The sequence below is a fragment of the Campylobacter sp. CNRCH_2015_1657 genome (assembly GCF_025772685.1).
GTDB lineage: Bacteria > Campylobacterota > Campylobacteria > Campylobacterales > Campylobacteraceae > Campylobacter_D > Campylobacter_D lari_D.
In genome coordinates this window covers 173,015-216,253 of the sequence record NZ_JAKMSO010000002.1, presented here as the reverse complement: position 1 = coordinate 216,253, position 43,239 = coordinate 173,015, and the positions used below count along the sequence as shown (strand labels likewise).

Genomic DNA, 43,239 nt, shown 5'->3' with positions numbered 1-43,239 from the left:
AGGTTTTGGTTCAGGTTTTGGTTCAGGTTTTGGTTCAGGTTTTGGTTCAGGTTTTGGTTCAGGCGCGGGCTTATTAATACTAACTTTATCTTCATCTAATACAGCAACAAAATCAATACTATTGTTTCCTGATATTTCAACTTTTTCAAAGTCATTTATATTATTTTTTAATCCAGCTAAATTTATAGTAATTATATTGCCACTAGTGTAAAACATAGGTAATGGTATGTATTGTAATTTACCACCTTCTATTTGATAAGAATTTGCTATAAGTTTAGAATTACCATTATTTCCAAAATCAAGCTGCAAAATAGCATTGTTTTTTTGGTTATATAGACCTTCTACAATTAAATCGCTTAAGTCTTGATTTCCAGGTCTCACAATTCCTTGATTGTATAAATTATTTTTTATTAAACCATTTCCACTAAATTTACCATTAGTTAAAACTTTAACCTCCCCACTTATAATTCCTTTATTGTTTTGTGTTTTTATTAGGGAAAGCTCACCTTCTTTTACTATAGTTTTACCAAGATAAGTATTTTCTCCACTTAAAATTAACCTCCCTTGACCATCTTTGATAAATCCAATATTTAAATTTTGTATTTCATCTTTTGGAGAATTTAAAGCATCGAGTCTATGTAAACTATCATCCCATTTTTTTTGAGATATGTCATTGCTAAAAGTCGCGTTATATCCTTGAGTATTTATAGTATAGTAAGCTTCTTTTTCGCCATAAGTATCGGTAATATCTTGTGAATTTAATCTATTTGCATCTAAAATTCCTATACCATTTATGGCTTTTTTAATGTCCAGAATGCCTTGTCCTAAGATTTGTTCTTTTTTGAGAGTTTGTATTCCTTTGTAGTCTTCATTGGCATTTTGCATAAGTGGATATTTGTCGATTAGATTGTTTAATATCTTATCTGCTTCAAAACTCCAATATCCAGCATCTATCAAATCTTGTTTTATTTTATTTTTATCATCAGGGATAGGCGTATCTATATAAATAATAGTATAATAGGATTGTTTTCTTCCATTGGAAGTATTGAGAAGTTGAGTTTCTTTTACTGTTAGTTTTGGAGTTTTGTAATTTTTATTTGCTGTACTTAATAAAACATCAGCTATTTGTTTTCCATTTAAAAAAGGGAATTTTTCTGACACTAAAGCAGCAGCTCCACTTACCATAGGAGTTGCCATAGAAGTACCACTCATTTTAACATATAAATTTTTATCAGGTCTTCCAAAAATGGGTTGTATATTATAAGCAGCATTAACTGAATTAACAAAACTTCCAGGTGCTACTAATGAAAAATTTTCAACTCCTTTTAATCCATTGCTATACGATGCTATAGCTTTAGAGGATAATATAAGTTTTCCATTTTCATCTTTTGTAATTTTAGAAGAATCAATGGCTCCAATGCTAAGCCATGATCTTAAATTTTCATCATAATAAGGAAGAGTAGCATTAAATCCAGGTGATACTATACCCTCATTTCCAGCTGCAAATAGTATTAGAATGTTTTTTTCTTTTGCTAACTTTATAATCCCATCAAGCGGTTTATTGTTGTTTGCTAAATTTAAAAAATAATTAGAATTTTGCTTTTTAAGATCTGATACATACCACCCGAGCTGACTCATTCCTACTATTGGATATAATTGCGTATTCCAACTATTATTGATTATTTTTATTTCTTTATCTTTAAAATAATCATAAATATTATAAGGAATTATTTTTTGACTTCCATTGTTATAGCCAAAAATTTGAATTCCATACATTTTCGCATTGTAAGCAATCCCATATGGTTCTTTAATGTTTTTAAAATTACCAAGTATAATTCCTGCTACATGTGATCCGTGAGTGTCTACTGTTAGATCAGGAGTATAAGGTTTATTATTTACTGTTGAGTATTGTTGCTCTATGATTTGTCCTTGCAAACTAGGATGATTTGCATTAAAAGCAGAATCTATAATACCTACATTTATATTTTTTCCTGTGATATTAAGATCGTGTGCTTTATGAACATTAATAACTTCAAAATCATTTAAAGCTAAAATTTGAGTTATAAAAATAAATATTATTAAATATTTTTTCATATGACTTTCTTAAATTTTATTAAAGATTCTTATAATTTTTAAGTATAACAGAAATATTTTAATTTTGATTAGAAACTCTTGTTTAAGATATTTATATTATTTCTTTTCCTTCTATAAAAAGTTTTAACACTTCTTTGCTTTGTAAGATAAATTGCAAAGGAAGTTGTTTTAAATTTGCACTATTTGGTAAAGCAAAAAGACTAAAATCAGCTATTTTGCCTTTTTGAATTTGACCCAGGTTTAAATTTAAGGCTTTTGCGGCTTTATTTGTTGCCATTAAAAGTAACATTTTGGCAAAATTTTCTAACTCTAAATCATCATGTATAAGTAAATTTGCTCTCATTTCATCAAGCATGCTTAAAGAAGTATTTGAACTTAAGCCATCGGTTCCTAGATGGATATTAATACCATTTTTTAAAGCAGATTTTAATTTAAAAGTATTTTTACTCAAAAGCCTATTTGAAAAAGCACAATGCGTGATTGAGTGCAGATTTTTATCTAGCAAATTCCATTCTTTAAAATACACGCAATGTGTAAATAAAGTCCTTTGATCTTTAAAAAGTTCTAAAAAGCTTTGCGGAGTGTAAAATGGCATAGGATTTTTGCTAAATTTAGCCAAGCTCTTTTTAAAACCACCTTTTTTAAATCTTAGCCAGTTGTTTTCATGATTACTTTCAAGAAAATGTGTGCTTAGTAAATGATCATTTTCTCTAGCAAGTTTTATAGCAAATTTAGCAAGCTCTGGGTGGGTTGAGTAGGGTGCATGCACTGAAATAGCAGGGATAAATTTAGAAGTTTTAAAGCTCATGCTTTTTTCATAACGAGTTAAAAATTCCTCTTTTTTTGCTTGGATAAAATTTTCACTTGAACCTAAAATTTCATTGAAAAATATCACCCTAGCTTGTGAATTTACACAAGGGTTTAAATCGCCCCCAAAGCTTGAAATTTCTCCTATAGTAGCAGTGCCACTTTTTAGCATTTTATGAATATTTTGTGAGATTAATTTTTCTTTGGCTTTTTCGTTTAATTGCTCGCGGTTATTAAAAACGCTATCAAGCCATTTTAAAAAGTCTCCAAAGACTAAATTTCCATTATTTGCACTAAATTCTAAATGCATGTGCGGGTTGATAAAAGCAGGTAAAAGTAAGGTATTTTTTGGAGTTGGTATAAGCTTGGCTTTTGGATAGGATTTTTGTAAATTTTCTAAGCTATCAATTTCTAAAATATTATCATCAAAAAGAATAGCTTTTTTTTCTAAAATACTAAATTTATCATCACAGGTTAGGATGATTTTGGGTGCTATTATAAACATTTTCCATCCTTTAAAAAGGTAAATTGTAGCTAAAATTTAGCTTTAAAGTGTTATAATATAGTAAATATTACTAAATAAAGGTTAGATTATGAAAGTTATGGTGATACAAGGACCAAACATTAATATGCTTGGTGTAAGAGAAACTCACATTTATGGTAATATGAAAATGGAAGATATCCACGAGCAAATGAAACAAGCCGCAAAACAAGCTAATGTGGAGATTGAGTTTTTTCAAAGTAATTTTGAAGGTGAGCTAGTTGATAAAATTCAAGAATGCTTAGGCAGTGTAGATGGAGTGATTATTAATGCAGCTGCTTATGCACACACTTCTATAGCAATCCGCGATGCGATTGCGGCGATTAATATGCCTGTGATTGAAGTGCATATTAGCAATACTTACAGAAGAGAAGAATTCAGACAAAAAAGCATGATAGCGCCAGTTTGTGCAGGTAGCGTGGTAGGTTTTGGTCCTTTTGGTTATCATATGGCTCTAATGGGACTTTTCCAAATTTTTGATCAAATCAATGCATATAAAGCAGCTCAAGCAAAAGCACAACAAGCAAATCAATGAATTTTATCTTAAAAAACGAAAATGCACTTTTTTATGAGTGCGGTTATTCTTGCGATAATGCTTTGTTTTTAAAACTTGAAGATAAAGCTTTTTTCATCACTGATGCAAGATATAGCTTTGAAGCTAGCGAAATGATAAAAAATGCTAAGGTAGTTTTAGCACAAGATCTTTTTGCTAGTGCTAGAGAGCTTTTAGAAAAAGCAGGAATTGATAGGGTGTGTTTTGACCCAAAAGACTTTAGTTATTTTGAATTTAAAGAACTTAGTAAAAGTGTTAATATCGTTTTTGAAGAAAAATTAGACTTAAGTAAAAATAAACGCATTATAAAAAATGCCAAGGAATTACAACTTTTGCAAAAGGCTGTAAATTTTGGTAAAGAATGCTTTGAAGAATTTGCTAAATTTATCAGCCAAGAAGGCCATGGAAAAAGCGAAAAAGAATTACATTTTAAAGCATGTGAAATTTTTCAAAAAAAAGGTTCTTTAGGACTTTCTTTTTCACCTATTGTGGCTATTAATGAAAACGCAGCTAAAGCACATGCTTTACCTGGTGATAAATGTTTAGAATATGGAGATTTGTTATTAGTTGATGCGGGTGTGGTTTATCAAAGGTATTGTTCTGATCGCACAAGAACGGCTTGTTTTGATGAGAATGGTATAGTTTTTGATAAAAATAAGCCAAATTTTAAAGACAAAGAAATTATACAAATTTATGAGGTGGTTAAGCAAGCTCAGCTTCAAGCTATAGAAAAAGCACGCGTTGGTATGATGGCAAGTGAGCTTGATTTTATCGCAAGAGAAGTGATTAAAAACGCAGGTTTTGAAAAAGAATTTATTCATAGCTTAGGGCATGGAGTGGGGCTTGATATACATGAGTTACCAAACATTAGTCCAAGAAGTGATTATGAGTTAAAAGAAGGTATGGTATTTACCATTGAACCTGGAATTTATATCAAAGATAAATTTGGCATTAGGATAGAAGATATGGTTTATCTTGATAAAGAAAAGGCAGTGGTGTTATAACTTGCTGATTAAAGGGGCTAGAAGGTTAGAAAAAATTCGTTTTTTTCCTTTTTATTCAAAGGCTGATAAAAAAGGAAAATACATAGCCATTATAGGACTTGGAAGCAATATAGAAGATGAAAAAAAACGCTTTCGGAGTTTATTTAGGCTTTTAATGCAAGATAAACGCTTGCAAGTATTGCAAACATCGCCATTTTTGATTAATAAAGCTTTTGGCTTTGAAGAGCAAAAAGACTTTACTAATGCAGTGATGGTTGTAAGCACAAGTTTGCATGCAAGAGCACTTTTAAAAGTTTTGTTTTTTTATGAGTTTAAATTCAAAAGAAAAAGAACTTTTAAAAATGCTCCTAGAACGCTTGATTTGGATTTGTTGTATTTTTCAAAAAAAGCGCGTAAAGATGAGTATTGCATAGTGCCTCATGCGGGGGTAAATGATAGAATTAGCGTAACTTTGCCTTTGGGCTTGTTAAGATAAGGAAAAATATGGGACAATTGATTCATACTTTTACGGTTGAAAGCACAGATGAGATTATACCTAAGGTCAAGCAAGATTATGGCGATAAGGCTTTGATAGTAACTAATAAGCAAATTCGTCCAAAAACTATCAATCAAAAGCCTTTGTATGAGGTTATAGTGGCGATTGAAGAAGCTGATTATGAAGAGCATTTAAAACAAAACAATTTACCTATGCCACCAAAGAAAAAACCAAATACAGCAAGTTTTCCTGAGGCTAAAATTCAAGCTCCAAAACTTGAAGATGAAAAAAAAGAAGAAGATGTAGTGCTTGATTTTTCTTCAAAAGCTAAGCAAAAACCTATTAATCCTTATTTAAATACAAGCAAAAAAGATGATAATTTTTTAAATTTAAAAAACAAGCTTTCTCAGGTTAGCTCAGAAATTAGCAAGGTTTCAAACTATCAAGATTTTTCTATGCCAAATCCAAATTATGATAAAAAAATTGAAGCCTTTGAAAAACAAATGAACAAGCTTAATGATAAAATGAATTTGCTTGTGGATATGATGTGGGATGATAAGGCAGATTTACGCAAAGAATTAGCTATACCGCCTGAGTTTGCAAGTATTTATAAGCAAGCTAAAGCAAGTGGTATGCAAGAAGCGCATTTAGAAGCGATTATGAAAGCGACTATTGAAAATATGCCAAGCACTATGAAAGCAAATCAAGAAGCAGTGCAAAGGTATTTTTACTCACTTTTGCGTAATATGCTTCCATGTCGTTTAGAAAGTGAAATTAAAAAGCAAAAAATTATGATGTTAGTAGGCCCAACAGGAGTGGGTAAAACTACTACTTTAGCTAAACTTGCTTTTCGCTATGCTTATGGAGATAGACGCTATAAAACCGGTATTATAACTCTTGATACTTATAGAATAGGTGCAGTAGAGCAACTTTTTCAATATGCTAAGATGATGAAGCTTCCTATCATTGATAGTATAGAGCCAAATGACTTAGATGATGCGATTAGAAGTTTAAATACTTGTGAGGTTATTTTAGTAGATACAACCGGAAATTCACAGTATGATAAGGCAAAACTTGAAAAAACAAAAGAATTTTTATCGCATTCTAATGCACAAATTGATGTGAATTTAGTACTTTCAGCAAATACAAAATATGAAGATTTATTAGAAACTTATAATAATTTTTCATTTTTAAATATAGACACTTTAATCATTACAAAATTTGATGAAACAAAAGTATTTGGAAATGTGTTTTCTTTGCTTTATGAAACTAGCACTCCGATGAGCTTTTTTTCCATAGGTCAAGAAGTACCTGATGATATAGAAGTAGCAAATAGCGACTTTTTGGTGCGTTGTGTGTTAGAAGGTTTTAGAAGGGATGAAAATGAGTAATCAAGCAGAAAAATTAAAAGATCTAGTAAAAAATGAAAACTCAAATGTAAAACATACCCATTTTATCGCAGTTACTAGCGGTAAAGGTGGGGTTGGAAAAAGTACTTTTAGTGCAAATTTGGGCAACATCCTAGCTAAAAATGGATATAAAGTAGGGCTTTTTGATGCAGATATAGGGCTTGCAAATTTAGATGTGATTTTAAATGTGCGTGTAGAAAAAAACCTTTTACATGTTTTAAAAGGTGAATGCTCACTAGAAGATATTCTAATAGAAGTCAAGCCAAATTTATGGCTTATCCCAGGTGAGAGTGGCGATGAAATTTTAAAATACAATGATAAAAATATTTATGAGAGATTTTTAAATCAAACAAGTATTTTAGATGATTTAGACTTTTTAATCATTGATACAGGAGCAGGTATTGGTGGTAATATAGGGAATTTCTTAGAAATGTCTGATGAGGTTATTGTCATAACTGTACCTGATCCTGCCGCAATTACCGATGCTTATGCTACTATAAAAACTACTTCAAAGACTAAAGAGAATTTATTAATGGTATTTAATGTAGTTAGAAATGAAAATGAGGCTTTAAGAATTTTTGATAATATTAAAAAAGTAGCAGATATTAACATTAAGCATAATTTAAATTTAGAATTTTTAGGATTTTTAGGTCAAAGTAAAGATATTAGTTCTAGTATTAAAAAAAGAACTTTATTTAGTGATGATGATACAAATGCAAGTGATGAACTCAAAGCCATAGCTTCTAAGCTTTTGTATAGGTTGGAACAAAAAGTGCTTAATAATGTGGGAGATAAAAGCATTATGAGTTTTTTCAAAAAGCTTTTGGATCGTTTTTAGATTGAAGGAAAAAGATGAGACCAGAAAATTTTGTTGCTTTTTTTACTGTTTGTGGTTTTTTTATAGGATTAATGTTCACCATAGTTAATATAGAAGATGCAGTAGAGATAGTTGTATATACTTGTTTGATTACTTTTGTATTTTATGTTTTAATCCATATAGTAATTATGATTTTTGTAGATGCAAATAAAATTAGTGGTAGAAGCTTTAATAAAGAAAAATATGAAAATGAAAATAATAGCTTTATAGCAGAATTAGCTGCAAGAGAAAAGAAAATGGATTACTTGCTTGAAAAACTTCAAGAAGAGCGTGAAGACCTTAAAAAACTTGATAGCTCTTCAAAAAGAAAAGTAAAACATGCAGCCGCATAATGCTTATGCTTCTACGCTAAAAAAAGAACAAGATGACTTAGTCATCTCTTATATGCCCGCATTAAGAGCTATGGCTTTTAGACTTAAAGAGCGTTTGCCTGCAAGTATTGATGTAAATGATTTAATTAGTATTGGCGTAGAAGAGATGATTAAACTCTCGCGTCGCTATGATAAAGAACAAAATGACAATTTTTGGGGTTTTGCAAGAAAAAGAGTAAATGGAGCTATGCTTGATTATCTAAGAAGCCTTGATGTAATGAGTAGAAGCAATAGAAAAATCATCAAAGATATTGACGCTATTATAGATGAGTTTTATCAAGAAAATGAAAAAGAACCTGATGATGAGTATTTAGCACAAAGATTAAATTTAGAAGTAGAAAAGGTAAAAGAAGCAAGAGCAGCTCATGCTATATCGCTTGTTATGCCTTTAGATGAACAGCTAAATTGTTTTAATGATAGTAATATCATAGAACAAATAGAAAAAGAAGAATTAATAGAAAAAATCAACGCGGTTTTGGAAGAATTTAAAGAAAGAGAAAGGCTTGTGATACAGCTTTATTATTATGAAGAATTAAATTTAAAAGAAATTGCAGAGATTTTAGAGATTAGCGAGTCAAGAATTTCACAAATTCATAAGCGTTTGCTTAAGAAGATTAGAGAAAGGCTAGTTTAATGGCTGAAATACTTTCCCAAGAAGAAATTGATGCTCTTTTAGAAGTCGTTGATGATGATAGCGATGATAGTGCTGCTTCTTCAAAATTAGAAGAAATAGAAGATAAAAGAGATATTGTAGTATATGATTTTAAGCGTCCAAATAGGGTTTCAAAAGAACAACTTCGTTCTATTAAAGGAATTCATGATAAATTAGCTAGAAATCTTGCTTCGCAAATTTCATCTATGATGAGAAGTATAGTTGAGATTAAACTACACTCAGTTGATCAAATGACTTATGGTGAATTTTTGATGTCTTTACCTTCACCGACAAGTTTTAATGTTTTTTCTATTAAACCTTTAGATGGAAATTGTGTTTTAGAGATTAATCCAAGTATTGCTTTCCCTATGATAGATAGGCTTTTGGGTGGTCAAGGTGAAAGTTTTGACACCTTAAGAGAGCTTACAGAAATAGAACTTAACTTGCTTGATTCTATTTTGCGTATTATTATGCAAAGACTTAAAGAAAGTTGGATGAATGTTACGGAAATTTATCCAAGTGTTGAAGCAAAAGAATCAAGTCCAAATGTTGTGCAAATTGTTTCTCAAAATGAGATTGTTATCATGGTGGTAATGGAGATTATCATAGGAAATTCAAGTGGTATGGTAAATATATGCTATCCAGTTGTGCATTTGGAAAGTATTTTGAGCCGTTTAGCAAATCGTGATATTATGATGGGTGAAACTTCGGCTAAAAAGTCAAGAAACAAAGAACTTAAAACTTTGATCGGTCGTGCTGAAGTGATTTATGAAGCTATGCTTGGTAAAACTTTTATCAATGTAAATGAATTTTTAGATTTAAAACAAGGAGATATTTTAAAACTTGATAGAAGTGCAGATGATAAAGCTATAGTAGCCATAGATAAAAAAGAAGTATTTTTAGCTCAAGTAGGACTTCATAGATTTAGAAAGTCGATTAAAATCTTAGAACTTATTAAAACTGATAAAGATGAGATTAAAGAAATGCTTGAAAAATATGAAGATGAAAGAAGAGCAAAGGCAAATTCTTATGATGAAAATGAAGAGTTAGAAGAGGAAGAAGATGATCAATGATTTTTTAGGCATATTTGTCAACGAGTGCATAAGCACAATAGAAGGCTTAACAGGGAAAAGTGCTGAATTTAGCGAGTATTATGAGTATGATGTAAATTCTCAAGATTCTATGACTCCGCCATTAGTTAGTGCTACTTTTAGTGTCAATAATGAGATGAAAATCAAAATCTTAGCAAGTGCGGTTTTAATGAGTGCAATTGGTGAGTGGATGATGGGAGAAGAAGAAATCTCTAAAAATAGTGAGCTAAATGAAGATGAAATGGACGCGGCTAAAGAAGCTATACAAAATATCATTTCAGCATTTTCTACAACCTTAGGTGCACAAAAAGAAATTCCAAAAATGGAATTTAGTTTAGAAAATTGTGAATTTGTTGCAGATAGTCTAGAACTTGGCGGCTTTCATAAAATATATTTATATAATGTAAAAATAGCTGATTTAGAAGAGAAAATTTCCTTAGTATTTGATGAGAAAATTTATAAAGTTTTAACTAAAACTGATTTAGAAGAAATTGTTACAACTCATGAAGAGCATACTCAAGACCATAAAACCTTAGCAAGCGTTGAAGAGTTAAGAAATATCGGCTTGATTATGGATGTGCGTTTGCCTATAAGAGTGCGTATTGGTAGTAAAAAAATGCTTTTAAAGGATGTTTTAACTATGGACATAGGTTCAGTTATCGAGCTTGATCAATTAGCTAATGATCCTTTAGAAATTTTAATAGGTGATAAAAAGATTGCCTATGGGGAAGTAGTTATTGTAGATGGAAATTTTGGAGTACAAATTACTGAGATTGGCTCTAAAAAAGAAAGATTAGAGCAATTAAGATGAAAAATTAGTTCTCTAATCAAAAAACAATAAAAATCAATATAAGCTAAAAGGCTTAAAATCAAAATGCAAAGATTTTGGAGTATTTAGCTTGAAAGGTTTTAACTCTTTTTTAGGAGCAACAATTAAAGCATAACCGCCTTTATTATATCTATCCCAAATACTAAAAATTGACTTTTAGAGCTTATGTATTCTCCATGGCTTGGATCAAGCACTTGTAAATAATTCCCCTTGTGATTAATAATTACCACAAAATGTGGGAAGCGTGGGTCATCTTCAATTTTTACAAGCATTGGAATATTTACAAGCTTGTCTAAGCTTTCTCTATTGATTTGGTATGAATTGCTTTCATAACCTAGCTTTTTAACCGCATCGCTTAAATCTGCAAAGCTTACCATATCCGTATAAAGCTTTTGTCTGCTCATGGTTTGTAAAAGTTTAAGCTCATCAAGCTTTTTATCATCAAGTATATCGATTAAAGTTGCCAAAGATGAAGCTCCGCAAGATTGCTCGTAAGTTTGTCTTATTACTCTTTCGTTTTTAATTTCTTGATAAGACTTGACTACCCATTCTGCTTTTGCATTCAAAGAAAGAATGGATAAAAATAATAAAATTTTTAAAATTTTCTCCATAAGCTTATCCCAAATATACTATCAGGCGAAGCAGAACTTCCCCCAAAACTAGCATTAACAGAAACTGCGGTATCTGAATTAATGCTATAAGTAGAACCTAAACTTAAAGTTGGAATAGAACGCACTTCAGAATTTTGATAGCCATTGATTTTTTGCTCGGTTTGAAATCTTTGCTCTGCTCCTAAATCCAAAGTAATCTTAGGACTTAGTATGATAGATAAATCCCCACCCACATAAATACTATTTCCATACTCTATTTTAAGGGTTTTAAATTTTCTTGATTGATTATAAATAAATGCTATATACAACAGGGTCGCTATATCCCCTTAAACTAGCTTGTAAGCTTTGTGATTTTAGATAAAAGTTTTTGGTTTGATTGATTGCTTTTTCTCTTTGAACGACTGCAGTTTGAAAGGTAATTTGTGGAATTAAATCTGCAATGCTATCGCCTGTATAAATAAAACCTAGTCATAAACTATCAAAGCCTATTCTGTTTTTACTAGAATACTCATTTGTAAAAAAGTTTGTATATTCAGCTCTTGCATAGCTTCCGCCACCTGAAATAAGTATGTCAAACTTAGGTGTTAGAGTGTAAATGAAAGTTTGAGTTAAAAACACTTGCTTTGTATCATTCCAAATTGTAGGATCTCCACCTACAATGATGTTAGGATAAAGTGTATAAGAATTTGCATTTCCTGTACTAAGCAAAGAAAAGCTTGTGATACTTCTTAAGCCTATTTGCTTTTTAAATAAACTGTCTATACTTAGTTCATCACTAGCAAAAACACAACTAAGTAAAACCATAAAAGTTAAGAAAATCTTTTTCATTGTTACCTTTCTAAATATTTTTAGATTTTTTCCATTAAAACAATAAATGTTTCAAATAACAAATTGATTTTAATATGTAATAAGTGATAATTCTCAAGGGGTTAAAGCTCTTAATTTAGATGAAATGAAACAAGTTAAGGGTGGGTATAGAGTTAGTTTTAAGCTAGTTGCAAATGATGAGCTTTTAGCTTTTGCCAAAACTACACCGAGTGAAATAGGATACTATGCAGATAACAATGGCGATACATATTATTGGGATAGCCAGGGATTAAGGCAATTTGGTGGAATGTGTGGTATAGAAGTCACAAATTGTATGGTAAATAATAAACATACATATGCTAATCAAAAAAGACTTTGGGAAACTATGAGCATAGTGGGCGATGATCCATACCACTATTATCTTGGTTATACAGTAAAAAGAAATATAGGTGTATCAAATTTAGGACAAAGATTTGTATATTTTTCCTATGGCATAGCTGTTATTAATGAGCAATTAGGTTCTTGGTATAGGGTGAATTCAAGTGCTGTTTTAAATAATTACCAAGTTATTAAAGAAATTAGTTCCAAATATAAAAATGATATGGAAATGGCTCTTAGTGGTAATTATTCGAGATATAGGAATAAGCCATGATAAATAGTATAAATTCAAATTTAAACTATAACTATAATACTTCAAAATTTAAGCAAGATAAAAATATTGACTTTAAAATAAACAAGCATGGAGTAGCTGTTGTAACAGGAGAAGGTGCTTTGCCTTATCGTGGAAAAAATTTGAGTATAATCCTAAAATATTCAGACTTGATGAAAATATTAGCAAAAAAGATATGCAAGAATTTAATAACTTTATGAAGTCAAATGCTTTAAAAGATCCAAATAAAATAGAAAAGTCTTCACTTAAAAATCTTGGTAAAGATGATAATTGGGATATAAAAGATGAAGATATTAAATTGATGAACTTTTCTTCTTACTCTCAAATGTTTAATCTTGGATCTGATATTACTATAAAAGCATCTAATTTTAGGAATGAATTTAATAAACTTTTACAAGAAGATTTAACCCTAGAAGAATGTAAAACTAAATATCTTGACTTCAAACAAAGACACGATGAGTTTGTAAAAGAATTTGAAATGACTATGGGCGATAAAATGCTACTTGCTAATAATAATGATATTAGTATGCAAGAAGACAAAGAAAAACCCTTTAAACCTATACAAGCAGAAAGTAAAAACAAAGAAACTTACAAAGATGATAATATAAGAAATGATCTTGTAAAAAACTATTAGAAGGTAAATTTAGTACAAGCGATGAGTTGAAAATTCTTTTTGGTGTTAAAATAGATGTAAAGATTTAAATAATAACGAATTTATTAAAATCTTTTTATAATTAAGTGTGCATAATATATAAAAGTGTGAATTTGAAAGTTTAGAAATTTAAAAAAATCTAATTTAATGCAGTTTGCAAAAGAAAATTATTTAAAAATTACATAAAAGATTATTATAAAAATTTAGCTAGAATGGAATTTATTTTAACTAAAGGTTATAAAATGAATGAAAAAATAATCCAAGATTTAGAAAAATTTGCTAACATGCCAAACCTAAAAAATGCTATAACTTTTTTTGGTTCTGCAAGATTAAAAGAAGACAATGAGTATTGTATTTTGACTTCAAAATTAGCCCAAAAGTTAGCAGATCTTGGTTATAGCATCATCAGTGGTGGTGGCGGTGGTATTATGCAAGCTGCTAATCATGGCGCTATGCAAAGTCAAACTTCGCACTTGAAATCTTTTGGATTTAATATACATTTACCATTTGAGCAAAAAGCAAATGACTTTTTAGAGTATAATATCACTTTTAAGAGCTTAGCCATTCGCAAAATGGCTCTTATCCAAAAGAGTCTAGCTTTTGTGATTTTCCCAGGCGGCTTTGGAACATTAGATGAATTTTTTGAAATTCTTACTCTTAAGCAACTTAGTTTTAAAAAAGATGTTCCTATTATTTTAGTTGGGCAAAAATTTTGGCAACCTCTTGATGAATTTATCAAAACTTCTTTACTAGAACTTGGAACTATATCTAAAAATGATGAGTTAAAGTATAGTATAAGTGATGATTTAGATGAAATTATAAGAATGATAAAGGAAAAAGATGAAAATTCTTGTTGCAATGAGTGGGGGTGTAGATAGCACTGTAACTGCTTATAAGTTAAAGCAAGCAGGACATGAGATTATAGGTTGTTATATGAAGCTTCATGGAAAAGCTAATTATCATGAAGAAAATATACAAAAAGTTGAAAAAGTTGCTAAATTTTTAGACATCAAATATCATATTTTAGACTTACAAGAAGATTTTAAAAATCAAGTTTATATGCCTTTTGTTAATACCTACAAAGAAGGAAAGACGCCAAATCCTTGTGCTTTGTGTAATCGCTTTATTAAGCTTGGCAAGCTTTTAGAATTTGCTAAGAGTTTGGGTTGTGAGAAATTAGCCACAGGTCATTATGCAAGGATAGAAAATGGTTTGATTAAAATTGCAGTTGATGAGAGTAAGGATCAAAGCTATTTTTTAGCAAATGCAGAGAAAGAGGCTTTGGAATATTTGATTTTCCCTCTTGGAGAGATGAGAAAAGAAGATGTGAAAAAATTTGCTTCTACAATTGATGTTTTAAAATCTTTTGCAACACAAAAGGAAAGTTCTGAAATTTGTTTTGTGGAAGATACTTATGTGCAAGTTTTAGATCAGTTTATGGATACTAAAATTCCAGGTATTGTAAGAGATAGTAGTGGTAAAGAAGTAGGAAAACACGAAGGTTATATGCACTATACCATAGGTAAAAGAAGAGGTTTTGAGGTACGCGGGGCTCATGAGCCACATTTTGTGTTAAAAATTGATCCTAAAAAAAATGAAATCATAGTAGGTAAAAAAGAAGAACTTAAGATAAGTGAATTTAATCTTGATAATATTAATTTATTTATCGATGCTAAAGAGCTAGATTGTGAAGTAAAAATACGCTATAGATCAAGATCGACCCCATGTAAAGTTTTGATTAATGAAGATAAAAGTGCAAAAATCATCTTACAAGAGCCTGTTTATGGGCTTGCTAGCGGACAAATGGCGGTATTTTACGATAAAGATTTGGTTCTTGCAAGCGGATTTATAAATTAACGCTAAAGAGATTACCCTAAAACCTCTGTCAAAAGCAGAGAGTTTTTTTTTAATATTAATATAAGCCTATTTTATTGTATTTGTTTAATAAAAAAAGAAAATAAGTAGTTTTGGCTACTTATTTTCTGAAGCAGCTATTATTTGATTTATTTTTTTTAAAACCTCTGGTATTTTTAAAAGCTCTTCAATGAAATAATTGAAATTTTCTTCCATGTCATTTTTTCGAATATTTATAATTTCTTGATAATCAATATTTAGCAATTGACAGAGTTCTTTGCCGGTCATAATATGCTCTAAATCAAATTCATTTTTCATTCCTTCTCGAATAATTTCTTTGTTGTTTTGATTAAAACAACAAACATAATAATCTGTAGAAAATGGTATTTTTGCTCCAAATTTTTCAGAAAATGTTACAAGATTAGTTTTTTCACCTTTCACTTTTTTTGTATCAAATGTATCCCCATCTTTTAATTCTATTATCTTACACAATCTATAATCACTAACGATAAAAATTATCATATCTGGTTCAATACCTTTTATCACATGTTTATAATCTTGTGTTTTTTTTTAAAATTTTTTTAGTGCAAAGAAAGGTTCCTCGATTTATCTCGCTTCTTGTGACTTTTTCGATAAATATGTCTATATTATCAATTGTAGAACATCTATTAATCAATAATTTTTCTAACTCATTACCATTAGAGATTACACAAGCTTGAACTCTTGAAAGAAGTTGTCCTAGCGCATCATTTCCGATAGCTCTTGTGTATCCAGATACTCCACTCTTTTGAACATTTCGTCCTTGCTGATTTGATATTTTACTCATATAAGTCTCCGAATTTTAAATCACACCCTAGAAATTTTCGATTGGTTTCTTCGCAAGCTCTTAAAACAGAGTAGCCTCCGCTAGCAGGATCAACAACAATATCTTCTTCTTGTGTCGTTGCTAAAATTAATTGTTTTTGAAGCTCTACCGGCTTTGAGTGTGTATGAATTTTGTTATTTATCTTTTCACCCCAGACATCTGGAATATTATGAATATTCCAAGTAGTTTTAGCTTTTCTCGGGCTTTTTTGAATTATAATTAGATATTCACATCTTCTTCTAGAGCGGTATCCCATACCAATTTTTTGTTTGTCCCAAGTTATCATATCTACTATTTCAATGGATTTAAAATTGCCTATCCAATCTTTACATTCGAACAAATGAAATTTATCTACCCATAGAAATAAATATCCATTAGGTTTTAAAATTTGTTCTATTTGGTTAATAAAAGTTAATATAACTTCTTTTGTCATTTGAGGTAATTCGGAACGTTCCCTGCCTCTACTTTTTCCTTCATTGCCATAAGAAAGTTTGTCTAAAACACCTCTGTATTGTGGATCAAAAAAACTACTTTTATACTTTCTTTGTCAATTAATTTTAATAATTTTAAGCCATTCATTTTATTTTTTTTATTCATAATAGCTTTGTATGACATTAATGATTTTCCTTTAATTTTTCAAATAAATACAATAACATTTGTGGAGCTAAAATATCTCCATAATGCTTATATCAAACCATAAAAGATCAAATTTAAGTAAAATTCCATAAATCACTGCACTAAATAATCCTGCGAAAATTCCTGCTAAAACATCATCTAGCATTACACCCAAACCACCTTTAGTTTTTTTGTCAATTTTACCTATGATAGAAGGTTTTGTGATATCAAAAAATCTAAATAAAACAAAAGAAAGCAAAAAAGTAAAAACACTCTGTCCGCAAATTGCCAAGGCTAAAAATACCCCAACAACTTCATCTATTACAATATGCTTATCATCGTGTATGCCTGTTTGTTTTTCATATTGATCGATGATTTTTATAGAGATTAAAAAAAGTAAAATTGCAAGCAAGATCAAAGTTCCTATGCCCAAATACCTTAAAATAAAAAAAGCAGGGATTAGCGCTGCTATCGTGCCAAAAGTTCCTGGAGCTTTATTAACACTACCTGAATAAAAAAAAGTTAAAAATAATTTTTGCATGATTACACCATATATGACATTTGATGAAGTTTTATAAGTTGCTCATAAAATTCTTTATCGCTTCGATACTCTAAAATACCATGTGTAGGGAAAAGATTACTATAGATATTTTGTTTATTATGAAAGCGATTTGGGAAAAGCTCAGATAAAATCAAAGCTGAAATTTCTCTTCTTATAAAAACTGCTGGTGGAATGATACCAAGTCTAAGTAAATTTTTTAAAGAATCACCATGGTATTTCATATGATGATGAGCTCCATGGGGACATGATTTGGTACTTACTACCATTTTACATTCATCACAAAATACAAATTCAGGAAGTATGGTAACTTCTATATTATAATCTTTTGCAAAATCATCAAGCACGGTAAAGGTTCTGTTTTGATTAAAATACATCCCAAGTCCTGCATGATTTTGTCCTACAAAAAGTTTATTGCAATCAAAACTTTTAGCCAAAGCACACTCAAGCACAGGGTTTAAATGCGAGGCAAAAATTTTGATATTATGTAAAGGTATAAGTAAAACCCTAGAAGATGGTAAGTAATTTTGCGCAAAAACATCAAAACAACGCTTTTTGAGTTTTAAGCTCAATCCGTTGTTTTCATAGGATTCTATAAGGAAAATAATCACTAAATCAGATTGTTCTATAGCCCATCTTAAAATTCTCTCATGTGCTCTATGAAAAGGATCAAAACTTGAAACAATGGCTGTGATATTAGAAGGATTTAATCTTTTTTTGATTTTTTCAAAATCTTCTTTAATGGCTTTGATATTATTGTGATAAATTTCAAATTCGCCACTTATACAAATTTTTCCAAAATCTTGGATCAAGCAAGCATTAGGTCTAAAAATATCATTGCTATTTTTATCATTTTCAAATTTGCTTTCTAAAATGATATGTCCTATGGGTTTATCATTGCAAATAAAGTCTATTTTATCGCCAACTTTTGCATTTTCTAAAGCAGTATTATTTTCTTTTGTACTTGCAGGTGCAAAGGTGAGAGTATAAGGAATTTTTTGTTTATGTATCATTCCTGTGGCTATAACTTCATCTCTTTCTTTTTGATTCATTAATTTTGTAAAAGAACCAAAAACTCCTTCTTTGATAAAACATAAAACTTCGTATTCTTCTTCTGAGATTGTAATACTATTTTTTCTTTGTAATGCCATATTTTTTCCTTTTTTCCCATAAAGATTTTCTAGAAATTCCTAATTTTTTTGACAAATCTGTATCAGGAAAGACATTTTGATAACTAATGATAATATGTTTAACATAATCATCAATAGTTAAAATTCCATTACTTTCGAAGTTTTTCTCATCCTCGCCTAGTTCTAAAATTTGAAAATCACTATGTTCAACATTTGTACTTGTATGTATAATAACAGCTTTTTTTAAAGCAAGGTTTAACACTTTTTCTTTGTCTGATGATTTTAGAGTTTGGAAATTTACAAGATAGTATAAACAATTATCTTTAAAGATTTTATCTAAATTTTGTTGATGTGAAAGATCTATATAAATATTTGCGACATTATGCTCATTGGTATAGTTAAATACAAAATGATCTGCAAAATTTTGATTATTAGTTTTTAAAATTAAAGGCAATTTGAATTTTTTATAATCAAAAGTTGGTAATTTGGCTGTCTCAAATTTATGTTTTAAATAAGACTGATAAGTATGATTTAAAATATTTATTTTCTTAAATTCTTGAAAATGTTTGATTTTTCGCGTTAATTCTTCTATCATAAAAGGCTTTTGTATATAATCACTCGCACCGGCTTTTAGTGGCGCTAAAACTGTATCTGAGCTTATATAAGATATAAGTAAAATAATAATTTTATGCTTAAAAATTTCTACAATATGTTCAAAATTAGCCATACTAGTAGAAAGCAAAATGATTTCATAATCATGATGAGCAAGCTCATTAACATTTGCAATAATATCACAATCATAACCTATAGAATTAAGTTTTGAACCTATGCTTTGGGCTAAATAAAATTCATTTTCTACTATTAAAACTTTCATAATTTCATCCAATCAAAATATTTTAAATTCGCACTTACTAAAACAGCAATTCCTTCTTTTCTTCCTACAAAACCTAAATGCTCTGTGGTGGTGGCTTTGATATTGATTTTATTTGGTGTTACTTTTAATATTTTGGCTATATTAAAAGCAATATCTTCTTTAAAATCTTTCATCTTGGGCGTTTGTGCAATGATTGTAATATCAGCGTTCACAAGCTCAAATCCATAATTTTGCACCAAAGTATAAGCATTTTGCAATAAAAGCATAGAATCTGCGTTTTTATATTGTATATCATTATCTGGAAAAAGTTCTCCAATATCTCCAAGTCCTGCTGCACCTAAAAGCGCATCAATTAGTGCATGAGCTAGCACATCTCCATCAGAATGAGCTTTCAAGCCCATATTTTCATGTACTTTTACTCCGCCTAAAAGTAAGGCTCTTTGCTCTCCAAATTCATGCACATCAAAGCCATTTCCATTAAAAATTTCCCAAGATGGTTTTGGTAAATTTAAGCTTTTTAAATCTTCTTTAAAGGTAATTTTTTTAGCTAACTCATCACCTTGTACATACCAAATCTTACCACCAATAGCTTGTATTGCTGTGCTATCATCGGTAAAATTTGCATTTTGCTCTAAAGCTTTTTTGAGCATACTTGTGCGCGAAAGTTGAGGGGTTTGTATGAGTTTTATTTTATCTCTGTCGATAACTTCTTGAGCATAAATTGCTGTATCGCTTACTTTTAAAACAGGTGTAATACAATCTGCTTTATCGTAATTTTCTATAATATTATTAAAAAGGTTTTTAGAGATCAAAACCCTTGCAACATCGCTAACTAAAACATATTCACTTTGTACTAAATTTAAAGCATTAAGTAATGATTGTGCTCTTGTATTACCGCCTTTAACAAAATGATACTCAGGTGCAAATCTTTTCATATAAGAAATATTACCAGAAGTAACAATTACTTGTTTAAAAGGGTAAAAAGAACTTAAATTTTTAGTTGCATAAAGCCATAATGGATGTTCACCTAGTCTTAAAAACTGCTTTTTTACTGGAGCATTAAATCTTGATGACTCCCCTGCTGATAGCATAACCAAGGAAATATCTAACATTTGTTACACCTTAATTTTTTATTAATGTTACGATATTATACACCATAAAAGCCAAAATTTATATTTAAGTTAGTAGAATTAATCATTTTAAACAACAAGGAGAAAAATTGAAGGAAAAAATCGAAGAAAGACTAAAACAAGTTATATATCCGGGATTTAAAAAAGATATAGTAAGTTTTGGTTTTGTAAAAAAGATTGATTTGAATGAAAAACAAGCTCATATTGTAGTCGAAATCGTTTCGGCTAATGCTCAAATTGCACAAGAACTTAGACTAAACATTGCAAATGTTTTAAAAGATTTAAATTTAGAGCTTAATTTAGAAATCATACAGCCAAAAATTCCTGAAGAAAAAAGCAATTCAAGAAGTGGTAAAAATATCGCTCCGCAAATTAAAAATTTCCTTATGATTTCAAGTGGAAAAGGTGGGGTAGGTAAAAGTACTACAACTTTAAATTTAGCGATTTCTTTGGCTAAAATGGGTAAAAGGGTAGGGCTTTTGGACGCAGATATTTATGGACCAAATATACCAAGAATGCTAGGTGAAAGTAAAAGCAAACCTGAAATTGTAGGTCAAAAAATTCGTCCTATTTTATCTCATGGGGTTTATATGATGAGTATGGGTGTGTTGATAGAAGAAGGTAAGGGTTTAATGTGGCGTGGCTCTATGATCATGAAAGCGATTGAACAACTTTTAGCTGATGTGCTTTGGCCTGAACTTGATGTATTATTGCTTGATATGCCTCCAGGAACAGGTGATGCACAAATTACCCTAGCTCAAAGCGTGCCAGTGAGTGCGGGTGTGTGTGTAAGTACTCCTCAAGTAGTGTCTTTAGATGATAGCAAAAGAGCGCTAGATATGTTTGAAAAATTGCACATTCCTGTTGCAGGTATTATAGAAAATATGAGTGGCTTTTTATGTCCTGATAATGGTAAAGAATATGATATCTTTGGTAAAGGCACCACAGAAGAAATGGCAAAAGCTTATAAGTGTGAAGTTTTAGCTCAAATTCCTATCGAAATGAGTGTAAGAGAAGGTGGAGATAGCGGTAAGCCTGTAAGTTTTTATATGCCTGAGAGTGTAAGTTCAAAAAGATATTTACAAGCTGCTGAAAAAATCTGGGAATTTGTAGAAAAGGTTAATCAAGAAGGTAAAGTAGATAATTCAGCTATTCAACCTATAATGAATGGCAAAAGCGCGTGCTCGCAATAAGGAGGAAAATATGCCAATAGAAAGTAAAGAAGAATTTTTAAATTTAATCAAGCAAATCGAACAAAGGATTAATTATAAAAAGCCTAAAGCTTTTGCTATAGCAAGACTTGATCTAAGTCAAGTTGATCCTAATAAAAAACTTCAAGCTAATTTTGGTGTGATTAATTTTGAGCAAAATTATGCCGCTGCAGCTGTTATGTTTGAAGCTTTTTTTAGAAGAGGGGTTGATGTTGATTTTAATGAAAGTGAGTTTGTAGCTACTTTGATTAAAGAAGATTTGGACTTTGCACTTGAATGCTTTGCGCCATTTTTACAAGAGCAAGGTCATAAAAATATAGAAGCAATCAAAGCAGCAAAGGAAAATTTTAGAGAAAATGCTTTTTCTTTTGTTTGTATTTTTGAAGATGAAGCACCAAAAAGCTTAGAAAGTGTGTATTTAAAACTTTACTTACTTTCAAATAAAAAAGTACCTTTGAGGAGTTTAAATTTAACAGGTGCTTTTGGGATTTTACCAAATGTTGCATGGAGTGATAATAAGCCTATTGATTTGGACTTTTTAAGAGAAAATGAGATTGATTTAAAAATGAGTGGAAGGTATCCAAGGATTGATTATGTAGATAAATTTCCAAGATTTTTAGCTCATGTTATTCCTGAGGATAATACTAGAATTTTAGAAAGTTCTAAAGTAAGAATGGGGGCGGTTTTAGCTGCAGGTACTACTATCATGCCAGGGGCTGCTTATGTGAATTTTAATGCAGGTACAACTGGAGCTTGTATGGTAGAAGGGCGTATTAGTTCATCAGCTGTTGTGGGCGAAGGTAGCGATGTAGGAGGCGGTGCTTCTATACTTGGTGTTTTAAGTGGTACAAGTGGTAATGCTATTAGCATTGGTAAAGCTTGTCTTTTGGGTGCAAATTCGGTTACGGGAATTCCTTTAGGGGATAATTGTATCGTTGATGCAGGCATTGCTGTTTTAGAAGGGACTAAATTTGCTTTAAAAAATAAAGAAGAACTTCAAAAAATCAATCCTGATTTTAAATTTGACAAAGATATATACAAAGGTTTAGAATTAGCAGGGCTAAATGGCTTGCATTTTAGACAAGACTCTCAAAGTGGAGTGATGATAGCAGCTTTAAACAAAAAAGCTGTAAAACTTAATGAAGATCTACATTAAATTCTTAGCCCTTATGGGTTAAGAATTTTAAAACTCATGTTGTAGATTTTAAATTAAACTATAGATATTATAAAAATGATTTTTAGTATTTAGCTTTTTTTAGTGAAAAATCCTACATAAAAGCTTGAGCTGAATACTTATCTAAATAATATTTTGTGATGATCATTTTTCAATGATATATTTTTGTTTAAAAATACATTGAGTTGCTATAAACTATAATTATAAAATAGTACTTAAGCGAACTTGGAATTTTATAAGAGTAGTTTCTCTTGGGAAGTTAAATTTGTTTTTTGACTTAAAGCAATAAAGCTTTGTAAGTCAAAAAACATTATAAATTCTTACATAGAGCAAGTATTTTGGATAGTTGAATTAAGCATCCAAAGAACTTTTTCATATTTTGCGATATTTTCTTGAGCAAATGCCGCAGTTGTAGTATCGCTTGCTTTTTCAGCTTCTTCATTTAATTTTTTAAATTCAGCTAAAAGATATTTATAATCTTCTCTAATAAGCTCTAAAACTTCTACAGGAGTAAAGCAATCTTTACCATTTTCTAGTTTTGGGCTTTTTGCATTTTCCATTAAAACTTTTTGGCAAGTAATAGCTTTTTCTCCAAGTTGTAAAACTCTTTCAGCGCAATCATCAAAAAGTTCTGCCATTTCTTCATAAGCTTTTTCTGTATATTCATGAATTGAAAAAAACTGTAAACCTTTTACATTCCAATGATAATTATGAAATTTAACCCATAAATGATGAGCATCTGCTTGTAATTGTAATAATTGTTTTGTTACTGACATGTTATCTCCTTTTTTTATTTTTAAAATTATAACATAAAATTCTTAAATAATAATTATTATTATCTAATAAATTTTAATGTTAATAATTATTATATTTTCATTATACTCTTTTTTTGCAATAAAGCAAATTTATTTACTTAATATATTTTTGAGTATTAATTTTCCCACCTCTACGCCAGGTTGATCATAAGTGTTAATTCCAAGCATAATGCCACATGCAGAAGTAAATAACTCATAATAATACATCAAATACCCACAGTGATAAGCATCTAATTTCTCAAGTTCTATTACATCAACACTTAAATTTTCAGCAATTAATGCATGCATAGTTGCATCGCATTGCGCGTTTAAAAGATTATGTAAATTAACTTCATTAGTAAAATCACAATTTTGTAAATGATTAAAGCTTATATTTGGGATACTAGGAGATTTTTGACTATCTTTGATTTTTAAAAAAGTAACAGTTTTATCTTTGGGTCCATCCATGATAAGTTGTAAAAAGCTATGCTGATCTCTAGCACCAATTAAAGCAATAGGAGTTAAACCTATGCGTTTAAAGCCTTGTTTTTTACCTAGACTTTCAGCAATTAGTTGAATATACCATTCATTAAAACCTTTAAAAGCATCCCCATAAGAAAAAAGCACATTAATATGTGCACTTTTATGTGTGCAGTAATGATAAGCCTTTTGCAAAATTTGATCACATTTTTTCTCAAAAAAATCCACATAACAAGCTTTTGCACCTTCTAATAAGGCTTTAGTATCATAGCCACAAAAACTCAAAGGAACAATACCAATAGCAGATAAAACACTAAATCTACCACCGACATTTTTAGGTATAAAAAAACATTTTATGTTTAATTCTTCTCCTAGTTTGTGAAGTTTTGACTCAAAATCAGTAATAAACACAAAATTTTTGTGTAAATTTTCATTTTTAAAATCAAAATGAGCAATGATGAGTTTAAATAAAGAAATCACTTCTATAGTTGTGCCTGATTTGCTTGCTATGATGAAAAGTGTTTTTTGGGGATTTATTTTTTGCATAGTTTGGGTAAAAGTATGTGAGGAAGTATTATCTATAATGAAAAGTTTTTTTTCTTCTACTTGACCAAATAAAAGCTCTTTTAAAGCTTTAACCCCACAACTTGATCCACCCATGCCCACTAAAACGATATTTTCTATATGAGTTTTAGTTGCGATAAATTCTTTACTTTCTTTGATTAAATCAAAGCTTGTATCTACTAAGTGATAATACCCTATATCGCCACTTTCTAACTCATCATTCATTCTATTTGCATAAGCGGTAATTTTTTTAAAATCTTGGGTTTTAAAAAATAAAGTATTATTTAGCATTTTTACTTTTCTCATAAAAATAATTTGTCGCCTCAACAAAGCCTTCTACGCTTCCACAATCAAACCTTTTTCCTTTAAATTTATAAGCTAAAACCATATTATTAGTTGCTTGTGAAAGTAATGCATCAGTTAGTTGAATTTCTCCGTTTTTACCTGCTTTAGTATTTTCTAAAATACCAAAAATATCAGGCGTTAGAATGTATCTTCCTATGATAGCTAAGTTGCTTGGAGCATCTTTTGGATCAGGTTTTTCTACCATAGAATTTACCATGATCAAATCCTCTTCCACAGCATTTCCTGCTATAACCCCATAGTTTGAAACTTGATCAGCTTCAACTTCCATCACAGCTATAACAGAGCAGCGGTATTTTTCATAAATTTTTACCATTTGAGCTAAGACATTTACCCCATCTTCATTTACACATAAATCATCTGCTAAAATAACTCCAAAAGCTTCATCTTGCACTAAAGGCTTTGCTTTTAAAACCGCATCTCCTAAGCCTTTCATTTCATTTTGTCTTGTAAAAGTAAAAGTGCAGCGATCTATGAGTGTTCTTATTTCATTTAAAAGATATTCTTTTTTAGTACCTGCGATTTGGTGTTCAAGTTCATAAGAAATATCAAAATAATCCTCCAAAGCTCTTTTTCCACGCCCTGTAACAAAGCCCATGGTTTCCATACCAGCTTCTAAAGCCTCATCTACACCATAATGAATTAAAGGCTTAGTTAGTATAGGTAGCATTTCTTTAGGTAGGGTTTTTGTAGCAGGTAAAAATCTAGTACCATAACCTGCTGCAGGAAAAATACAAGTTTGAAGCATAGTTTATCCTTAAATTTTTATAAGTTGTTTTGATTATAATTTTATTTAAATATTATAACTAATTTAAGGAAAAAATGAAAACTATTGATCAAATTTATCAAGCAACAATAGAAATCAAAAAATCAACTTTTTTGTCTTTTTTATGTCCTTTTGAAGATTTTCAAACTTTAATGCAAAAGCTAAGAAATGAGCATTTAAAAGCCGTGCATTTTGTATATGCTTATAGGTATTTAAATGAATTTGATCAAATCATAGAAGATAAAAGCGATGATGGTGAGCCAAAAGGAACTTCTGCTATGCCTTGTTTGAATGTCTTAAGAGGGGCTTTGCTTATTAATTGCGCAGTGATTGTGGTGCGTTATTTTGGAGGGATTAAACTTGGTACAGGTGGTCTTGTAAGAGCTTATAGTGAAGCTACAAATGAAGCTATTTTAAATGCGATGCTTTTAGAATTTGAAGCTAAAAATATTTTAAGTTTAAACATTCCTTTTTATCTTTATGCAAGATTTGAGCATTTTTTAAATAAAAATAACATTTCATATGAAAAAAAATTTCAAGAAAATGTTGAATTGATTTTAAGTGTTAATACAAAAGAAGAAGAGGAATTTAAAAAATTTGCAAAAGAGTTTGAATTTAGCGGACTTGTTTGGAAGTAAGCGTTTGCTTACTTCTTTTCATAAAGAATTTAAAAGATCTTTTACCATATCTTTTTGGGGCTCTTGTTTTTCTTCTATATTAGCTTGCATAGGAGTTTCGTTTTGTCCTCTAAAACGATAATTATAAATATTTGACATATTTGAGCTAAAAATTCCTGTGCTAAATTGATCTTGACTCATGGCTTTTGAAAAAAGCTCATCAAGTTTTATACTTTGCTCGTTTAAATTTTCGCTATTGTTTTGACTAAGTAAAGACATAAAGTCTTCATTAGCTCCTTGAGTGCTTTTATAGGCACTACTTTGACCATATCCATACTCTTTAACCGATAAATTATCATGGTTAACTTGCATGTTTTCTCCTTTCAAAATATTACAAGGAAAAAACAAGCAAAAATCATTCCTTAATCACCATGAGTTGGGTAGTATTCAGCTTCTATTTCATTGTTTTTGATAAACTCTTCTCTAGCTTTGTTACAGCGCTCATCTCTTAGTTTTCTATAAGCATTTCTACTTTCTAATTCTTGAGAAGTTAAAGGGCGATCTTCTAAAAATGAAATGTGAAAATAAGTATCATCTTCTTTGCTGAATTTTTCATAAAATTCAACATAGTCAAAATAATCTTTTTCACTTTGAAAATCAATACTTTCTTCTACATAAATAGTTGGGCCAAAACCTCTGTGATTTTGAGTAAAATGTCCAAAACCAGCTGCATATTTTATCTTAAACGAATTCATTCTAAACCTCCTAAAAATTCGTCATAACTTCCTTTAAAGTCTGTTAATTTCCCATCTTCTAAAAACCATATACGATTGGCAAAAGCACTAATTAGCTCTCTATCGTGGCTTATGCATATCACACAACCTTTGAAATTATACAAGGCTTCACCTAATGCAATGATACTTTCAAGATCTAAATGATTATCCGGTTCATCTAAAAGCAAGAAATTTCCGCGTTCTAACATTAATCTTGAAAGCATTAAGCGGTGTTTTTCACCTCCACTTAAGCTAGAAGCCATTTTTTCTTGATCACTTCCGCTAAAGAGCATTCTACCAAGACATTTGCGAATTTCATCTAAATCTTTGAATTTTTCACTCATTAACCATTCATAAAGTTTCAAATTTTCATTGATTAAATTTGTCGTATCTTGTGAAAAATATCCCATTTCTATGGTAGCGCCAAGGTGGATGTGGCCACTATCAGGTTCTAATTTTGATGCAATGATTTTAGCTAAAGTGCTTTTTCCAACACCATTTGCTCCGATTAAGGCTATTTTATCACCTTTTTCTAATTTTAATTCTAAATTCTCAAATAAAGTTTTATCATAAGCTTTGCTAATACCTTTTAATTCTAAAACTTCATTTCCTATTTCTCTATTTGTTCTAAAAATTATACTAGGATCACGCCTACTTGAAGTTTTAATCTCTTCAAGCTCAAGTTTTTCTAAAGCTTTAGCTCTACTTGTAGCTTGTTTGGCTTTTGAAGCATTAGCACTAAAACGGCGTATGAAATTTTCTAATTCTTCTCTTTCTTTTAAGGTTTTATCGCGTTTGAGTTCAGCTTGTTTAGCAAGCAAGGTTGAAGCCATATACCAATCATCATAATTTCCAGCAAAATCGCGTATTTGTTTAAAATCCACATCTAAAATTCTTGTACAAACTTTATTTAGAAAATGTCTATCATGGCTAATTACTACTAAAGTTCCCTCATGTCTTAAAAGTTCATTTTCAAGCCAAGAAATAGCTTCTAAGTCAAGGTTGTTTGTAGGTTCATCTAAAAATAATACATCAGCACCTAAAAATAATACTTGAGCTAATAAAACTTTAAATTTATCTGCACTTTGTAAAGTGCTCATGAGAGCATTAAAATCTTTAATATTTAAAGAGCTAAGAATTTTTTCACATCTAAGCTCGCAATCATAGTTTGGATCTTCTTCTGCTGTTATGATTTCAAGCTCGCTTAATCTATCATTGATTTCATCGGTAAATTCTTCACTCATATAAAGTTTTTCTTTTTCTTTTAGTGCATCATATAATCTTTTATTTGCACACATTACCGCATCTTTGATAGTGTAGTTTTCAAAAGCAAATTGATCTTGTCCTAACACTGCGATTTTTAAATTTGGATCTATGCAAATTTCTCCACTGCTTGATTCTATTTCGCCTGAGAGAATTTTTAAAAAGGTTGATTTTCCTGCGCCATTTGCACCTATAAGTCCATATCTTTCACCACGGTTTAATTTTAAATTTACATCTTCAAATAAAAGTTGATTTGCAAAACGCATAGTGAGATTTTTTACTTCTACCATAATTTTCCTTAGAATTTTTACTTATAAAAATTTTTAAGAAATTGTAACAAAAAAAGACTTGAAATTAATTGAGTATAAATTTTGCTTGGCAATAAAATAAAATTTCATTGCCAAAATAAACTAATAATCCAAAAGTTCTACAAAAACTTGTTTTTTATCATCGCTAAATTGAGCGCTATATGAAATTTGTACTTCATGCTCTCCCCCATCAAATATAATTCCTTTTAAAGTGCCTCTTGCATAATTTTCTCTCATATCATCTGGTATTTGTGGGTAAGTTAATTTCAAACTAGCTCTACAAAAACTTGTTTTTTTATCATTACTATCTTGAGTTATAAAACTACTAAAAGAAGTATAACCTACTTCATTAGCATAATCTTTTAAGTCAAATATAGGTTTTAAATGAGCTCTTAAAATTCCAATGGTATCGGTAGATAATATAGCCTCTAAATCCCTTATATCCATGCCATTTAAGCTTATTTTTAAGGCCTTTAAAGACTGCTCACTTAGTCCATACTCAATATAAACCCACTCATCATCATCTAAAATACTTTTTAATGTAAGCTGAACAACCTCATCATCGCATTTTGGCTTATTATTAAAACATCCTGTAAATAACAAAACCATTATGAAACTTAATAAAATATTTTTCATTGCTTATTCGGTTATTATTTTAATAAACTTGATAATTTCACTATTATTAGCCCCATCTTGGCTTAAAAGATTTTTTAATAAATTTAAGCTAAGCTGTGGCGGAAATATAAGATAAGAATTTTTAGGAAAATCATTTGATTTTAAACCTATGCAAAATTTTTCATCTTTATTTGTATATGTTTTTCCAGCGACAATTTTAAAAGTATTTTTCTCATAAATCAAAGTGGGTTCTGTTTCAAAAGGTGCGTGTTTTTCATTCATTTTATCTCCTTAAATAAGTAAAAATTGAGAATATTTTCTTCCACAAATATACTAAGATTTTATATCGTCTATAATTAAGTTAATTTTTTCAAGATTTTGATTTCTAAGCAATACGCCAACTATAAACAAATCTATAAACCAAATACCAAAATTACCATAATTGATTATATTTGAAGTAGCTATCCAAAATGAATCATATGAGGAATCAGCAATAAAGCCAATTATCATAGCAAGCAAAGTTAAAACTAATCTAAAAATTCCCCACCCAATTTGACCTATATAAAATCTTGCAACACCAAAACCACCTAGTAAAAAATTATAAACCCAAAAGACTAGAGTTGGGTTTTTGAGCTTGGTGTATTGAAGTCTTGTATATACTTTATCCAACTTATCAGAACTTAAAGTTTCAAATTTCTTTTTTAAATCTTCATTTGACATAATAGGATCAGAATATTTATATCCTCGACTTATTCTTTTTCTAAAAGATCCATATTCTTTTGGTAATTTATTTTTTATTGATAAAAATAAACTCGTAGCATCCATTCTTTCGCTCCTTAACTTAAGATAACTTGAATTATTCCACAATTTAGCTTAATTAATATTGAAATAATCAATATTAATTAAATAAAACATAGAATATTTCAATTGTTTTTAATAAAGAATTTTTAATGTAAAATCAGCCCATAAGTATTTAAAAATTTAGGGTAGCTTATGGCAAAAAAGAGCAAACGCGATATGGCATATGAATTAGATATTGATGTTAGCACTTTGTATAATTGGAGAAAATACAAACCTAATTTATATCGCATCGTTATGCTTGGCTTTAAATTTGATGAACTTTTGGAAAAAAATAAAAAAAATTATGAAGAGCTACTTGAGATAAATCAAACCATACAAGATGAAATTGCAAAATTTAAATAAAAACAATTTAATGATTTTAATATATTTATTAGCTTTTTAATTTCATAAAGTTTTATTTTAAAAGTTTTTTCGTGTTATCATTTGTTGCTTTGAAATTTAACTATCTAAGATAAATTACATTATTTTTTACTAAGCATATTTCAGGCATATTTATTTTAATTTCTATTTTTATTTTACTTATAATATGTATTAAAAAAATAATTCAAAATTGTTGTATAATTTTTAAAATTATTTTTAAATTAAGGTTATTTGATTGAGTTTAGTTTTATTATCTTTTTTACCTTCTTTTAGTTTTGTTTTGGAATTTTTAGCTTTATTTTTAGCTTATTTTTTTAAGCAAAATAAGATTTTTTTCTTGCTTTTGTTGATTTTATGTGCTAGGGCTTTATCTTTAGTGGCAAGTGAATATCAAGCGCATTTGTTTATCTCGGTATTTTTACCTTTTTCTTTTGTGCTTTTTGTGTTTTTGCAAGATAGTAAGCTTGTTTTTGAAAGAATTAATTTTATTAAATTTGCGTATTTAGCCTTTATGGGTTTTGTAGCGTTAATACTTAGCACAAGTACTAATTTTAATGCAAGCATTACAAGTGAAATTTTCGGCCTTTCAACGCAATTTTTTAAGCCTATTAGTGAGTTAAGCTTTTGTGTATTTTGGGTAGGAATGATATTTTTATTATTTTCATATTTTAAAAATAATGATTTTCATTTTTTGCTAGCTTATATGGGCTTGAGCGTGCAATTTTTATTTTACAATAGTGTTGATTTGGGTTATTATGAATTTGCTTCTTTGGTGTTGATAGGATTTTTAGTGTATAAAGCTTATAAAATAGCCTTTTTTGACACTTTAACCAATTTGCCAAATTTAAAGGCCTTAAGAAGATATGCCCAAGGACTTGAAAATTTTCATTTAGCCTTGATTGAAGTAAAAAATATCAATGAAATTTATCATCAAAAAGACTCAAAAATGGGCGAGTTTATAATGCATGAATTTGCTAGGATTTTAAAAAAAGCTTTACATGCTAGGGTTTTTAAAGATGATAAGGATTATTTTATTATTGTATTTGAAAATGAAAATATAGCCTTTGTGCAAAGCAAGCTTCAAATGCTTGAAAATTTTATGCAAAAATATTGTTTTGAATTTAAAGAACAAAATGTAAAGTTAGAAATTAAACTTTGTTTATCAAGCAAAAATGAAAACATAGAAGAAAGTTTAAAACAAGCAAAATTAGAACTTAGAAGACAAAAGGATTAAAATGTTAGATTTGATTTTTAGAGAGTATGATATAAGAGGGCTTTACCCAAGTGAGTTAAATGAAAAAAGTGTAAAAGCTATAGGCTATGCTTTGGGTTTAGAAATGAAAACAAGGGGTTGTGAGAAAGTAAGCGTAGGCTACGATGCAAGATATAGTGCAAATGAACTTTTTAACTATTTAATCAGCGGTTTAAATAAAGCTAATATGCAAGTTTTCAATATAGGCTTAGCACCAACTCCTATGGGGTATTTTAGCTTGTTTTTTGATGATATTTTTGATGCAAATATCATGATAACAGGTTCGCATAATCCAAAAGAATACAATGGCTTTAAAATAACGATTAATAAAGAAAGTTTTTTTGGTGCTGATTTGAAAAAGCTTTCTTTAAAAGTGCAAGAGTATTTAGAATTTGAAATCAATGATGATTTAAGATATGAAAATTATGATATTAAAAGCTTATACATAGACTTTTTAGCTAAACATTTTTCACATCTTAAGGGCTATAAAGAAAAAATCATTATTGATTGTGCAAATGGAGCTACTGGAGTGATTATAAAGCCTTTGGTGGAAAAATTAAATCTTAATGCACAAATTTTATTTGAAAATCCTGATGGAAATTTCCCAAATCACGCGCCCGATCCAACAGAGCTTGAAAATTTACACGCATTGCAAGTTGCGCTAAAAGAAAATGAAAATGCAAAAATGGGCTTTGCTTTTGACGGAGATGGAGATCGCTTGGTGGTTACAAGTAAAGATTATGTATTTAAGGGCGATGAGCTTTGCTATTTATTTGCTAAAAATATAAAAAATCCTAGAGTTTTAGGTGAAGTAAAATGCTCTAAAAACCTTTTTGATGAGGTAGCTAAATTTGGTTTTATCATGATGGGTAAGACTGGACATTCTAATATTAAAAAAATGATGAAAGAACAAAATATCGACATAGCAGCAGAGCTTAGTGGGCATATTTTCTTTAAAGATAGATATTTTGGTTATGATGATGGAATTTATGCATTTTTAAGAACTTTAGAGCTTTTAGTAAATGGTTTTGATATAGAAAAATTAGTTAAAGAATTACCAAAACTTTATGCAAGTGAAGAGATTAAGCTTAAGGTTAGTGAAGAAAATAAATTTCAAATCATAGAAAAATTTAAAGAAAAAGTAAAAGCAAATGCTTTTGAAAATGTGCTTGATTGTAATGAAATTGACGGAGTTAGAATTACCTTTAAAGAAGGCTGGGCGCTTTTGCGTGCTTCTAATACAAGTCCATATCTTATCATGCGTGCTGAAGCTACAAGTGCTGAATTTAAAGACTTTTTAGAAACAAGAGTAAAAGAACTTTTTGAAGAAATCATAAAAGAGCTTGCATAAGTTCTTTTACATCAATATTTTTTGTGTATAAATATGCTCTTAAGAGTTTAGGGATTTTTGCTTTTCTATAAATTTCTTTAAATTCTTTTGGCATTTTCTCACAACTTACAAAAGGAAAAATCAAAACTTTTTCTTGTATGTAAACAATGCCTATTTTATGCGAAATTACTCCATCGCCTTTTAAAGTTTCTTGTCTTTGTTTAGCACTTAAAAGTATTCCAAGTTTTTTAAAGCATTTTGCGATTAAACTTTCATCTTTATGAGTAATGTAAATATTTTTAAATTCACAAATATTTTCTTCTTTTAAGTCTTTTTCTAGGTATTTAAAGCTCTTTTTTACTCCATTTGGATAAAGCTTTAAAAACTCATTGGCAAAATTTTTGCGTATGAAATTTCTAAAATATTTTTCATCATCATTACTCTCATCATGAAAATAAGCGATATTGTTGTCTTTTAGGTAGTTTGAAATTTCTTCTTTTGGAATTTCAAGCAAGGGTCTTATGATAGTAAAATATTTTCTTTTTTCAATATCTTTAAAGCCAAGCAATTCTCTAAGTCCTGCGCCTTTGGAAAATTGCATTAAAAACCATTCTAGTTTATCATTTAAATGATGAGCTAGTAAAAGATTATCATAAGAGTGATTTTTGCAAAGTTCTTCAAAAAACTCATAACGCAAAGCTCTTGCGCAAGCTTCGAAATTTTTTGTTATCTTGGGTGCAGTTTTGATGTAAATTTTTTTATGAAAATGCTTGGCTAATTCTTTGGCACTTTGTTCTTCTTTATCACTATTTTTACGAGTTTTGTAGTTTATAAAAGCAAGGTCAAAATCTATATTTTTTTCTAAAAGCATGAAAAATAAAGCACTAGAATCACTCCCATGAGAAAATGCTAAAAGATTTTTCCCTTGCTTTAAATGATTTAAATATTTGCTATCAATCATCAAACTTTCTTAAGGCTTTTGCAATGAGTTTTTTATCTAAGCTCTGCGTGATTTCACACTCATAAAGCTCGCCCATTTCTAAATTTCCACAATCACTTTCATTGATGAGAATTTCTCCATCAATATTTCTATCCCAACGCAAATCTTTTGCACCGATGAAAAATTCTCCTTCAGAGCTTTGACCTTCACAAAATGCTAAGGTTTTTTTACCAATTTGTTGATTAAAGCTTTTTTCTATGCAATCATCAACAATTTTTTCTATCACTTTTAATCTTGCATTGATGATTTTATTAGGAATTTGTTCCATTTCAAAAGCTGCGGTATCTTCTTCTTTAGAATAAGCAAAAACACTAATTCTATCAAAACCAAATTCTTTTATAAAAGCGCATAATTCTTCAAAATCCTCATCACTCTCTCCAGGGTGTCCTACTATAAAACCTGTGCGTAAAAATGAATTTGGAGCTTGTTTCATTAAATTTAAAAGTTCGATTAGTTTTGCTTTATTAGCCCCGCGTTTCATGATTTTAAGCATATTATCACTGATGTGTTGTAAAGGCATATCAAAATAATTTACAAAAACTTTTGATTGAATGATTTTTTCTATCACTTCTTTACTAATGCTTGTTGGATATAGATATAAAATTCTAGCAGCTTTTATACCTTGGATATTTTCTATAGCTTCAATAAGCTTTAAAAGTCCATCTTTTTGACCTTGATCAAATAAATACGAACTTGTATCTTGAGCGATAAAAGAAAAGTCTTTATAGCCTTTTTTAACAAGTTCTTTTACTTCATTTATAATACTTTCTAAGCTTCTTGATTTAAGTTTGCCTTTAAAACTTGGTATAGCGCAAAATGAACATTTTTGATTGCACCCTTCAGCTATTTTAATAAAAGCGTGATAATTTGATCCTGTGATCACACGATTGGTATTTTTATCTTGCAAGTAAGTAGAATTTGAAAAAAGATTAGTTTTTTTAAGTATCATTTCATCAATCTTTTCATAATCTCCCACACCGGTAAAAAGATCAACTTCAGGTAGTTCTTTCATTAATTCCTCGCGGTAGCGCTGCATTAAACATCCTGTTACAACCAGCAACGAGTCCTTTTTTCTTTGCTCGTGTAAGTCTAAAATCGCATTTATGCTTTCTTTTTTAGCGCTATCTATAAAACCACAGGTATTTATAATCAAAACATCAGCTATGCTTGGCTCATCACAAATTTCATAATCACTTAATCTTCCAAGCATGATTTCACTATCGACTAAATTTTTATTACAACCTAAAGACATTAAAAAAAGTTTTGGCATATTTCTCACTTTAAATGTTTTATTTTTTTGCTAAAATTATAAGATTAAATTATATCAAAATTAGAAAGAAAATTTTTATGGATAATTACGAATACAGCGAACTTTTAAAAAAATTAAAAAACAAAGTTGGAAATATCGCTTCTATTATTAAGCCTGAAGAGATAAAAGCAAGATTAAAAGAAATAGAAAATTTAGAAAATTCCCCTTCTTTTTGGAGTGATGTAAAACAAGCAGGCATTATAGGTAAAGAAAAAACTAAAATTTCAAATTTACTTAAAAATTATGAAAATGCAAATAATGCTTTAAATGATGCAAGCGAGCTTTTTGATCTTGCTAATAGTGAAAATGACTTAGATACTATAGAAGCTTTATTTGAAGATGCAAACAAGCTAGAAGATCTTATTGTAAATCTTGAAATTTCTATGCTTTTAAGTGGGGAAAATGATGGTAAAAATGCTATAGTTTCCATTCACCCAGGAGCGGGTGGAACGGAGAGTAATGACTGGGCTAGCATGCTTTATAGGATGTATTTGAGATTTTGTGAAAGAGAAGGTTTTAAAGTAGAAACGCTCGACTTTCAAGAAGGCGAAGAAGCAGGGCTTAAAGATGTTAGCTTTTTAGTAAAAGGTGAAAATGCTTATGGGTATTTAAAAGCTGAAAATGGCATTCATCGTTTAGTAAGAACTTCTCCTTTTGATAGTGCAGGGCGTCGCCATACGAGTTTTTCTAGTGTGATGGTTTCACCTGAACTTGATGATGATATAGAAATAGAAATTGAAGAAAAAGATATAAGGATTGATTATTATAGAGCAAGTGGGGCAGGTGGACAGCATGTTAATAAAACTGAATCAGCAGTGCGTATAACTCATATGCCAAGTGGTATAGTGGTGCAATGTCAAAACGATAGAAGCCAACACAAAAACAAAGCCACAGCCTTTAAAATGTTAAAATCACGCCTTTATGAGCTCGAGCTTATGAAACAACAAGATGAAGCAAATTCAAGCGAAAAAAGTGAGATAGGCTGGGGTCATCAAATCCGCTCTTATGTGCTTTTTCCTTATCAACAGGTCAAAGATACACGCTCAAATGAAGCTTTTTCACAGGTTGATAATATCTTAGATGGGGATATTAAAAAAATCATAGAAGGTGTTTTAATAGCGCAAAAAGCGCAAGATTGATACTACAAAAGGATATTAAATGGAAAAAATTCTAGTTTGTGTAGATGTTTTAGAGCCTTGTAGGGAAAGTTTGCATTATGGGGTGTATTTAGCTAAAAAGCTAGATTTACCTTTAATGTTTTTATATACCATAGAACCAAATTTTACTAATGCTGAATTAGCTTGTAGTTTTGGCATAGGTGCTAGTGGGTGTGTGATTGAAGATTTAGTAGAAGAGCAAAGCCAAAAAAATGAAAATCTTTGTAAAAAAGGGCAAAGAATTTTAGAAGAATTTTGTGCTTACGCAAAAGAACAAGGCGTAAAAGAATGCTTTAGTGTGCAAAGAGATGGAGATTTAGAAGAAGTTTTAAAAGAATATAATGATCAAATAAGATTAGCCATAGCAGGTTTAAAAGGCGGAGGTAAGAAAAATAAAATAGGTATTCATACAGAAGAATTAGTAAGAGCTTTAAATGTGCCTATTTTGCTTGTAAATTCTGCTTTTAAAGAGATTAAAAGCGTGATGATGGCTTATGATGGGAGTAATTTGGCTAAAAAGGCCATAGAGCAAGCCATTAAAAGACCTATTTTTAAAGAAGCAAAGCGTTATGTAGTAAATGTTTCTAAAGATGAAAAAGCTTCTTGTGAGTTATTAGCTCAAGTAGGTCAAATTTTTAAAGAAGCAAATTTAAATGTGCAAACACAGCATTTAAGTGGAGAGATTACTCAAGCTTTATTTGATTTTGGTGAGCAAAATGATATAGATTTATTGATTATGGGGGCTTACTCACATCACTGGGTAAAAAGTATTTTATTTGGTAGTTTGACAAATGATATTTTAACTAAGGCTAAAAAACCTTTATTGTTAATTCGCTAACATTAATCTATTTTGATTAAAAATTATAAAATAAATACATGAAGAATTTTCATGTATTTATAAATTTAATAATAAAATAAAACTAATTGATATAAAGATTAACCATATAAAAAGAAAAAATGCCATTAAAAATGGTTTAAAACCTGCATTTTTTAAAACATTTTTATGGATATTTACTCCTAAAGCTACCATAGCCATAGAAAGCAAAAGTGTGTCTATAGTTTGTATGCTTGGTTTTATATAGTTAAGCGCAAAATCTGTATTTAATATTTCAAGTGAGCTAATACCGCATGCAAATAAAAACCACAAAGCAAAATAAGGAATATTTGCTTTAATGGAGATTTTTTCATTATTTTTACTTAGAAATTTCAATGAAAAAAGACTTAAGAAAATCAAAAAAGGCACTAGCATTAAAACACGCATCATTTTTTCTATGACAGCACCATCTCCTGCTTTTACAGCTTCACCTGCTGCAACAGCATGTGCAACTTCATGTAAGCTTGCTCCCATGAAATACCCCATTTGCTTTAAATTAAAAAAATCAAACCAACCTAAATTCCAAGCCAAAGGATATAAAAACATCCCTAAAGTTCCAAACACAACCACAGTGCAAACTGCTACGCCAACTTTAGCAGAGCCACCTTTAACAATGCTTTCACTAGCCATCACAGCAGCTGCTCCACAAATGCTTGAGCCACTACTTATAAGTATGCTTTCTTTAAGATTAAGTTTGAATAATTTTCCTAACAAAAGCCCTATAAAAAAGGTAGAAAATACCACTAAAAATGCTAGCAAAATCCCATTTAATCCAACTTTTTCTAAATCATTAAAAGTAATTCTAAAACCATAAAGTATAATTCCAAGTCTTAAAATTTCTTTTGTTGCTATGCCTAAAACTCCTGATTTTTTGAGTAAATTTGCATTTTGATGAGCTAAATTTCCTATTAAAGCTCCTAAAATCACGGCTATGATTAAAGCTGAAATTCCAAGATTTTTAAAAAAATTAAGCTCAGAAATAGCAAAAGCACAAAAAGCAAGAGTAAAAAGCAGTAAAAAAGCTTCAAATTTTCTATGTTTATATATATTTTTATGCATGAATTTTTCCTTTTTTTGTTTTTTGTAATCTTAATGATTTTTTTGTGATAAGTAAAATTAATTTTATTTGATATAATGATTAAAAATATTTATCAAAAGAGTGCTTATGACTTTTAAACAAATAAAATATTTTCAAGCCTTGTGTAGAAATTTAAATTTAAGAGCTTGTGCTAAAGAATTAAATATAACTCAATCTGCTTTGTCTTTAGCTATATTTGAACTTGAAAAAAGTTTAAACACCAAGCTTTTTGATAGAAATGCTAAATTTTTAAGTTTAAATGAAAAAGGAAAAGTGTTTTTAAAACAAATCACTCCTTTGATTTTAGAATTTGAACGCATAGAAAAAGCAATGCAAGATGATCAAAGCTATGAAATAAGTATGAAAGTTAGTCAAAATGTAGGTACTTATTTACTAGGAACTTTTTTGGATCAAAAGGCAGAAAATATCAAATTAAATTTGTCTTTGGATAATAGTCAAAATATTATCAAAGATATTTTAGATAAAGAAATCGATATAGGTTTGATTGAAGGGATTTGCAAAGATAAGGATATAAAAAAGATTAAAATTTGTGATGATGAGCTTATTGTGGTGAGTAAAAATGACTTCAAAAAAGAATTTTTCATAGATGAATTAAAGGATTTTAAATGGCTAAGTCGTGAGCAAGGTTCAGGTGCAAAAGAAGTGTTTTTAAATGCTTTGCCTAAAGATGTAAAGCTTAATTTGGTTTATGAGTTAAACTCAACTGCTATGATAAAAGAGTTGACTAAAAAAGGTAAATTTTTAGCAGTTTTACCTAAATTTAGTGTTAAAGAAGAGCTCGAAGCTAAAAGTTTATTTGAAGTAAGATTAAAAAATTTTAAAATTTCAAGAGAGCTTTGCTTGATTTATCATAAAAATAAAGAACCAAGCAATAAATTTATAAATTTATGTGAGTTTTTAAAATTTTGCATTCAAAAAGATTTAGCTTAATTCTTGAATACATTTTTTAAAAAGCTCTCCTCTTTCTTCATAAGACTTAAACTGATCTAAGCTTGCACAAGCAGGGCTTAGTAGGGCTACTTCATCATTAGTTAAGTTTTGATTGATTTTTTCTACCGCTTTAGGTAAAAACTCACAAAAATGTGCTTTTAAATTAGCATTTTTAGCATAATCAAGTATTTTATTGGTGCTTTTTCCTATGGCATAAAGCTCTATATCAAGCTCTTTCATAAAAGCAAATAAAGCACTTAAATTCACTCCCTTATCATCCCCACCTATGATAAGATGAATTTTTTTATCCTTATAGCGTTTAAGAGCAGCTAAACTAGCATCAAGATTAGTCGCTTTAGTATCATTTACCCAAAGTCTATTTTTATGATCAAATATTTCTTCAAGTTTATTTTTTTCTATTTTAAACTCATTTAAAAGCTCATAAGAGCAACGATCTAGTATGATTTTTTCTATACTTAAGGCAATAAGAGCATCAAGCAAAAAAGGGGTTTTAAAATGAATTTTTTCTAAATCAATTTGCATTTTTTTAGCTAAATCTTGCTCATCTTCATAGCTTATAACATAAGCATGGGTTGGATAAGCCTCATACTTTTTAGGTAAAATTACCACATCATTTTCATTCATTCTTTCAAGCACGCTAAGCTTTGCTTGCTCGTAGTTTTCAAAGCTTTTATGCCAAGAAAGATGATCAGGTGTGATAGGTAAAAGTGCATAAATTTCAGGTTTAGCTACTTTGGTGTAAAAAAGCGAAAAAGATGAACTTTCCAAAATCCATAATTTAGCACTAATATCCATTTGTGCTAAAGGAGTTCCTATGTTTGCTCCCATTTGTGCATTGATATGTTTTAAAAGATGATGTGTCATTTGGGTGGTGGTGGTTTTGCCATTTGTTCCGCTTATCCAAACACTTTTTGGCATGCCATCATAAAAAAAATCATACTCACTGCTTAAATTTTTTGCTTGCTGTATGAGAAAATGATCATTTGGAAAGCCAGGACTTGGAATTTCTAAGTCACTTTTTAAAGGATCAAATTCACAAGGCGGTAAAAGTGTATTGTTAAATTCATCTTTACTTATACTTGCAAAATGATCATCATAAATATCGCAATTTCCAAAACGCTGCGCAAAAGCTTTAGTTGTTTTTCCGTATCCAAAAAGTGAAATTTTCATTATCTTAACTTTATACTAATTAATGCAATGATATTTGCAAGTAAGGCTATCATCCAAAAACGCACGATGATTTTATTTTCCACCCAACCTATTTTTTCAAAATGATGATGAATAGGTGCCATTTTAAATACTCTTTTATTAAAGATTTTAAAACTTCCTATTTGTAAAATCACTGAAATAGTTTCTAAAACAAATACAAAACCTATAAGCAAAAGCAAAATTTCATTTTTACTTACTATACCAAGATAGCCTAAAAACGCCCCTATGCTTAAACTCCCACTATCTCCCATAAAAACTTGTGCAGGATAGCAGTTATACCACAAAAATCCCATAAGCGCACCAACTAAAGCCGCACTTATTACCACAAGTTCTCCTAGACCTTGAATTTTAGGTAAGAATAAATAAGAACTATAAATAGCATTTCCACTTAAATACAAAAAAGCACCAAGACTTAAAAGAGAAAATATAGAAGGCACGGTTGCAAGACCATCAAGCCCATCGGTTAAATTTACAGCATTAGAGCTTGATACAATAACTAAAATCCATAAAAACAACATAAACATACCGCCATCAAAAATAGCATGTTTGTAAAAAGGTAAATAAAATTCAGTATTTATATCAAATAAATACAATAATCCAACACAGATAAAAGCAGCGCTAAATTGCCCTAGTAGTTTCATTTTTGGGCTTAATCCTGCGTGATTGTCTTTTTTTAAAATTTTCCCCAAATCATCAACTAAGCCTATAGTACAAAATAATACTAAACATAATAATCCAACGATTATAAAACTATTATTTAAATCAGCGCTTAAAACACTTGCTATGATAGTAGCAAAGATAAAAACAAGCCCACCCATAGTAGGGGTATGAGATTTAGCTTGGTGTGATTGTGGAGCGTATTCATAAATAGGTTGATTTGCTTTTTTATTTTGAGCCCATTTGATAAATTTTGGCATTAAATACAAACTCAAAAATAAAGCAATAAAAAATGCAAAACCAGCACGCACGCTAATATAAGAAAAAAACATATAATTTGTATATTCTGTAAGATAAAGCAAAATTTTAACCTTATATTTGTTTTTTAAAAGCATAATTTTAGTAAAATCACATAAATAAATTATAAAAAAGAGTAAAAAATGAGTCAAAAATGTATTTTGATAATCACAGATGGTATAGGACATAATACAAATTCAAACTATAATGCTTTTTTTCATGCTAAAAAGCCAACTTATGATAAGCTTTTTGAAAATACCCCTAATGTTTTGATAAAAACAAGTGGCTTGGCGGTTGGCTTACCTGAAGGTCAAATGGGTAATAGCGAAGTAGGGCATATGTGTATAGGTAGTGGACGCATAATCTATCAAAATTTAGTCAAGATAAATAAAGCCATAGAAAATGACACTTTAAAAGACAATAAGGCTTTAAAAGAATTGTTGCAAAAATGCAAAAGAGTGCATATTATAGGGCTTTATAGTGATGGCGGGGTGCATTCTATGCATACACATTTTAATGCACTTTTAAAAATTTGTAGGCAAGAAAATAAAGAAGTTTTTGCGCATGCAATTAGTGATGGTAGGGATTGTCCTCCAAATTCAGGTTTAGAATTTATAAAATCTTTACAGGAATTTTGCGAAAAAGAAGGGGTTAATTTTGCTTCTTTATCGGGAAGATTTTATGCTATGGATAGAGATAAGCGCTATGATAGGGTTAAGTCTTATTATGATGCTTTATTTGCTAAGGCACCAAAGTGTGATGATTTTATGCAATTTATACAAAAAAACTATGATGAAAATATCACAGATGAGTTTTTAACCCCAGTTATTAGTCAAAACTTTGATGGAATTAAGGCTGAAGATGGTGTGATTTTTATCAATTTTAGAAATGATAGAATGCGTCAATTAGTCGCTTCTTTAACCCAAGAAAGTTTTAATGAATTTCCAAAAGAAGTGCTTATAAAAAATGCCATTACTATGAGTTTGTATGATGAGAGTTTTAAACTACCTGTGATGTTTGAAAAAGAAGAGTTAAATAATACTTTAGCTTCTGTGATAGCTAATGCAAATTTAAGCCAACTTCACACAGCTGAAACAGAAAAATATGCTCATGTAACCTTTTTCTTTAATGGGGGAAAAGAAGAATTAGAATGTAATGAAACAAGAATTTTAATTCCAAGTCCTAAAATAAAAACATACGATGAAAAACCTCAAATGAGTGCTAAAGAAGTCACAGATGAGGTGCTTAAGGGTATAGAAAGTGGTATGGATTTTATCGTAGTAAATTTTGCAAATGGTGATATGGTAGGACATACGGGTGATTTTGAAGCTGCGATTAGTGCGGTTGAATGTGTAGATGAGTGTTTAGGTAGAGTTATTGCTAAAGCAAGAGAGTATGATTATGCTTTTATTATTACTTCAGATCATGGAAACTGTGAAGCGATGAGGGATGAAAAAGAAAATATGCTCACTAATCACACGACCT

45 protein-coding genes and 3 pseudogenes (1 of these 48 running past the window's edge) are annotated in these 43,239 nt (G+C 29.7%); 23 read left to right on the top strand and 25 right to left on the bottom strand.

The features are described 5' to 3' along the window. The coding region (locus L8X27_RS02840; protein ID WP_263681023.1) for a S8 family serine peptidase at positions 1 to 2,094 on the bottom strand (2,094 nt) is incomplete at its 3' end. 91 nt (positions 2,095 to 2,185) lie between these two features. Next, a complete protein-coding gene (locus L8X27_RS02835) occupies positions 2,186 to 3,406 on the bottom strand; it encodes a metal-dependent hydrolase (protein WP_263671086.1) in 1,221 nt (406 codons plus the stop codon). An 88-nt stretch (positions 3,407 to 3,494) separates the two neighbouring features. Between L8X27_RS02835 and aroQ the strand changes: the two genes are divergently transcribed. The 9 genes from aroQ to fliY are packed head-to-tail and all read left to right on the top strand — an operon-like array spanning position 3,495 to position 10,685. Beyond that, positions 3,495 to 3,977, top strand: a complete 483-nt coding sequence (gene aroQ / locus L8X27_RS02830; RefSeq protein WP_039625266.1) for a type II 3-dehydroquinate dehydratase — start codon at positions 3,495 to 3,497, stop codon at positions 3,975 to 3,977. Further along, positions 3,974 to 4,999 carry a M24 family metallopeptidase gene (locus L8X27_RS02825; protein WP_263671085.1) on the top strand — a complete coding sequence of 342 codons (1,026 nt, stop codon included), beginning with the start codon at positions 3,974 to 3,976 and terminating at the stop codon, positions 4,997 to 4,999. Before aroQ ends, L8X27_RS02825 begins: the two co-directional genes overlap by 4 nt. A gap of 1 nt (position 5,000) precedes the next feature. After that, positions 5,001 to 5,474, top strand: coding sequence for a 2-amino-4-hydroxy-6-hydroxymethyldihydropteridine diphosphokinase (gene folK, locus L8X27_RS02820; protein WP_220566782.1), 474 nt, complete (start codon positions 5,001 to 5,003; stop codon positions 5,472 to 5,474). An 8-nt stretch (positions 5,475 to 5,482) separates the two neighbouring features. Next, a complete protein-coding gene (gene flhF / locus L8X27_RS02815) occupies positions 5,483 to 6,865 on the top strand; it encodes a flagellar biosynthesis protein FlhF (RefSeq protein ID WP_039667960.1) in 1,383 nt (460 codons plus the stop codon). Next, positions 6,858 to 7,721, top strand: coding sequence for a flagella biosynthesis ATPase FlhG (gene flhG / locus L8X27_RS02810; RefSeq protein ID WP_133319628.1), 864 nt, complete (start codon positions 6,858 to 6,860; stop codon positions 7,719 to 7,721). The genes flhF and flhG overlap by 8 nt, the downstream gene beginning before the upstream one ends. Positions 7,722 to 7,735: 14 nt before the next feature. Then, the gene (locus L8X27_RS02805; RefSeq protein ID WP_133319627.1) at positions 7,736 to 8,092 is read left to right on the top strand and encodes a hypothetical protein; all 357 of its coding nucleotides are present in this window, start codon (positions 7,736 to 7,738) and stop codon (positions 8,090 to 8,092) included. Beyond that, positions 8,079 to 8,765: an RNA polymerase sigma factor FliA gene (locus L8X27_RS02800; protein ID WP_133319626.1), complete on the top strand. Its 687-nt coding sequence runs from the start codon at positions 8,079 to 8,081 to the stop codon at positions 8,763 to 8,765. The genes L8X27_RS02805 and L8X27_RS02800 overlap by 14 nt, the downstream gene beginning before the upstream one ends. Further along, positions 8,765 to 9,856, top strand: a complete 1,092-nt coding sequence (gene fliM / locus L8X27_RS02795; protein WP_133319625.1) for a flagellar motor switch protein FliM — start codon at positions 8,765 to 8,767, stop codon at positions 9,854 to 9,856. The genes L8X27_RS02800 and fliM overlap by 1 nt, the downstream gene beginning before the upstream one ends. Continuing rightward, on the top strand, positions 9,846 to 10,685 hold the full coding sequence (gene fliY, locus L8X27_RS02790; RefSeq protein ID WP_133319624.1) for a flagellar motor switch protein FliY: 840 nt from the start codon (positions 9,846 to 9,848) through the stop codon (positions 10,683 to 10,685). Before fliM ends, fliY begins: the two co-directional genes overlap by 11 nt. Positions 10,686 to 10,718: 33 nt before the next feature. Here the strand turns inward: fliY and L8X27_RS02785 are convergent. Beyond that, a pseudogene (locus L8X27_RS02785) lies at positions 10,719 to 11,314 on the bottom strand (C39 family peptidase). Further along, positions 11,299 to 12,142: pseudogene (locus L8X27_RS02780) on the bottom strand (hypothetical protein). Before L8X27_RS02780 ends, L8X27_RS02785 begins: the two co-directional pseudogenes overlap by 16 nt. A gap of 124 nt (positions 12,143 to 12,266) precedes the next feature. On the opposite strand from L8X27_RS02780, the gene L8X27_RS02775 reads away from it, so the two are divergent. The 4 genes and pseudogenes from L8X27_RS02775 to mnmA all read left to right on the top strand — a co-directional run bounded on the left by L8X27_RS02775 (position 12,267) and on the right by mnmA (position 15,300). Then, the gene (locus L8X27_RS02775) at positions 12,267 to 12,773 is read left to right on the top strand and encodes a hypothetical protein (RefSeq protein WP_263661918.1); all 507 of its coding nucleotides are present in this window, start codon (positions 12,267 to 12,269) and stop codon (positions 12,771 to 12,773) included. Next, positions 12,770 to 13,493: pseudogene (locus L8X27_RS02770) on the top strand (hypothetical protein). The gene L8X27_RS02775 and the pseudogene L8X27_RS02770 overlap by 4 nt, the downstream one beginning before the upstream one ends. A gap of 192 nt (positions 13,494 to 13,685) precedes the next feature. Next, positions 13,686 to 14,321 (top strand): TIGR00730 family Rossman fold protein, encoded by a 636-nt coding sequence (locus tag L8X27_RS02765; protein WP_263671084.1) that lies wholly within the window; start codon positions 13,686 to 13,688, stop codon positions 14,319 to 14,321. Next, entirely contained in the window at positions 14,284 to 15,300 is a 1,017-nt protein-coding gene (mnmA, locus tag L8X27_RS02760; RefSeq protein WP_263671083.1) for a tRNA 2-thiouridine(34) synthase MnmA, read from the top strand. Before L8X27_RS02765 ends, mnmA begins: the two co-directional genes overlap by 38 nt. Before the next feature lie 114 nt (positions 15,301 to 15,414). Here mnmA and L8X27_RS02755 read toward each other — a convergent pair whose 3' ends face one another. The 7 genes from L8X27_RS02755 to L8X27_RS02725 all read right to left on the bottom strand — a co-directional run bounded on the left by L8X27_RS02755 (position 15,415) and on the right by L8X27_RS02725 (position 20,452). Further along, positions 15,415 to 15,819, bottom strand: a complete 405-nt coding sequence (locus tag L8X27_RS02755) for a hypothetical protein (RefSeq protein WP_263681022.1) — start codon at positions 15,817 to 15,819, stop codon at positions 15,415 to 15,417. A gap of 28 nt (positions 15,820 to 15,847) precedes the next feature. Continuing rightward, complete coding sequence (locus L8X27_RS02750) at positions 15,848 to 16,123, bottom strand: hypothetical protein (RefSeq protein WP_263671081.1); 276 nt, start codon at positions 16,121 to 16,123, stop codon at positions 15,848 to 15,850. After that, complete coding sequence (locus L8X27_RS02745) at positions 16,116 to 16,595, bottom strand: site-specific DNA-methyltransferase (protein ID WP_263671080.1); 480 nt, start codon at positions 16,593 to 16,595, stop codon at positions 16,116 to 16,118. The genes L8X27_RS02750 and L8X27_RS02745 overlap by 8 nt, the downstream gene beginning before the upstream one ends. A 231-nt stretch (positions 16,596 to 16,826) precedes the next feature. Further along, positions 16,827 to 17,318, bottom strand: coding sequence for a phosphatidylglycerophosphatase A (locus L8X27_RS02740; RefSeq protein ID WP_133319620.1), 492 nt, complete (start codon positions 17,316 to 17,318; stop codon positions 16,827 to 16,829). 2 nt (positions 17,319 to 17,320) lie between these two features. After that, positions 17,321 to 18,487, bottom strand: a complete 1,167-nt coding sequence (locus L8X27_RS02735; RefSeq protein ID WP_133319619.1) for a sulfate adenylyltransferase — start codon at positions 18,485 to 18,487, stop codon at positions 17,321 to 17,323. Further along, on the bottom strand, positions 18,465 to 19,340 hold the full coding sequence (locus tag L8X27_RS02730; protein ID WP_220566787.1) for a hypothetical protein: 876 nt from the start codon (positions 19,338 to 19,340) through the stop codon (positions 18,465 to 18,467). Before L8X27_RS02730 ends, L8X27_RS02735 begins: the two co-directional genes overlap by 23 nt. Further along, complete coding sequence (locus L8X27_RS02725; RefSeq protein ID WP_263671079.1) at positions 19,337 to 20,452, bottom strand: bifunctional 2-C-methyl-D-erythritol 4-phosphate cytidylyltransferase/2-C-methyl-D-erythritol 2,4-cyclodiphosphate synthase; 1,116 nt, start codon at positions 20,450 to 20,452, stop codon at positions 19,337 to 19,339. The genes L8X27_RS02730 and L8X27_RS02725 overlap by 4 nt, the downstream gene beginning before the upstream one ends. Positions 20,453 to 20,559: 107 nt before the next feature. Between L8X27_RS02725 and L8X27_RS02720 the strand changes: the two genes are divergently transcribed. Further along, on the top strand, positions 20,560 to 21,663 hold the full coding sequence (locus tag L8X27_RS02720; protein ID WP_263671078.1) for an Mrp/NBP35 family ATP-binding protein: 1,104 nt from the start codon (positions 20,560 to 20,562) through the stop codon (positions 21,661 to 21,663). Positions 21,664 to 21,673: 10 nt separating this feature from the next. Beyond that, positions 21,674 to 22,837, top strand: a complete 1,164-nt coding sequence (locus L8X27_RS02715; RefSeq protein WP_133319615.1) for a tetrahydrodipicolinate N-succinyltransferase N-terminal domain-containing protein — start codon at positions 21,674 to 21,676, stop codon at positions 22,835 to 22,837. A gap of 338 nt (positions 22,838 to 23,175) precedes the next feature. Here L8X27_RS02715 and L8X27_RS02710 read toward each other — a convergent pair whose 3' ends face one another. From L8X27_RS02710 to galU, 3 genes are all read right to left on the bottom strand, one after another. Then, on the bottom strand, positions 23,176 to 23,631 hold the full coding sequence (locus L8X27_RS02710) for a Dps family protein (protein WP_263671076.1): 456 nt from the start codon (positions 23,629 to 23,631) through the stop codon (positions 23,176 to 23,178). A gap of 129 nt (positions 23,632 to 23,760) precedes the next feature. Continuing rightward, entirely contained in the window at positions 23,761 to 24,984 is a 1,224-nt protein-coding gene (locus L8X27_RS02705; RefSeq protein WP_263671119.1) for a glucose-6-phosphate isomerase, read from the bottom strand. Further along, positions 24,974 to 25,804 (bottom strand): UTP--glucose-1-phosphate uridylyltransferase GalU, encoded by an 831-nt coding sequence (galU, locus tag L8X27_RS02700; protein WP_263671075.1) that lies wholly within the window; start codon positions 25,802 to 25,804, stop codon positions 24,974 to 24,976. The genes L8X27_RS02705 and galU overlap by 11 nt, the downstream gene beginning before the upstream one ends. Positions 25,805 to 25,878: 74 nt before the next feature. On the opposite strand from galU, the gene L8X27_RS02695 reads away from it, so the two are divergent. Further along, positions 25,879 to 26,460, top strand: a complete 582-nt coding sequence (locus L8X27_RS02695) for an IMPACT family protein (RefSeq protein ID WP_263671074.1) — start codon at positions 25,879 to 25,881, stop codon at positions 26,458 to 26,460. Positions 26,461 to 26,478: 18 nt separating this feature from the next. Here L8X27_RS02695 and L8X27_RS02690 read toward each other — a convergent pair whose 3' ends face one another. The 6 genes from L8X27_RS02690 to L8X27_RS02665 form a co-directional block, all read right to left on the bottom strand. After that, a complete protein-coding gene (locus L8X27_RS02690; protein WP_039627883.1) occupies positions 26,479 to 26,811 on the bottom strand; it encodes a hypothetical protein in 333 nt (110 codons plus the stop codon). Positions 26,812 to 26,861: 50 nt separating this feature from the next. After that, a complete protein-coding gene (locus tag L8X27_RS02685) occupies positions 26,862 to 27,194 on the bottom strand; it encodes a hypothetical protein (RefSeq protein ID WP_039617462.1) in 333 nt (110 codons plus the stop codon). Continuing rightward, positions 27,191 to 28,765, bottom strand: a complete 1,575-nt coding sequence (locus tag L8X27_RS02680) for an ABC-F family ATP-binding cassette domain-containing protein (protein ID WP_220566793.1) — start codon at positions 28,763 to 28,765, stop codon at positions 27,191 to 27,193. Before L8X27_RS02680 ends, L8X27_RS02685 begins: the two co-directional genes overlap by 4 nt. Before the next feature lie 120 nt (positions 28,766 to 28,885). After that, positions 28,886 to 29,392: a hypothetical protein gene (locus L8X27_RS02675; RefSeq protein ID WP_263681021.1), complete on the bottom strand. Its 507-nt coding sequence runs from the start codon at positions 29,390 to 29,392 to the stop codon at positions 28,886 to 28,888. A 30-nt stretch (positions 29,393 to 29,422) separates the two neighbouring features. Beyond that, positions 29,423 to 29,680 (bottom strand): hypothetical protein, encoded by a 258-nt coding sequence (locus tag L8X27_RS02670; protein WP_220566795.1) that lies wholly within the window; start codon positions 29,678 to 29,680, stop codon positions 29,423 to 29,425. A gap of 51 nt (positions 29,681 to 29,731) precedes the next feature. Continuing rightward, positions 29,732 to 30,223 (bottom strand): NINE protein, encoded by a 492-nt coding sequence (locus L8X27_RS02665; RefSeq protein ID WP_220566796.1) that lies wholly within the window; start codon positions 30,221 to 30,223, stop codon positions 29,732 to 29,734. A 168-nt stretch (positions 30,224 to 30,391) separates the two neighbouring features. Here L8X27_RS02665 and L8X27_RS02660 point away from each other — a divergent pair, with 168 nt between their 5' ends. From L8X27_RS02660 to L8X27_RS02650, 3 genes are all read left to right on the top strand, one after another. Next, positions 30,392 to 30,601 carry a hypothetical protein gene (locus L8X27_RS02660; protein ID WP_039662706.1) on the top strand — a complete coding sequence of 70 codons (210 nt, stop codon included), beginning with the start codon at positions 30,392 to 30,394 and terminating at the stop codon, positions 30,599 to 30,601. 253 nt (positions 30,602 to 30,854) lie between these two features. Then, positions 30,855 to 31,853: a hypothetical protein gene (locus L8X27_RS02655; protein ID WP_133319607.1), complete on the top strand. Its 999-nt coding sequence runs from the start codon at positions 30,855 to 30,857 to the stop codon at positions 31,851 to 31,853. 1 nt (position 31,854) lies between these two features. Next, positions 31,855 to 33,222: a phosphomannomutase/phosphoglucomutase gene (locus L8X27_RS02650; RefSeq protein WP_263671072.1), complete on the top strand. Its 1,368-nt coding sequence runs from the start codon at positions 31,855 to 31,857 to the stop codon at positions 33,220 to 33,222. Here L8X27_RS02650 and tilS read toward each other — a convergent pair. Next, the gene (gene tilS / locus L8X27_RS02645) at positions 33,203 to 34,165 is read right to left on the bottom strand and encodes a tRNA lysidine(34) synthetase TilS (protein ID WP_263671071.1); all 963 of its coding nucleotides are present in this window, start codon (positions 34,163 to 34,165) and stop codon (positions 33,203 to 33,205) included. The genes L8X27_RS02650 and tilS overlap by 20 nt on opposite strands. Beyond that, a complete protein-coding gene (rimO, locus tag L8X27_RS02640; RefSeq protein ID WP_263671070.1) occupies positions 34,155 to 35,471 on the bottom strand; it encodes a 30S ribosomal protein S12 methylthiotransferase RimO in 1,317 nt (438 codons plus the stop codon). The genes tilS and rimO overlap by 11 nt, the downstream gene beginning before the upstream one ends. 77 nt (positions 35,472 to 35,548) lie before the next feature. On the opposite strand from rimO, the gene prfB reads away from it, so the two are divergent. Both prfB and L8X27_RS02630 read left to right on the top strand, forming a co-directional pair. Further along, positions 35,549 to 36,649 (top strand): peptide chain release factor 2, encoded by a 1,101-nt coding sequence (gene prfB, locus L8X27_RS02635; RefSeq protein ID WP_039642502.1) that lies wholly within the window; start codon positions 35,549 to 35,551, stop codon positions 36,647 to 36,649. Positions 36,650 to 36,668: 19 nt separating this feature from the next. Next, the gene (locus L8X27_RS02630) at positions 36,669 to 37,505 is read left to right on the top strand and encodes a universal stress protein (RefSeq protein WP_263659431.1); all 837 of its coding nucleotides are present in this window, start codon (positions 36,669 to 36,671) and stop codon (positions 37,503 to 37,505) included. A gap of 57 nt (positions 37,506 to 37,562) precedes the next feature. Here L8X27_RS02630 and L8X27_RS02625 read toward each other — a convergent pair whose 3' ends face one another. Further along, positions 37,563 to 38,600: a YeiH family protein gene (locus L8X27_RS02625; protein WP_263671068.1), complete on the bottom strand. Its 1,038-nt coding sequence runs from the start codon at positions 38,598 to 38,600 to the stop codon at positions 37,563 to 37,565. Positions 38,601 to 38,706: 106 nt separating this feature from the next. Between L8X27_RS02625 and L8X27_RS02620 the strand changes: the two genes are divergently transcribed. Continuing rightward, on the top strand, positions 38,707 to 39,570 hold the full coding sequence (locus L8X27_RS02620; RefSeq protein ID WP_133319600.1) for a LysR family transcriptional regulator: 864 nt from the start codon (positions 38,707 to 38,709) through the stop codon (positions 39,568 to 39,570). On the opposite strand, the gene murD is transcribed toward L8X27_RS02620, so the two are convergent. Beyond that, positions 39,562 to 40,761, bottom strand: coding sequence for a UDP-N-acetylmuramoyl-L-alanine--D-glutamate ligase (gene murD / locus L8X27_RS02615; RefSeq protein WP_263671067.1), 1,200 nt, complete (start codon positions 40,759 to 40,761; stop codon positions 39,562 to 39,564). The genes L8X27_RS02620 and murD overlap by 9 nt on opposite strands. Further along, positions 40,761 to 41,819 carry a phospho-N-acetylmuramoyl-pentapeptide-transferase gene (gene mraY, locus L8X27_RS02610; protein ID WP_263671066.1) on the bottom strand — a complete coding sequence of 353 codons (1,059 nt, stop codon included), beginning with the start codon at positions 41,817 to 41,819 and terminating at the stop codon, positions 40,761 to 40,763. Before mraY ends, murD begins: the two co-directional genes overlap by 1 nt. Before the next feature lie 78 nt (positions 41,820 to 41,897). Between mraY and gpmI the strand changes: the two genes are divergently transcribed. After that, positions 41,898 to 43,239 carry the 5' portion of a 2,3-bisphosphoglycerate-independent phosphoglycerate mutase gene (gene gpmI, locus L8X27_RS02605; RefSeq protein WP_263671065.1) on the top strand. It continues 137 nt past the right edge of the window, so the window shows 1,342 of its 1,479 coding nt (coding positions 1-1,342); the start codon lies at positions 41,898 to 41,900; the stop codon falls past the right edge of the window.

Bases quoted from the DNA above. Each gene is read 5' to 3' on its own strand.
- L8X27_RS02695 (WP_263671074.1), top strand. From the start codon at position 25,879: ATGAAAACTATTGATCAAATTTATCAAGCAACAATAGAAATCAAAAAA.
- L8X27_RS02665 (WP_220566796.1), bottom strand. From the start codon at position 30,223: ATGGATGCTACGAGTTTATTTTTATCAATAAAAAATAAATTACCAAAA.
- L8X27_RS02705 (WP_263671119.1), bottom strand. From the start codon at position 24,984: ATGCTAAATAATACTTTATTTTTTAAAACCCAAGATTTTAAAAAAATT.
- L8X27_RS02680 (WP_220566793.1), bottom strand. From the start codon at position 28,765: ATGGTAGAAGTAAAAAATCTCACTATGCGTTTTGCAAATCAACTTTTA.
- L8X27_RS02715 (WP_133319615.1), top strand. From the start codon at position 21,674: ATGCCAATAGAAAGTAAAGAAGAATTTTTAAATTTAATCAAGCAAATC.
- L8X27_RS02805 (WP_133319627.1), top strand. From the start codon at position 7,736: ATGAGACCAGAAAATTTTGTTGCTTTTTTTACTGTTTGTGGTTTTTTT.
- L8X27_RS02625 (WP_263671068.1), bottom strand. From the start codon at position 38,600: ATGCATAAAAATATATATAAACATAGAAAATTTGAAGCTTTTTTACTG.
- L8X27_RS02735 (WP_133319619.1), bottom strand. From the start codon at position 18,487: ATGGCATTACAAAGAAAAAATAGTATTACAATCTCAGAAGAAGAATAC.
- rimO (WP_263671070.1), bottom strand. From the start codon at position 35,471: ATGCCAAAACTTTTTTTAATGTCTTTAGGTTGTAATAAAAATTTAGTC.
- L8X27_RS02745 (WP_263671080.1), bottom strand. From the start codon at position 16,595: ATGACAAAAGAAGTTATATTAACTTTTATTAACCAAATAGAACAAATT.
- L8X27_RS02620 (WP_133319600.1), top strand. From the start codon at position 38,707: ATGACTTTTAAACAAATAAAATATTTTCAAGCCTTGTGTAGAAATTTA.
- L8X27_RS02660 (WP_039662706.1), top strand. From the start codon at position 30,392: ATGGCAAAAAAGAGCAAACGCGATATGGCATATGAATTAGATATTGAT.
- L8X27_RS02740 (WP_133319620.1), bottom strand. From the start codon at position 17,318: ATGCAAAAATTATTTTTAACTTTTTTTTATTCAGGTAGTGTTAATAAA.
- L8X27_RS02690 (WP_039627883.1), bottom strand. From the start codon at position 26,811: ATGCAAGTTAACCATGATAATTTATCGGTTAAAGAGTATGGATATGGT.
- flhF (WP_039667960.1), top strand. From the start codon at position 5,483: ATGGGACAATTGATTCATACTTTTACGGTTGAAAGCACAGATGAGATT.
- mnmA (WP_263671083.1), top strand. From the start codon at position 14,284: ATGAAAATTCTTGTTGCAATGAGTGGGGGTGTAGATAGCACTGTAACT.
- L8X27_RS02670 (WP_220566795.1), bottom strand. From the start codon at position 29,680: ATGAATGAAAAACACGCACCTTTTGAAACAGAACCCACTTTGATTTAT.
- flhG (WP_133319628.1), top strand. From the start codon at position 6,858: ATGAGTAATCAAGCAGAAAAATTAAAAGATCTAGTAAAAAATGAAAAC.
- L8X27_RS02750 (WP_263671081.1), bottom strand. From the start codon at position 16,123: ATGAGTAAAATATCAAATCAGCAAGGACGAAATGTTCAAAAGAGTGGA.
- L8X27_RS02650 (WP_263671072.1), top strand. From the start codon at position 31,855: ATGTTAGATTTGATTTTTAGAGAGTATGATATAAGAGGGCTTTACCCA.
- fliM (WP_133319625.1), top strand. From the start codon at position 8,765: ATGGCTGAAATACTTTCCCAAGAAGAAATTGATGCTCTTTTAGAAGTC.
- aroQ (WP_039625266.1), top strand. From the start codon at position 3,495: ATGAAAGTTATGGTGATACAAGGACCAAACATTAATATGCTTGGTGTA.
- L8X27_RS02775 (WP_263661918.1), top strand. From the start codon at position 12,267: ATGAAACAAGTTAAGGGTGGGTATAGAGTTAGTTTTAAGCTAGTTGCA.
- murD (WP_263671067.1), bottom strand. From the start codon at position 40,761: ATGAAAATTTCACTTTTTGGATACGGAAAAACAACTAAAGCTTTTGCG.
- L8X27_RS02800 (WP_133319626.1), top strand. From the start codon at position 8,079: ATGCAGCCGCATAATGCTTATGCTTCTACGCTAAAAAAAGAACAAGAT.
- L8X27_RS02630 (WP_263659431.1), top strand. From the start codon at position 36,669: ATGGAAAAAATTCTAGTTTGTGTAGATGTTTTAGAGCCTTGTAGGGAA.
- L8X27_RS02755 (WP_263681022.1), bottom strand. From the start codon at position 15,819: ATGATAATTTTTATCGTTAGTGATTATAGATTGTGTAAGATAATAGAA.
- L8X27_RS02685 (WP_039617462.1), bottom strand. From the start codon at position 27,194: ATGAATTCGTTTAAGATAAAATATGCAGCTGGTTTTGGACATTTTACT.
- fliY (WP_133319624.1), top strand. From the start codon at position 9,846: ATGATCAATGATTTTTTAGGCATATTTGTCAACGAGTGCATAAGCACA.
- L8X27_RS02710 (WP_263671076.1), bottom strand. From the start codon at position 23,631: ATGTCAGTAACAAAACAATTATTACAATTACAAGCAGATGCTCATCAT.
- L8X27_RS02730 (WP_220566787.1), bottom strand. From the start codon at position 19,340: ATGAAAGTTTTAATAGTAGAAAATGAATTTTATTTAGCCCAAAGCATA.
- galU (WP_263671075.1), bottom strand. From the start codon at position 25,804: ATGCTTCAAACTTGTATTTTTCCTGCAGCAGGTTATGGTACTAGATTT.
- L8X27_RS02725 (WP_263671079.1), bottom strand. From the start codon at position 20,452: ATGTTAGATATTTCCTTGGTTATGCTATCAGCAGGGGAGTCATCAAGA.
- L8X27_RS02675 (WP_263681021.1), bottom strand. From the start codon at position 29,392: ATGGTTTTGTTATTTACAGGATGTTTTAATAATAAGCCAAAATGCGAT.
- L8X27_RS02765 (WP_263671084.1), top strand. From the start codon at position 13,686: ATGAATGAAAAAATAATCCAAGATTTAGAAAAATTTGCTAACATGCCA.
- prfB (WP_039642502.1), top strand. From the start codon at position 35,549: ATGGATAATTACGAATACAGCGAACTTTTAAAAAAATTAAAAAACAAA.
- L8X27_RS02825 (WP_263671085.1), top strand. From the start codon at position 3,974: ATGAATTTTATCTTAAAAAACGAAAATGCACTTTTTTATGAGTGCGGT.
- L8X27_RS02835 (WP_263671086.1), bottom strand. From the start codon at position 3,406: ATGTTTATAATAGCACCCAAAATCATCCTAACCTGTGATGATAAATTT.